Source organism: Aphanizomenon flos-aquae FACHB-1287 (assembly GCF_014698755.1).
Lineage (GTDB): Bacteria > Cyanobacteriota > Cyanobacteriia > Cyanobacteriales > Nostocaceae > Dolichospermum > Dolichospermum flosaquae.
Window position 1 is genome coordinate 1 of the sequence record NZ_JACJTO010000013.1, and the last position, 57,671, is coordinate 57,671.

At 37.3% G+C, this 57,671-nt stretch carries 50 protein-coding genes and 1 CRISPR repeat array (1 of these 51 running past the window's edge); of the genes, 25 read left to right on the top strand and 25 right to left on the bottom strand.

All coding sequences use genetic code 11. The features are described 5' to 3' along the window. Positions 1-1,581: hybrid histidine kinase/response regulator HrmK (hrmK, locus tag H6G44_RS08295; protein WP_190595362.1), on the top strand; the 1,581-nt coding region annotated here is incomplete at its 5' end. A gap of 109 nt (positions 1,582-1,690) precedes the next feature. Further along, a CRISPR array of direct repeats spans positions 1,691-2,934; the repeat unit is 36 nt; unit sequence GTTTCCATTCAATTAATGTCCCCAGCGAGTGGGGAC. Positions 2,935-3,187: 253 nt separating this feature from the next. On the opposite strand, the gene dxs is transcribed toward hrmK, so the two are convergent. Further along, the gene (gene dxs / locus H6G44_RS08300) at positions 3,188-5,095 is read right to left on the bottom strand and encodes a 1-deoxy-D-xylulose-5-phosphate synthase (protein ID WP_190386177.1); all 1,908 of its coding nucleotides are present in this window, start codon (positions 5,093-5,095) and stop codon (positions 3,188-3,190) included. A gap of 403 nt (positions 5,096-5,498) precedes the next feature. On the opposite strand from dxs, the gene H6G44_RS08305 reads away from it, so the two are divergent. Continuing rightward, positions 5,499-7,178 (top strand): serine/threonine protein kinase, encoded by a 1,680-nt coding sequence (locus tag H6G44_RS08305; RefSeq protein ID WP_190386176.1) that lies wholly within the window; start codon positions 5,499-5,501, stop codon positions 7,176-7,178. A 485-nt stretch (positions 7,179-7,663) separates the two neighbouring features. Here H6G44_RS08305 and H6G44_RS08310 read toward each other — a convergent pair whose 3' ends face one another. The 10 genes from H6G44_RS08310 to H6G44_RS08355 all read right to left on the bottom strand — a co-directional run bounded on the left by H6G44_RS08310 (position 7,664) and on the right by H6G44_RS08355 (position 18,936). Then, complete coding sequence (locus tag H6G44_RS08310; RefSeq protein WP_190386175.1) at positions 7,664-8,833, bottom strand: IscS subfamily cysteine desulfurase; 1,170 nt, start codon at positions 8,831-8,833, stop codon at positions 7,664-7,666. Between the two features lie 13 nt (positions 8,834-8,846). Continuing rightward, entirely contained in the window at positions 8,847-9,473 is a 627-nt protein-coding gene (locus H6G44_RS08315) for a restriction endonuclease subunit R (protein ID WP_190386174.1), read from the bottom strand. Positions 9,474-9,648: 175 nt separating this feature from the next. Next, on the bottom strand, positions 9,649-10,125 hold the full coding sequence (gene bcp, locus H6G44_RS08320) for a thioredoxin-dependent thiol peroxidase (protein ID WP_190386173.1): 477 nt from the start codon (positions 10,123-10,125) through the stop codon (positions 9,649-9,651). 46 nt (positions 10,126-10,171) lie between these two features. After that, positions 10,172-11,128, bottom strand: coding sequence for a ribonuclease Z (locus H6G44_RS08325; RefSeq protein WP_190386172.1), 957 nt, complete (start codon positions 11,126-11,128; stop codon positions 10,172-10,174). A 120-nt stretch (positions 11,129-11,248) separates the two neighbouring features. Next, the gene (locus H6G44_RS08330) at positions 11,249-12,142 is read right to left on the bottom strand and encodes a sensor histidine kinase (protein WP_190386171.1); all 894 of its coding nucleotides are present in this window, start codon (positions 12,140-12,142) and stop codon (positions 11,249-11,251) included. A 76-nt stretch (positions 12,143-12,218) separates the two neighbouring features. Further along, complete coding sequence (locus H6G44_RS08335) at positions 12,219-12,896, bottom strand: response regulator transcription factor (RefSeq protein WP_190386170.1); 678 nt, start codon at positions 12,894-12,896, stop codon at positions 12,219-12,221. Between the two features lie 1,074 nt (positions 12,897-13,970). Further along, positions 13,971-15,371 carry an HlyD family secretion protein gene (locus H6G44_RS08340; protein ID WP_190386169.1) on the bottom strand — a complete coding sequence of 467 codons (1,401 nt, stop codon included), beginning with the start codon at positions 15,369-15,371 and terminating at the stop codon, positions 13,971-13,973. A 174-nt stretch (positions 15,372-15,545) separates the two neighbouring features. Continuing rightward, positions 15,546-17,696 (bottom strand): peptidase domain-containing ABC transporter, encoded by a 2,151-nt coding sequence (locus tag H6G44_RS08345; protein WP_190386168.1) that lies wholly within the window; start codon positions 17,694-17,696, stop codon positions 15,546-15,548. 315 nt (positions 17,697-18,011) lie between these two features. Continuing rightward, a complete protein-coding gene (locus H6G44_RS08350) occupies positions 18,012-18,341 on the bottom strand; it encodes a hypothetical protein (RefSeq protein ID WP_190386167.1) in 330 nt (109 codons plus the stop codon). A 358-nt stretch (positions 18,342-18,699) separates the two neighbouring features. Further along, positions 18,700-18,936 (bottom strand): CTB family bacteriocin, encoded by a 237-nt coding sequence (locus H6G44_RS08355; protein ID WP_190386166.1) that lies wholly within the window; start codon positions 18,934-18,936, stop codon positions 18,700-18,702. Positions 18,937-20,252: 1,316 nt separating this feature from the next. Between H6G44_RS08355 and H6G44_RS08360 the strand changes: the two genes are divergently transcribed. From H6G44_RS08360 to dprA, 6 genes are all read left to right on the top strand, one after another. Then, entirely contained in the window at positions 20,253-21,158 is a 906-nt protein-coding gene (locus H6G44_RS08360; RefSeq protein WP_190386165.1) for a J domain-containing protein, read from the top strand. Next, entirely contained in the window at positions 21,158-22,363 is a 1,206-nt protein-coding gene (locus tag H6G44_RS08365; RefSeq protein ID WP_190386164.1) for an ATP phosphoribosyltransferase regulatory subunit, read from the top strand. Before H6G44_RS08360 ends, H6G44_RS08365 begins: the two co-directional genes overlap by 1 nt. A 39-nt stretch (positions 22,364-22,402) precedes the next feature. Further along, entirely contained in the window at positions 22,403-22,630 is a 228-nt protein-coding gene (locus tag H6G44_RS08370) for an indolepyruvate ferredoxin oxidoreductase subunit alpha (RefSeq protein WP_190386163.1), read from the top strand. Between the two features lie 210 nt (positions 22,631-22,840). Next, entirely contained in the window at positions 22,841-23,569 is a 729-nt protein-coding gene (locus H6G44_RS08375) for an ABC transporter ATP-binding protein (RefSeq protein ID WP_190386162.1), read from the top strand. Between the two features lie 75 nt (positions 23,570-23,644). Further along, a complete protein-coding gene (locus H6G44_RS08380) occupies positions 23,645-24,289 on the top strand; it encodes a DUF2301 domain-containing membrane protein (RefSeq protein WP_190386161.1) in 645 nt (214 codons plus the stop codon). A 93-nt stretch (positions 24,290-24,382) separates the two neighbouring features. Then, a complete protein-coding gene (dprA, locus tag H6G44_RS08385; RefSeq protein ID WP_190386180.1) occupies positions 24,383-25,495 on the top strand; it encodes a DNA-processing protein DprA in 1,113 nt (370 codons plus the stop codon). A gap of 44 nt (positions 25,496-25,539) precedes the next feature. On the opposite strand, the gene H6G44_RS08390 is transcribed toward dprA, so the two are convergent. Beyond that, a complete protein-coding gene (locus H6G44_RS08390) occupies positions 25,540-27,072 on the bottom strand; it encodes a serine hydrolase (protein WP_190386160.1) in 1,533 nt (510 codons plus the stop codon). A 579-nt stretch (positions 27,073-27,651) separates the two neighbouring features. Here H6G44_RS08390 and H6G44_RS08395 point away from each other — a divergent pair. The 8 genes from H6G44_RS08395 to H6G44_RS08430 all read left to right on the top strand — a co-directional run bounded on the left by H6G44_RS08395 (position 27,652) and on the right by H6G44_RS08430 (position 36,999). Then, positions 27,652-29,418 carry an alpha/beta hydrolase gene (locus H6G44_RS08395; protein WP_190386159.1) on the top strand — a complete coding sequence of 589 codons (1,767 nt, stop codon included), beginning with the start codon at positions 27,652-27,654 and terminating at the stop codon, positions 29,416-29,418. A 52-nt stretch (positions 29,419-29,470) separates the two neighbouring features. After that, positions 29,471-30,352, top strand: coding sequence for a tRNA pseudouridine(55) synthase TruB (gene truB / locus H6G44_RS08400; protein WP_190386158.1), 882 nt, complete (start codon positions 29,471-29,473; stop codon positions 30,350-30,352). 436 nt (positions 30,353-30,788) lie between these two features. Next, on the top strand, positions 30,789-31,832 hold the full coding sequence (locus H6G44_RS08405) for a hypothetical protein (RefSeq protein ID WP_242031692.1): 1,044 nt from the start codon (positions 30,789-30,791) through the stop codon (positions 31,830-31,832). An 86-nt stretch (positions 31,833-31,918) separates the two neighbouring features. Next, positions 31,919-32,668: a hypothetical protein gene (locus tag H6G44_RS08410; protein WP_190386156.1), complete on the top strand. Its 750-nt coding sequence runs from the start codon at positions 31,919-31,921 to the stop codon at positions 32,666-32,668. 131 nt (positions 32,669-32,799) lie between these two features. Next, positions 32,800-34,230 carry a dihydrolipoyl dehydrogenase gene (lpdA, locus tag H6G44_RS08415; protein WP_190386155.1) on the top strand — a complete coding sequence of 477 codons (1,431 nt, stop codon included), beginning with the start codon at positions 32,800-32,802 and terminating at the stop codon, positions 34,228-34,230. Positions 34,231-34,425: 195 nt separating this feature from the next. Next, the gene (trpC, locus tag H6G44_RS08420; RefSeq protein WP_190386154.1) at positions 34,426-35,307 is read left to right on the top strand and encodes an indole-3-glycerol phosphate synthase TrpC; all 882 of its coding nucleotides are present in this window, start codon (positions 34,426-34,428) and stop codon (positions 35,305-35,307) included. Positions 35,308-35,434: 127 nt separating this feature from the next. Next, complete coding sequence (locus H6G44_RS08425; RefSeq protein ID WP_190386153.1) at positions 35,435-35,680, top strand: DUF5340 domain-containing protein; 246 nt, start codon at positions 35,435-35,437, stop codon at positions 35,678-35,680. A gap of 167 nt (positions 35,681-35,847) precedes the next feature. Continuing rightward, entirely contained in the window at positions 35,848-36,999 is a 1,152-nt protein-coding gene (locus H6G44_RS08430) for a pyridoxal-phosphate-dependent aminotransferase family protein (RefSeq protein WP_190386152.1), read from the top strand. A gap of 113 nt (positions 37,000-37,112) precedes the next feature. On the opposite strand, the gene H6G44_RS08435 is transcribed toward H6G44_RS08430, so the two are convergent. The 7 genes from H6G44_RS08435 to petM form a co-directional block, all read right to left on the bottom strand. Then, positions 37,113-37,340 carry a DUF2949 domain-containing protein gene (locus H6G44_RS08435; protein WP_190386151.1) on the bottom strand — a complete coding sequence of 76 codons (228 nt, stop codon included), beginning with the start codon at positions 37,338-37,340 and terminating at the stop codon, positions 37,113-37,115. A gap of 697 nt (positions 37,341-38,037) precedes the next feature. Beyond that, positions 38,038-38,565, bottom strand: coding sequence for a DUF192 domain-containing protein (locus H6G44_RS08440; RefSeq protein WP_190386150.1), 528 nt, complete (start codon positions 38,563-38,565; stop codon positions 38,038-38,040). Between the two features lie 259 nt (positions 38,566-38,824). Then, positions 38,825-39,517, bottom strand: coding sequence for a response regulator transcription factor NblR (nblR, locus tag H6G44_RS08445; protein WP_190386149.1), 693 nt, complete (start codon positions 39,515-39,517; stop codon positions 38,825-38,827). A 154-nt stretch (positions 39,518-39,671) separates the two neighbouring features. Beyond that, on the bottom strand, positions 39,672-41,846 hold the full coding sequence (gene pabB, locus H6G44_RS08450) for an aminodeoxychorismate synthase component I (protein ID WP_190386148.1): 2,175 nt from the start codon (positions 41,844-41,846) through the stop codon (positions 39,672-39,674). A 322-nt stretch (positions 41,847-42,168) separates the two neighbouring features. After that, positions 42,169-43,086 (bottom strand): NAD(+) kinase, encoded by a 918-nt coding sequence (locus H6G44_RS08455; RefSeq protein ID WP_190386147.1) that lies wholly within the window; start codon positions 43,084-43,086, stop codon positions 42,169-42,171. An 84-nt stretch (positions 43,087-43,170) separates the two neighbouring features. Then, on the bottom strand, positions 43,171-44,172 hold the full coding sequence (locus H6G44_RS08460; protein WP_190386146.1) for an SDR family oxidoreductase: 1,002 nt from the start codon (positions 44,170-44,172) through the stop codon (positions 43,171-43,173). A 145-nt stretch (positions 44,173-44,317) separates the two neighbouring features. After that, the gene (gene petM, locus H6G44_RS08465; protein WP_190386145.1) at positions 44,318-44,422 is read right to left on the bottom strand and encodes a cytochrome b6-f complex subunit PetM; all 105 of its coding nucleotides are present in this window, start codon (positions 44,420-44,422) and stop codon (positions 44,318-44,320) included. Positions 44,423-44,601: 179 nt separating this feature from the next. On the opposite strand from petM, the gene pdxA reads away from it, so the two are divergent. Further along, positions 44,602-45,645: a 4-hydroxythreonine-4-phosphate dehydrogenase PdxA gene (pdxA, locus tag H6G44_RS08470; protein ID WP_190386144.1), complete on the top strand. Its 1,044-nt coding sequence runs from the start codon at positions 44,602-44,604 to the stop codon at positions 45,643-45,645. A 98-nt stretch (positions 45,646-45,743) separates the two neighbouring features. On the opposite strand, the gene H6G44_RS08475 is transcribed toward pdxA, so the two are convergent. Beyond that, positions 45,744-46,631: an alpha/beta fold hydrolase gene (locus H6G44_RS08475; protein WP_190386143.1), complete on the bottom strand. Its 888-nt coding sequence runs from the start codon at positions 46,629-46,631 to the stop codon at positions 45,744-45,746. Positions 46,632-46,773: 142 nt separating this feature from the next. Here H6G44_RS08475 and H6G44_RS08480 point away from each other — a divergent pair, with 142 nt between their 5' ends. The 8 genes from H6G44_RS08480 to H6G44_RS08515 all read left to right on the top strand — a co-directional run bounded on the left by H6G44_RS08480 (position 46,774) and on the right by H6G44_RS08515 (position 53,243). Beyond that, positions 46,774-47,085, top strand: a complete 312-nt coding sequence (locus H6G44_RS08480) for a carbon dioxide-concentrating mechanism protein CcmK (protein WP_190386142.1) — start codon at positions 46,774-46,776, stop codon at positions 47,083-47,085. 88 nt (positions 47,086-47,173) lie between these two features. Continuing rightward, the gene (locus H6G44_RS08485; protein ID WP_190386141.1) at positions 47,174-47,521 is read left to right on the top strand and encodes a carbon dioxide-concentrating mechanism protein CcmK; all 348 of its coding nucleotides are present in this window, start codon (positions 47,174-47,176) and stop codon (positions 47,519-47,521) included. 89 nt (positions 47,522-47,610) lie between these two features. Next, positions 47,611-48,747, top strand: coding sequence for a HetZ-related protein 2 (locus H6G44_RS08490; RefSeq protein WP_190386140.1), 1,137 nt, complete (start codon positions 47,611-47,613; stop codon positions 48,745-48,747). A gap of 136 nt (positions 48,748-48,883) precedes the next feature. Then, on the top strand, positions 48,884-49,747 hold the full coding sequence (locus H6G44_RS08495; protein WP_190386139.1) for an isocitrate lyase/PEP mutase family protein: 864 nt from the start codon (positions 48,884-48,886) through the stop codon (positions 49,745-49,747). A gap of 92 nt (positions 49,748-49,839) precedes the next feature. Beyond that, positions 49,840-50,106 carry a CopG family ribbon-helix-helix protein gene (locus H6G44_RS08500; protein ID WP_190386138.1) on the top strand — a complete coding sequence of 89 codons (267 nt, stop codon included), beginning with the start codon at positions 49,840-49,842 and terminating at the stop codon, positions 50,104-50,106. Next, positions 50,103-50,381: a type II toxin-antitoxin system RelE/ParE family toxin gene (locus H6G44_RS08505; protein WP_190386137.1), complete on the top strand. Its 279-nt coding sequence runs from the start codon at positions 50,103-50,105 to the stop codon at positions 50,379-50,381. Before H6G44_RS08500 ends, H6G44_RS08505 begins: the two co-directional genes overlap by 4 nt. Positions 50,382-50,454: 73 nt before the next feature. Continuing rightward, the gene (locus H6G44_RS08510) at positions 50,455-51,522 is read left to right on the top strand and encodes a serine/threonine protein kinase (protein WP_190386136.1); all 1,068 of its coding nucleotides are present in this window, start codon (positions 50,455-50,457) and stop codon (positions 51,520-51,522) included. Between the two features lie 170 nt (positions 51,523-51,692). Continuing rightward, complete coding sequence (locus H6G44_RS08515; protein WP_190386135.1) at positions 51,693-53,243, top strand: serine/threonine protein kinase; 1,551 nt, start codon at positions 51,693-51,695, stop codon at positions 53,241-53,243. Between the two features lie 164 nt (positions 53,244-53,407). On the opposite strand, the gene H6G44_RS08520 is transcribed toward H6G44_RS08515, so the two are convergent. The 5 genes from H6G44_RS08520 to clpX all read right to left on the bottom strand — a co-directional run. Next, complete coding sequence (locus tag H6G44_RS08520; protein ID WP_190386134.1) at positions 53,408-54,130, bottom strand: Uma2 family endonuclease; 723 nt, start codon at positions 54,128-54,130, stop codon at positions 53,408-53,410. Positions 54,131-54,286: 156 nt separating this feature from the next. After that, entirely contained in the window at positions 54,287-55,201 is a 915-nt protein-coding gene (locus tag H6G44_RS08525) for a methylenetetrahydrofolate reductase (RefSeq protein WP_190386133.1), read from the bottom strand. Between the two features lie 44 nt (positions 55,202-55,245). After that, positions 55,246-56,268 (bottom strand): tryptophan--tRNA ligase, encoded by a 1,023-nt coding sequence (trpS, locus tag H6G44_RS08530; protein WP_190386132.1) that lies wholly within the window; start codon positions 56,266-56,268, stop codon positions 55,246-55,248. A gap of 271 nt (positions 56,269-56,539) precedes the next feature. After that, a complete protein-coding gene (locus tag H6G44_RS08535) occupies positions 56,540-57,379 on the bottom strand; it encodes an alpha/beta fold hydrolase (RefSeq protein WP_190386131.1) in 840 nt (279 codons plus the stop codon). Between the two features lie 97 nt (positions 57,380-57,476). Beyond that, positions 57,477-57,671: the 3' portion of an ATP-dependent protease ATP-binding subunit ClpX gene (gene clpX / locus H6G44_RS08540; protein WP_190386130.1), read on the bottom strand. Its footprint extends 1,149 nt past the window's final position; the window shows 195 of its 1,344 coding nt (coding positions 1,150-1,344); its start codon lies beyond the right edge, outside the window — the gene reads right to left on this strand; its stop codon occupies positions 57,477-57,479.

Here is a 57,671-nt window from a genome sequence, read left to right on the forward strand (position 1 = left end):
TTGGGAAATGAGTTTATGATCATGGTTAATCAAAATATTTTAATCCTTCGCCCAAAATTTAACATATTTTTGGCTATTTTTATCAGGCTTTTCTTAACATTCAACACTTCTGCCGCAATTGATAACAAAATTCTGAAATTAAATCAATCTATTTATCTCGAAGATATACAAGAAATGGAGACTCAAGAACACCAAAGTGCTTGGTATTTATTTGAGGATTCTCAAGGAATAAAAGGATGGTTAATCATTAATATTAGCAACTTTTTACCGAATTATGAATTATTTAAAGATGCTTTTTTGCCTTTAAAATTACAATTAATTACACAAACTATCCAAATTTTTCGGACAGCTTTAGGACAATTTCGACAAATACAATCTTCCCAGCAACATTATGAACATTTAGCTAAATTTAATCAAGAACTAGAACGCACAAATCAACTCAAAAATCAGTTTTTAGCGAATACAAGTCATGAAATCCGCACTCCTCTGAGTTCGATAATTGGTTTTACTCATTTGCTATTAGCACAGGGATACGAATCTGAGAAAATCCGTCATCAAGAATATTTAAATATTATTTACTCTAGTGGTAAGCATTTATTAGAATTAATTAATGATATTTTAGATCTCTCGAAAATTGAAGCCAATTATCTAGAAGTTCAATGGGAAATTATTGATATTTCTACTTTGTGCAAAAATATTTTAGCTTTAGTAAAAGAGAAAGCTGCTCATAAAGGTTTAATAATTCGTTTGGAAATTCAGGCAAATATTAAAAATATTATAGCTGATCCCTTGCGACTTAAACAAATGTTATTAAATCTACTTTTTAATGCTATTAAATTTACCATAAAAGGAAGTGTTGGCTTACAGATTTCTCAACAAGATGGATTTTTACGGTTTACGGTTTGGGATACTGGTATAGGTATTTTGTATGAAGATCAGTGTCGATTATTTCAACCCTATAGTCAAGTTTTAAATATCGCTGCTGGTTGTCATGAGGGGACCGGTTTAGGGTTAGTATTAACTCAAAAATTGGCAGAAATTCACGGTGGTTATTTAGAATTAGAATCTATACCTAATCAAGGTTCTCGTTTTAGTATTTTACTACCTCTCAAGCCCATGGGAAAGGTTTTAGCGGCTATAGAAACAACCGCAGAAAATGATTTAGAGGTAGTTAGCTATCCTTGTTCTAATTATAATATGACTTTATCACCAGTAGTTTTACTAGTGGAAGATGACTTAGCAAATGGGGAATTAATGGGGATTTATTTAAGAAGATTGGGGTATCAGGTAATTTGGGTAAAAAATGGGGTGGAAATGTGGAATAGTCTGCGGGAAATAGAACCAAGAGTGATTTTAATGGATGTGAGTTTACCTGATATTAATGGTTTAATTTTGGTGCAGCAATTACGAGAAAACCCTAAATATCAGCATATAGGGATTATTGCTCAAACTGCAAGGGCGATGAAGGAAGATCGAGAAATTTGTTTGGCTGCTGGTGTTAATGAGTATATTTCTAAACCGATAGATTTGCAAGTTTTAGCTGGTTTGGTGGCTAGGTATTGTGGGTTTGTTGATTTTTAAGGGTTTTTTGGTTCATGTTCTTGAGGTATAAGGTTTTTTAGTTTTAGGGAACAGGAAACAAGTTGGTATGTACTTGATTAGACCAGGGAAATATACTATCTGTGCTTTTGTTTCTATTCAATTAATGTCCCCAGCGAGTGGGGACTGTAAACATGAAAACAATATTCAGTCTATTCTTAGGTTTCCATTCAATTAATGTCCCCAGCGAGTGGGGACCTAATTACTTATTCTATTAGAGGACAACCATGAAATACATTAGATCGTTTCCATTCAATTAATGTCCCCAGCGAGTGGGGACGGTATTAGAACTTAACCCCGTTATAGTTTCGGCGGATATACGTTTCCATTCAATTAATGTCCCCAGCGAGTGGGGACTTGGGTGGTAGGAAATACGTCCTTGATTTAGTTCCTGTTAGAGTTTCCATTCAATTAATGTCCCCAGCGAGTGGGGACTTTAATTGAATATACGTTTGATAGAACATTAGTTATGTTTCCATTCAATTAATGTCCCCAGCGAGTGGGGACGAAGCAGTTAACGGTAAAATTAACATCTTTTTTCACTCAAGTTTCCATTCAATTAATGTCCCCAGCGAGTGGGGACTGGATGCTTAAAGATCATGAATACCTGGAGTATAGTTTCCATTCAATTAATGTCCCCAGCGAGTGGGGACAGTTATAGCGACGGATAATTATTGTCCGATAAGTCAACGAAAGTTTCCATTCAATTAATGTCCCCAGCGAGTGGGGACAAAATAAAAGTTATCTGTTGAGGCACTGATAGTTATCTGTTGGTTTCCATTCAATTAATGTCCCCAGCGAGTGGGGACCAACTAGGCTCTAAAACCTTACCGCCAACAAAACCCATTTGTTTCCATTCAATTAATGTCCCCAGCGAGTGGGGACCTAACCCCCCTAAGTTAGTACCATTACTTCCTGTAACGTTTCCATTCAATTAATGTCCCCAGCGAGTGGGGACGTATCATTGATTGGTTGATTAATTCATCTAGTATTAAATCGTTTCCATTCAATTAATGTCCCCAGCGAGTGGGGACTTAAATTCAAATGCTTAATGGAATTAGGCATAGATTGGGAAGTTTCCATTCAATTAATGTCCCCAGCGAGTGGGGACGTAATCGTAACCCGTTGAGTATGTCATTTAGTGCTTACCAAGTTTCCATTCAATTAATGTCCCCAGCGAGTGGGGACACAACTATGCTGATGGTCGTGCCTTTGAGCAAGGTATGTTTCCATTCAATTAATGTCCCCAGCGAGTGGGGACTCAGATTAATGGAGAGGTAGCCGAGCGGCTGATAGCTGGTTTCCATTCAATTAATGTCCCCAGCGAGTGGGGACCCCTCAATTTTAAACCCTTACCCAGCAAGGTGTCCAGAGACAGTTTCCGAGGGTCAGGAAAAAAGTAGTAAAACCACCAACCGACAGCAAGAAAAAAACTCCCAAAACCCTTACCCAGCAAGCGACCGAAGTTCCCAACGAAAAAATCAATATTACAGCCATTTTACCTGAACTTCGGAAAATAAACAAGACCAGCAAACATATACAAAATAATTAAATCCTGTATCGCTGCAAATCCTCATTCAGACAAAAACTACACCATAGCAGCAACCTGTTTTCTAAAGAAAGCCTGTAAAACAGTTTCGGCAATTTGAGGACTACTTAAACCTAATGCAGCAAAAGATTGATCCGGTGTAGCATGATCTACCAAAATATCAGGAACACCAATCCGCTTCACAGGTACAACAATATCAGCATCAAGTAAAGCTTCCGCCACAGCAGAACCAAAACCACCCATTAAACAACCCTCCTCCAAAGTTACAACCCTACCAATCTCTTTAGCTAAAGGTAAAATCAATTCAGTATCTAAAGGTTTAACAAAACGAGCATTAACGACAGTTGCCTCAATTCCATATTCGCTGAGAATCTCCGCCGCTTGCATAGCCGGATAAACCATCGTACCATAGCCGAGAATTAATACATCATCACCTTGACGCAGAATTTCTCCCTTACCAATTTCTAAAGCTTCCCAACCCTCCTCCATTAAGGGGACACCATGACCATTACCACGGGGGAAACGCATAGAAATCGGTCCATCTGTATAGTTAATCCCAGTAACAACCATCCGTTGTAACTCGGCCTCATCCTTGGGAGCCATTACCACCATATTCGGAATACAACGCAGATAAGCAATATCATACATTCCTTGATGGGTTGGACCATCAGCGCCAACAATCCCCGCCCGATCTAAACAGAAGAATACAGGGAGGTTTTGAATACAAACATCGTGAATAATTTGGTCAAAGGCCCGTTGTAAAAAAGTGGAATAAATAGCAGCAACGGGACGCATTCCCTCACAGGCTAAACCCGCAGCTAAGGTAACGGCGTGTTGTTCAGCAATTCCCACATCAATATACTGATGAGGTAGTTTCGCTTGTAGTTTATCTAAGCCTGTACCAGTAGCCATAGCCGCTGTAATACCGACGATTTTAGGATTTTGTGCTGCCAGTGTCACTAGAGTATGAGAAAAGACCTTAGCATAAGCAGGGGGTTTAGGTTTACTGGAAGGAATCGCTTTCCCTGTGCCTAAATTAAAGGGAGTTTGGGCATGGTAGCCTACTTGATCTTTTTCCGCTATTTCATAGCCTTTTCCCTTAGTTGTCACTACATGAACCAACACAGGACCAGTAATTTGATGTGCTTGTTGGAATGTAGCAATTAACTCTTCTAATTTATGTCCATCAACTGGACCCATGTAGGTAAAGCCTAATTCTTCAAAAACCGCACCAACTTTAGGAACTGCTAACCGTTTCATTCCTTCTTTAATGCGTTCCAGTTCTGGGGAAATAGACTCACCTAAAAAGGGAAGATGTTTTAACTGTTCCTCAATTCCATCTGAGAGAAACTGTACTGGAGGACTCAACCGCATTTTGTTGAGATAACGAGGAATCGCCCCCACGTTGGGAGAAATGGACATTTCATTATCATTGAGAACCACCAGTAGATTAGTTTTGGGTAGGTGTCCTGCGTGGTTAATAGCTTCTAAGGCCATACCCCCAGTTAAAGCCCCATCACCAATAACAGCAACGGTTTTGAATTTTTCCCCTTTTAAGTCGCGGGCTAAAGCCATTCCCAAGGCGGCGGAAATACTTGTAGAGGCGTGTCCAGCACCAAAATGATCAAATTTGTTTTCGCAGCGTTTGAGATAACCTGCAACGCCGTCTTTTTGGCGGAGAGTGTCAAAATTACTGTAGCGTCCGGTAATTAATTTATGAGGATAGGCTTGATGTCCTACATCCCAGATGACTTTATCCCGATCTAGATCTAAGGTTTGATACAGTCCCAGTGTTAATTCGACGACTCCCAAACCAGGCCCTAAATGCCCTCCAAAGGCTGCTACTGTTTGTAAGTGCTTTTCACGAATTTGACGGGCAATTTGTTCTAACTGCCGAATTGACAAACCATGCAACTGGTTAGGATGGGTAATTTCACTCAAGTGCATATTATCGGCTTTTCCTCTCTAAGTCTTCTGTTCTCATGATTTTATTTTCCCACTTCCGGTGGCTGCTAAAATCTGACTGCCATTAATTGTTATTGTCTAACTATAACTTTTGTGAGTTTTTAATAGTTACATATAATAATCTAATTTGATTTATGACCGATTTCCTAGCCAAGTCGTAAATTATAGTGGGAGTTGGGAATAAAATCCTGTTGTATTCAGATATTTAAGAATGACTAGGGTAGGTTTGTACGCGCAATTTGTGTAATAATGTGCTATAATTGGGCATTAATTGAGCATCTTTCCCAAAAATTTGATAACCTGATTTTTGATCATCAAAAATTAGTCAATATCTATTTTAACCATCAACTGAGCATTTTTTAGATCATAATTCTCAAAAGCCTTAGTGAATGAACATCTTGCGGTTCACTGTATCAATCCTGATTGTCAACGTCCTTATCCCCAACCCAGGGGTAATAAGTTCTGTCACAGTTGTGGCGCACCTCTGCATCTATTAGACCGCTATTTCCCTCTTAAACCTCTAGGTACGGGAGGGTTTGCCCAAATTTATACTATTTGGGATGAAAAGACACAAACAGAAAAGGTCCTCAAGGTGCTGGTGGAAACTTCACCTAAGGCTCTGGAATTGTTTATTCAAGAAGCGGAGGTTTTAAGTAGTTTCCGTAGTTCTGGAGTGCCTATAGTTGAGAGTGACGGTTATTTTCAAATCAATTTAGCTAATCCTAAACCCCATCAATTACCATGTTTGGTGATGGAAAAAATCAATGGTTATACTTTGGAGGAGGTATTAATAAATTCTCCTCAAGGTTGTTCTGAAGATTTGGTATTAGGTTGGTTTATTCAAGCTGTGATGATTTTACGGGAATTACATCAACGTCAAATTATTCACCGAGATATTAAACCTTCTAATTTAATGTTGCGTAGTTCTACTCCCGCAGCCCCTAGTAAAAATGATCAATTGGTGCTAATTGATTTCGGAGGTGCTAAACAATTGAGCGGTTCTGTTTGGCGATCGCACTCTAGTTCTACGCGCCTATACTCGTCCGGTTATAGTCCCCAGGAGCAAATTCGCGGCGGTAATATTGGACCATCGGCAGATTTTTATGCTTTGGGTCGGACTATGATTCAACTAATTACGGGTAAGTATCCTTCAGAGTTGGAAGACGGATTAACTGGTAAGTTGCAATGGCGTAACCATCGACAGATTAAACTAGATTTAGCAGATCTATTAGATGAAATGGTACAGGATGATATACGATTGCGTCCAGCCCATGCAGATATTATTCACAAAAGATTACTTAAAATTGCTTCTCCACCATTGGGTAAAGGTTTACTGAAGTCTATTGGTAAATCTGTAGTAGTATTAATTACTGAATTTGCTCAATTTATAGGTAATACTACTCTATCTATTATTCAGGGAATATGCAAGTTTTTATTAGCTAGTTTAGTGACTATTTGGGTAATGATACTCACAAGCATCTGCGCGGGAATCGGGACTATAATCGGTTTTATTCTAGCTTACCACACTAGTTTAGGCGATCGCTGGCTAGAATTAGTCTATCAATTACCAACATTAGTTAAAAATCAACCTTATGTAGTTAAAGAAACCATAGTATATGCTTTTGCAGGTTTAGGAACAGGTTGGGGGTTAACCCTATCAGGCTGTTTTGAACAAAAGCGGCGATTTCTGATCACAGCTTTAATGAGTTTAATTGGTTATAGTTTAGGCTGGATAGCGTGTCAATTCATCACCAGCGAAAATCTTACAGAAAGCCTAATAATCTGGATTTTAATCTCACTTCCCCTCTTAACCCTGGGTTTAGGCCTTCGTACTCACCAAATCGCTTATGCTGTTGTCGCGGGTTTAGGTACTGCTAACTTGATAGCCATTTTCGCGCGTTTAGGGTTAGGGTTGCAGTTATTTCATTTTACCAGTTCACCGACCGCGTTTGATCTATTTTTACTTCTAGGTTTTTTTAGTCTGGTGAGTATCTTAGTCAGCTTTTCCCTGAGTATAAGCCATTACCTCATTGTCCCTTGCTTACGTTGGTTAGGTTGGCGATAAGTGTCACATAAAACACAGATACCCCCAAGTTCACAACTAAGATGAACTGGGGGGTATCCCATAATTGGTAGACTATAAATCTTTCGGTATACTGAAGTTGAAACCAATATACACTCTTTATTCCCATTTGCATAGTTCTGTAATAACAATTTATTTAATTTTTAGATATTTTTAATTATTTCTTTATATTTCCAGATTAATTAAACCAGCAAATATCCTGTTTTGTTATATTAGTAACATTCTAGTCAGAAAAACAACTTACAGCCATTCCCGGTGTTATAAGGTACATATCTAGCGGGCAAGATGCCCGCACCACAAGAGTTTTATCATTCAACTTTGTACCTCATAGGCAATTAATGCTCTGAAATATAAGTTATTCTCAAACAACAAGACTGGAGGTCATGTTTTTGCCTAAATTATCACTTTCTCCTAACTTGATTGGTATTGATACTACTATCAGGAGTATCATGGTTTTTAGGCTGTTTTTAACAACTAACTACTGACGCAGTTCTTAAACTTTGAACAGTAGAAATTATCCGTTGGGCAACTTGGTCAATTTCCTCGACTGTATTAAATCTCCCAATACCAAATCGTAGGGAAGCATAAGCTAATTTATCGGAGTGTCCTAAGGCTTTCAACACATAAGAAGGAGCAACATTATTGGAGGAACAAGCAGAACCAGAAGATACAGCTACTATTGATTGTAAACCTAAAGAAAGTGCAGTGCCATCTACATCTTTAATACTAATATTTAAGTTTCCTGCTAATCGTTTTTGAGGATGTCCATTGATATAAATTCCTCCTAAAGTAGATAACTGTTTCCACAATCTTTCTCTTAGTTCTGTTAATCGTTGATTTTCGGTTTCTTGAGTGGCTATGGCAATTTCTACAGCTTTACCAAAACCGACAATTTGTGGTGTATATAACGTCCCAGAACGCATTCCTTTTTCATGTCCTCCTCCATGTTGTTGGGAAGCAATTTTGACTCTTGGGTTACGTCTGCGAACATATAAAGCCCCAATACCCTTTGGTCCATAAACTTTATGGGCTGTGAGAGACATTAAATCAATATTCATTTCTTCCACATCTAAAGGTATTTTCCCAATAGCTTGGGCTGCGTCTGTGTGCAAAATAATTTGCCGTTGACGACAGATTTCGCCAATTTCGGCTATTGGTTGTAAAACCCCAATTTCATTATTGGCAGCCATTATAGATACTAAAATTGTATCATCACGCAAGGCTTTTTCTAACTGATTTAAATCAATTAATCCATCTTTTTCTACTGGTAAAACTGTGAGATTAAAACCCAGATTTTTTAAATATTCACAAGGATCTAAAACTGCTTTATGTTCCGTGGCAATAGTGACAATATGTTGACCTTTCTGGAAATAAGCTTCAGCAATTCCTTTAATGGCTAAATTATTTGCTTCCGTTGCACCGCTGGTAAAAACAATTTCCTCTGGAGTTGCGTTAATTGCTGCTGCTAAAATTTCCCGTGTTTGTTTAACAGCGGCTTCTGATTCCCAACCATAAATATGGCTAATACTAGCCGCATTGCCAAACTTTTCTGTAAAGTAGGGAATCATAGCAGCCATTACCTTTTCATCAACGGGGGTAGTAGCATGACAATCGAGGTAGATAGGACGACTGGACATAATTAATTAATGGTTAATTCAAAATTTGACTTAGTTTTTTTAAGATTCGGAAAACTTGATAAAGTTCGTTTTCTCGCTTCAAGAGTGTAAATTGATCAGACAAAGCGTATTGGGCTTGATTAATTTGCGAAAATTTGATAAAAATAAAATCACTTCCATTCATTACCAATCCAAATAGAGGTTTTGTAGGATGAGGATTAGCCAGCATATAAGTAAGTGCTTGAGGTATGGCTTCTAAGAGAGAAAAAGTAGTTCTTTTAGATTCAATTACTAATAACCATAATTGTTGTTGGATAACTAAAACATCAATTTTACCTCTGATAACTTCGTCTTCATTTTCGACTGCGATTTCTATTGATGATTCACTCCTAATAAAGAAAGGTTCATCATAAAATCCAGCTAAACTGAGTAAGGGAGATAAAACTACTAACTTGACTGTTTCTTCCGATAAAGGAGGATATTTAGCTAATCTGAGAAAATGCAATTTTACTTTGTCTAGATATTGCTTTTCTAAATCAGATATTTCTGGCAGATTTTCTAACCATTCAGGAAAAAATGCTTCATTGTTGGTTTGTTTTAGACTAAATTTTGCTTCTAAATAGGCAATGCCTATGTTTTGCGCTTGGATGAATTGAACCATTATACAAATAATAGAATTGATATTTCTATTGTATAAGGTTTGAATGGTTATATTATTTCATTAACATAATTCAGTCAAGTAAAGTTTAAATTAATTAACATTTGAAAAATCAAATATCTAAGGAGGAGAAATCACAGCTATATCAATAAAATCTGACAAATCAGACCGTAAAACTTTAAATAGCTGCTAATTCCTTGATTTTTTTGAGTACAGATTCGGCATGACCTTTTGTTTTGACATTAGGCCAAATATAGGCGATAATTTTATCAGGTGAAATCAGAAAAGTTGAACGGGCAACTCCCATATATTCTTTACCCATAAACTTCTTTAAACGCCATGCACCATAGGCCTCTATTAATTGATGTTCAGGATCAGTTAATAGGGTAATTGATAAATTATGTTTGTCTATAAATTTACAATGAGATGTGGCAGAATCTGGACTAACACCGATAATTTTTGCTCCCACTGTGGTAAATTCGGGGGATAATTTTGTAAAGTCTTGAGCTTCGGTGGTGCAGCCCGGTGTATTATCTTTAGGATAAAAATAGAGAACTATCCACTGATTTATATCAGCAATATTGACTAGATTATTGTTTTGGTCTGGGGTCGAAAAATCCGGTGCAGGTTGTCCAATTTGGGGAATATTGGTCATAATTAGAGGGCGATAAATTAGGAATAAATGAAAATTATAGAGTAGATTAGGTAATCAAACTTGATTCAATTTCGCGTCTACGAGGAACATCATAAACCATAAAATCATGAGCCATAATTGTTTTAGGAAAAATTGCCTTTGCTTCTTTAAGTAGATCTTTTAATTCAATAGTATTACCGGGAGCATAACGGGGGCTAAAATGTGTCATAATTAGTTTACGAACTCCGGCAACATAAGCGGTTTGTGCCGCCATTGTAGTTGTAGAATGTAGCCTTTGAAAAGCCATTTCTGAATCTTGGTGAGCAAAAGTTGCCTCATGAATTAATACATCTGCATCAAGAGCTAATTGTACTGCACCATCACAATAAACCGTATCCGTACAATAGGCAATTTTTCGGCCAATTTCTATTGGACCAGATAATTCACTACCATTAATTACTCTTCCGTCTGCTAAGGTGACTGTCTCACCGCGTTTAAGTTGTCCATAAATAGGGCCTGAAGGAATTTGTAGGGCTTTGGCTTTGTCTATATCAAAACGTCCGCTTCTATCTTTCTCTGCTATTCGATAGCCAAAAGCGGGGATACGGTGATGTAGAAGACCACAGGTGACAGTAAATTCACTATCTTCATAAATTATCCCCGGTTGAACAGTATGCACTTTAATTGGGTAGGAAAAATGGGTATGGGAGTAACGGGAAGCGGCTTGTAAGTATTCATTTAAGCCCTGTGGACCGTAGATATCAATTTTGTCTACATTACCTGCTAAACCGCAACTAGCCAACAATCCCATTAAGCCAAAAATATGATCACCGTGCATATGGGTGACAAAAATTCGGGATAGTTGGCTAATTTTTAATTCACTCCGCAAAATTTGATGTTGAGTTCCCTCCCCACAGTCAAATAACCACATTTCTGCCCGTTGTGGCAATCTCATTGCCACGCTGGAAACATTGCGTGATCTTGTAGGTACACCGGAGCTCGTCCCTAAAAATGTAATCTGCACGGCGGTTTTTAGCTTTCCTTTTGCTGAATATAGTCCCTGATTCTCTATCTTGGCACAGTATTGGCACAGTTAGCTATTTGAGCAGAAGGAAAACACAACATTTTCTAATTTTCCTGGTTTTTATTGCCACTGGGCAGAATTTGGCAAAGGCCAAGATAACTCACAAATAGTACCTTGATTTTCAAGGTGAACTCGCCTAAATTTACCTTGAATTTGTTTGGCTAAATTTTTAAATTGTTTTGTTCCCCAACCTTCTTTTAACGGGTAAATTCCTAAACCATTATCTATAATTCTCAGGGTGTAAAGTCCTTTTTCTACTGAATAATTAACTTGTAAACAAGTGATACCTATGGCGTGTTTACCAACATTACATAGGGCTTCTTCTAAAAATCTGCAAAGTCCTCGCTTATTTTCAATACTCAAACTACTTTCATCTATAGGCTCAAAACTATGGATTTTTAGTTTGAGGGTTTTGAAACAGGGAAAATCCCGTTCTAAGGTATAGGTATAAACTTGATAGAGAATTTCAGGTAAAGGGTTTCGCAAATCTATAACTACATTACTTCCTAAATAAAGGCTAGTATCTTGATTAAGAGTTTCTTGTTGCCAAAATTCATATATTCCTCGTAACTCTTGATTTAATTCTTCAAGTTCTTGTTCTATTAAAGGTAGCAAATTATTAATGGGTAAATCTTTTCTTTTGACGAGACGTAAAATTTTAGCTAGAGTTTGTAATGGACCATTGTGAATTGTTTCAAATGTAGTTTCAATCATGGTTTTACGAGCTTTAATTCCAGATTTAATTGTTTGATTATATTGATATAAAGACATAAGACTAATACCGTTTACAACTATAACAAAAATTGCTGGAAATATAGAAAATGACCAACCCCAAGTTAATAAGAAATGACTAATCAATACTAGACTAAAACTAGTAATGATGACTTCTGATAATTTGCCTACAGAAACAAAATAAATTTCTTCCTGTAGGTTTTTCCAAAATTGAGTTTGCATAAGCTTTTATTCCAATCTCAAAACCTTAATAATGGAAAACATATTATTGATTCTACTAACTTTATTTGTTAGTTAATTAATCAATTAATCCTTCGGCTCTAGCTCTCATTTCTGTTTGAATACGGATATTTTTACCTTCTTCTGGGTAAATATTTAAAGCGTCTTGTAACTTACTCCAATAATGACGTACCATCCGTTCAGATATGCACATATTTTTAGCAATTACTTTATCTTGTAATCCTTCTTCAAAAGCTAATTCCAGCACTTTCAACCATTCTGGTTTCACCTCTAAACCTGAATGAATTCCTTTGATATCTTTGGTGTGAGTTAAGCCTTGTAATGCCCAATCAACTCTAGTTAACATTTCCTGGGTAGGAAGACTTTTATCAGCGACAGTAAAGCCTCCTTTATGATTATCAATATAAGGACGAATGCGGATTAATGTTTTCACATGGGCACTTTGAACAACAAGATTTAAATGGGAATAATTTTCCATCAAAACCTTAAGAAGTTGAATACCTATATCAACTTTCGCTGTCATTTCCGGTTTTTCTGGTATGGAAAGATCCATTACTAGGAGGTCAGGTTGGTAATTAATAACTTGCTCAAAAGCATAACTAGCATTTGTAGCTGTATTAAATTCAGCACTAGGATAGTTTTTTCGTAAAATTTCTACTGTCCCATTTAAAACTGACTCGTGGTCATCAATTACTATGAATGTTAAACATGATTTTTCTGATGGAATTTGTTGCATATCTAATAATTGTCCTAATAGTTAAACACATGATAATTTTTAGTTGCTATAGGCATCATAAATGATATTTGAAAAATTTTAAGTAGTCTAAGTGGGCTGGGAAATACCTAGCCTACATATATTTAAAAAATCAAATATTAGTCCTATATATACTACTATTAATTACTTTTTTCTAGGTTCTCTTAGTTATACCTTATTAAAGGTGAGGGTGTTACCCCTCACCCAATGAAAAATATTAGAAAATACTGAGATTATGAAGTTGATATATAATAATAATAAATATGTTTATTTAAAAAAACTTAGGATTAATCAGAGTTGTGAGAGATATAGTAAGAGGTACTATAGGAGATATTAAGTAATAGAAAATACTGACTAATAAAAGTGCCAAATTGACATAAGGTTTTTGTTAAGTAGGAGCATTTACATGATATTAAGAATTTAAAGTTATTATAAATATGCTCTGATTTTGGTAAATGAAAATAAAAAATTACAGTAGATATAATCAGGATCAAAAATTTTTAGAATAGCCTGATACTTTGTGTTTGTTGGAGAGTAATATGAATATAAATAGAGAATTTTTATATGTTTTCTACAAAAATTGTAGAGACATTTTGTGCAATGTTTCTATTTTTGACTCTACTGTTATCTTTATGTAAGATAACATTTATTGTAGATTGTATTTCGTTCCTCAACCCAATACCCCTTACTGTCATTCTGCTAATATTGGATTTCATTTCGTACCCTTTGGGAAGCAAGCTACACCCCAACCTACAAAAATTAAATCAATATTCTTTTCCATAAAGGGAGCAGTAAAACCCTATTTTTTTATAAAATATTTAATCTAAGTTGCTAGTTAGGTAAATTGTCAGAATCAGGATGTCTAGGATTAAAGAATAAACATGATGAAACCAGAGCCTTTATTACCTATTACCCATTACTAGGTTCAACAAAATAACTGGAAACTTGAGTTATTTATTCAAATTACAGGACTATTCAACAAATAATACGACAGATTTCCTGTTTTTTGTTTTTACTAATTAATTTAATTAATTTAATTTCTGGCTATTTAGCTACTTATAAATCAACAATTAGTCTAGCTTTTCTCAACATAAATTGTAATGCCGTTTCTTCTCTAGAAATAATATCTGCTGTAGTGTTCATTCCTGATTGTAAGACACATTTGTGACCATTAATTCCAAATGAATTACTTTCGGGTTGAATGGTTATTTCAAAGTAGCTAATACCAGGAGAATTAGTCGTAGTTGTATCTTTGCTTTGAGATATAATTGCATCTGGAGAAATGGTTTTAACAGTCCCCTTAGCAATTCCATAATCAGGATAGGGACAAGCATCAACACGAAGTTGCACTTTTTGACCAATGGCAATTTTGTTGATTTCCGCAGTAGGAATTATGGCTTTAATTACTAAATAAGCACTATCAGGGACAACCTCAGCAATAGATTCACCAACTCGCAGAACTTGACCAGAATTGCGTAAATTTAGTTTAAATATAATCCCATTACTCGTGGCAAGAATTACACTACTTTTACGCTGAGTTTCTAGTTGTTGAAGTTCTTTTTGTGATTGTTTTATTTGAGTTTGTATTTCTACCAATCGCTGAATTAAGACTTCTCTTTCTTTATTTAGAGCCGCTATATTAGCTTCACCTTTAGCAGTTTCTTGAGCAATCCTTTCTTGTGCCATTTTTACCATTGCGGTAGTTGGATTAATTGCAGCTTGAGTTGATTTAATTTTGATTTTAGCAAGATCAACAGCTTTTTTTGCAGATTGTAGTGTTAAGGTTGTCTGGTGCACAACTAGCTGTTTTTGCTCAAATTCTCTGCTACCAATTGCACCAATTTTGGATAACAACCCATAACGATCTCTATCCGATTTTGCGAAATCTAAATCAGCTTTTGCTTTTTCTAAATCTACTAATTCTTTTTGAATATTTACCCCTGCTGTCATTAATTCACTTTCAGTATTGATTTTTCGCTCTTGATATTCCCTTTGATTTCTTAATAAGTCTTCTTTGGCAGAATTGACAACAGTTTCTATAACTCTTTTTTCAGCCATAATTTGATAATTTAATGTTCGGTTTTGAGCATATATTTGTAGTATTTGTAATTCATTTTGTTTAATACTTTCTTCTAATTGACTTTTTTTAATTAGCAATTGTTCAGTATCTAAAATGGCAATTATGTCTCCTTGCTTAACAATTTGATTTTCTTTGACTTCGATACTTTTAACTGTCCCTTCTATTGGTGATTGCACCACACGAGTTTCACCTATGGGACGAACAATAGCAGCAGCTTTTACCATAACATTATATTTCACCCATGAAGATAAATAAATGCTAGTAATAACAGTAGCAATCAAAAATAAACCTGCTAAGGATGTCCAACGACTAACCGGTGGAAGTGAATTATCAGTTTCAAAGACAGAATTAAATTCTTGATTGTGAGTGTAAGTCATGGTTATCTAAATAATGAATGATATATAGGATTCCTATTTGAGTTTTGAACGGTATTTTTTAACATTAGCAAAGCGTGGCTTTTAGGGTCGCTTAACCCTCCCCTTATCAAGGAGAGGATGCTCATTTCTGGTTTCCCCTCTTTGCATGACTAAGGGGCTAAACACAAGAGGGAATTAAGGAATTACAAAATCTAAATGATCTCCTGATTTAGTGCGTAAATCTGCCAAAGAACCTTGCAATTTCAATTTACCCTGATCTATCAAAACAATCCAATCAGCCCGATTAATTACCTTGGGTCTATGAGTAATTAAAATCGTTGTTTTCCCTTGACGATGTTGAAATAATTGGTCTAAAACTTGGGCTTCACTCACTGGATCTAGTCCACCAGTAGATTCATCTAAAATGAGAATTGCTGGATCTGTAACAATGGCTCTAGCTATGGCTAATCTTTGTCTTTGTCCACCAGAAATATTAGCACCAAATTCACCTAAAATAGTTTGATATGTCTCAGGTAACTTACTTATAAATTCATCAGCACCAGAAATTTTACAAGCTTGAACAATCTGCTCAAAACTAACATAAGGCGCTCCTAATCGGAAATTATCAATAATAGAACGATTCCAAAAATGAGCATCTTGAGGAACAAGAACTATTTGTTGACGGAGACATTCTAAAGAAAGGTCTTGGAGATTATAAATCCCAATCTGGATATTACCAGATTGCAGTTGATATAAACTAGAAATCAATTTGGCTAAGGTGCTTTTACCACAGCCAGATTTACCAATTAGAGCAATATTCTTACCTCCAGGAATCGTTAAAGAAAAATCTTCTAATAAATCAATTCGACCAGGATAATGAAAGGTTAAATTTGTACAAATAATATTAGCATTACTAGAGATTTCTACAAATGGCTTTTTACTATTATCTTCTTCTTCTGGAGTGGCATCAATAACTTCTGTCAGCCTTCGAGTAGCAGTTTTAGCCCGGGTAAATTCATCAACAAAATTAATAACTGTACTGATTAAAGATATAAAATTACCATTCATTGAATTAAATGCTAGTAATTGCCCAACACTGATATTTTCAGCCGGGTTAATTACCAAATAACCGCCAAACCAGAGTAAAACTACGCCACCAATACCAGAAATAAAACTTGAAAAGGTATTATTAATAATCCCAATTTGCATCGTCTGAAATGTTAGCCTAGCTAGACGATTAAAACGATTTTGTAATTCATCCCAAAATTGTCTTCTTGATGCGGTTGTTTTGAGAGTTAATGCACCTTTAAAGGTTTCCACTAAAACCCCTTGGGTTTCCGCTTCTGTAATTAAGAGTTCATTGGTTTTTTGTTGTAATGTGGGCTGAAAAATAAAAGTAGATGTGGTCATGAACACAGAAATTACTAAAGCTACCAAGGTAAGTTTCCAGCTATAGAAAAACATGAAACCCAAGGAAATTATGGCAATAAAAAATTGACTGGGTAAACCAATAACAACTTGAGCAATTAATTGATTAATCTGGTCAATGTCTCGCAGCCGACTGACAACTTCACCACTGCGACGAGTTTCATAATAAGTTAATGGTAAACGCAGAATTTGCCGCCCAAATTCCAAAACTAAACCTAATTGCATTCGTTGAGCAAAATGAGCAATTAAGTTAGACTGGACAAATGAAAGGCTAGTAGAAATAATATTCATAACTACTACAGCAATGACTACTGTAGTTAATAATTTTATGTCACCTCTAACTAATACATCATCGGTGAGAATTTGCAGTAGAAAAGGAGAAGTTAAAGACAGTAAACCCAAGACTAAATTGAGGGGTAAAGCTTGTAATAAAATACCACGATAAATCCAAACTCGTCGGAAGAAACGCCAAAAACCACCGACCTGATCTTGCTTTTGAGAAAAAAAGCGGATAGGATCTGGTTCTACTAATAATAATAACCAATCTGTCCAAGCTGCTTTGATATCTTCTTTAGAAAGATAACGCATTCCCACTGCTGGATCTGCAATCAGAAATTTTTTACCTTTTTTACCATATAAAATCACCCAATGATTACCCTTCCAATGAATAATCGCGGGTAAAGGTGCTTCATTAATTTTATCTAATATTTCTGGAGAAGTTTTCACTGGATTGGCGTTAAAACCCAGAATTTCTGCTCCTCTTTTTAATCCTAATAAAGTAGTTCCAAATTGCCCTGTTCCTACGGCTTCCCGAATATGACTAATGGTAAATGTTTGACCGTAATATTTGGCAATTGCCGCTAAACAAGCTGCACCACAGTCTTCTTCACTATGCTGTTTAACAAATTGGTATTTCATTAGCAATTAACCATATAAAGTTGGAAAAATAAGCCAATTTATTTGTTATTAAATTGATTTTTTATATTTATTTAATTGGTGTAAAGCCTTGGCAAATACAGCACTTTGCCTAACAATTATGTACAATATTTAAGGAGACAAATTGAACAATCAAGGTAAGAATTCAGGTGAGACGATAAGATCCCCGACTTCTTTTATTTATTGTGTCCATAAATTATAAATTTATGTCAGAAGTCGGAAATATGCGTATGAACGAGTGCTGTATGATCTAAATAGTGGAAGATAAAATGAAGTGATTGTGATTTTGTTTCTCTGCTAAAAAAAACTAAATAGTTTTGCGAATAAGCTACCACCTCGTCTGCGGTTATTGCGACGACTTCCACCTCCTCCTCCACCAAACAATGAAGCTATAACTAATGTTGTTTGAGAAAATCTATATTCAGCTTCATTTCTTACAAATCCACTAGAATTTCCTTGAGAAATATTCACTTCACTCATTCCCCTAGAGTATATATCTGTAGTTTGGAAGAACATATAAGACATTCCAAAGGGTGAAGATAATCCGCCCCCAGATACAGACTCTTGTTCCTTTTCTGATATATCTATAAATAGGTCAGAGTTTTTAGTTGTTATTTTTTCAGACATGATAAAACCTCAGTTATTTTTCTGGCACTCTATACAGGTTTAGGGAGTTCTAAATAAAAAATATCCTGTTGATTTGAGGGCAGGTAGCAGGGGGAGGAAAATTTGTTTTAATTCTGTAAAATTGGATAATTTATTTTTGTACTTTTCTTAGACAGAAGATAAAGAATCAGCTACCAGTGGGAAGTTTTTTTTAGAAGCAACCCATGACTGATAGCTGACCTACTTACATACAAAATCGCTATCGATAGTAATTTCGACAGAATTTAGCGAGCTATTCTAGGATATTAATTTGCCTTGCTGTTTTCTCTTTATGTAGAATCACAGTGCAGAATTAATCCTAGAATTATTTGCTAACTAATTAGTAGGAGAAGTATATTTGACTAGCACGTTTATCTAAAGTAGAAGCAACATTATTATTGCCGTACCCAATCAATGATACTACACCACCTGGACCTGCAGAAGATTGAGAATTAAATAATGTAGTATTTTGATTGAAGTTGAGAAGTTCACTAAATGTGGTATCAGGAGCAACTACAACTCCACCAGATACCATTTCTTGTTGTTCAACAGATACTGCGGTAAATAGATTAGACATGACTGAATTCTCCTTGATTTGAATTATCGCTTGGGATTGTTTACTGCTCGGTTGCCGTTTTCCCCCTCGCTTGTTAATAGAATATCGAGGAATAACTAGATAATTCATTCTCATTTTCTGCAAACTTAATTACCAGATTTAGAACTAAACATTGCCGAAAAATACACGCCAATTCGGCTAAATTCATTTGACAAAATTTCAAGTTTTAGCTAAATTAATTTCTATATAATGTCAGAATTAGTATCATTGATATTGCTACCACCACAAATTATAGTTTCTTGTTGTTCAATAGATACTGTAGTAAAAAATGGATTAGATATTATTCAACTTCCTTTAAATTTGAATTATTATCAATCAATATCTTTGTCATGGCTAATTTACGCCAACTTTATTACTAATTTAAGAAATAAATATTTCCGAAAAATACACGCCAATCTGGCTAATCTATTCGATGAAATTATAATTTTTATGCTATTTCGATATAGTTAGTTTATTAGTTTAACGAAACTCAATATCTTTGCTATCCTACATCTAATGTTGGGTTTCAGTTCGTTCAACCCAACCTACAAAAATCAAATTAATATTGTTTACCATCAGGGGGAATACTAGAATCATAATTCTTTATTTAATGGATAGAAGTGTGAAAAATAAATAATCTGTAGATAACTAGTATTATCCACAGATTGATAGTAATTATTAACCTATATATAGAGGACTATTTGATTTCTAAGAGAGTTTTAGTTGAAAATGGATTTTAACAACGAGCCTAAGAATAAGGGATCATTTTCAGTCCATATTTTTTCCAGAAATTCTTCTTGTTTTTTTCTGGAAATTCTTTGTCATCATTAGAAGAAAAAGAATAATAATTGTCGCCACCAACTACTGTTTCTTGCTACTCAACAGGTATATCATCAAACAATATATCTGACATGGTACAAATCTCCTTAATTTTGAATTAGTGCAAAGGTTGATTAGGGCTTTTTAGCTGCTCAAATCTTTACATGATTAAAATAGTATCTAGGAATAAATGGATAAATCATTATTACTTTCTGCAACTTTCATTACTAGATCAGGAAATATCAGTTTCATAATTACGTCAGTGACATTTCCGAAAAATACACGCTAAATTGGCTAAATCATCTTCACAAAATAGAAAGTTTCTGCTATGGTCTTCTATTAGCTACTGAGTACACAAAAGTATTCCTTAACTATCTATTGCCAAAATTACTCCCCTTACCAAGGAAAGAGTTGCCAAATTTCCTATACTTCGCTGTAAACTAGAGAAAATAGGCCATGGCGCGATACCTGTAATAGATATGTTATTAAAAATAGATGGTGGATTATTTACCTATGATTTCATAGATCATCACGCAATCTTATGTGTGCCAGTTGATGCAGAATTTAAAGAAATCCGTAACCGATATTTACAAATTGCTCGGATCTTACACCCAGATAGTTCTAGTGTTGTAGGTGAACCGGCAAAAGAAATAGCTAATCAATTATTAGCAAAATTAGTTAATCCCGCTTATGAGAAATTTTCTGTAGAGCAGAATCGGCACGAATATTTGTTTGTTTTGTCACAAATGGGTAAGCGATTTGCACAGGAACCAGAAACAATTAAACTCAAGACCGAACTGGCAAAGCAACTGTTAGCGTCCCCTAATATTACTACGTTATACAAGGAAGCGATCGCTAAAATTGCCAAAACTCAATTTAGTGATTTCCAACAAGTACCCAAAATCATCGCCCAGGTGAGCGAGCTAAATCTAGTTTACCTGATGTGGGTAGCAAAAAGGTCAATAAATCAGTCCTCTACTCAACCTGAAAACTCCCCCAAAAAGTTACAATCAACCCCAACTTTGCCATCGCAAGCAGAGTCAGCAGCAGGAGAATACCTGCAACGCGCTCAAAATTTATTAGAAATAAACCAATTGCGCCAAGCCAAAGTAGAATTACAAGATGCGTTAAAGTTAGAACCGCAAAATAGTCGTTGCCATAGCTTGATGGCAATGGTATATTTACGGGACAATCAACTGAAAATGGCAAAAATTCACTTTGATCATGCCCTGAAATTAGATCCCAAGGAAAAAATCGCTTTAGAATGGAAACCCAAAGTAGATAAAGCTTTAGGAGGTAACAACAGTGTGAATAAAGAGAAGCAAATAGATAAGCCTGAAAATCGTCGTTGGTTTCCCAATTTGTTTGATGAGAAGAAAAAATAATGGTGTATCAACCAGCAGCGGGAGCAAGAGATCTATTACCCTTAGATGTGGCGCAAAAACGCTGGATTGAAGATAGGTTAGAACAAGTATTTCAATGTTGGGGATATCACCAGATTATTACCTCAACTCTGGAAAGAATGGATACCCTGATGGCAGGTGAAGCAATTCAGCGTCACATGGTGATTCAACTCCAAAATGGTCAAAATGAAGAATTGGGATTGCGTCCAGAATTGACGGCTTCTATCGCCCGGACAGTGGCGACTCGCATGACAAATGCCACCTATCCCCAGCGACTATATTACAATGCTAATGTTTTTCGTCGCAATTGGGAAGGCCGCCATAATCGTCAGCAAGAGTATTATCAAGCTGGGGTGGAATTACTGGGTGCGGAAGGATTATTGGCTAATGCGGAAGTATTGCTGTTAGTCGCAGATTGTTTAACAGCATTGGATTTACAAGGGTGTCGGTTAATTTTAGGGGAAGCGGGAATTACTCGCTCCCTACTTAATGCTTTTCCCCCAGACATCAGAAATCAAGTCCGCACGGCGATCGCTCACTTGGATTATGTGACTCTTGATACATTACCCATAGAGGAAGAACTACGCCAACGGGCTAAAATCATGGTGGATTTGCGGGGTGATGGTCAAGAGGTTTTACGAAAGGTCAGTAGTTTAGATCTCGAACCAGATCAGCATGATGCAATAAATAACCTCAAATCTCTGGTAGAATTACTAGAGGGTAAATTATCTTTAATCCTTGACCTGAGCTTAATTCAAACCATTGACTACTACACAGGTATTGTATTTGAAGTAGTGAGTGAGACAAATTCACAAACACAGATTTTAGGAAGTGGTGGTCGTTATGACCAATTACTAGGTTTATATCATCCCCAGGGTGAAAATATCCCCGGTATTGGTTTTGAATTGAATATTGATGATTTATACGAAATTCTCCTATTAAATCAGCAATTACCCCAGCATATCCCCGCTAGTCATTGGTTAGTAGTCTCGGAAACCTCCGGCGCTGAAGCTGCGGCTTTTGCTTTTGCGGAAAATTTACGTAATACTACTGATTTAGTGAGAGTAGAAATGGACTTGGGGAATAGAAACGTGGCAGCGATTCGTCAGTATGCAAGCGATCGCTCCATTACCAAAATTGCTTGGATTAAAGCTGATGGTTCTCATACCATTGAAGCAGAATCCTAAGTCAAAAATAACAGATAAAAAAGAGGAGGAATCGGAAAAATGCCACACACCATTGTTACAGACGTTTGTGAAGGTGTTGCTGACTGCGTAAATGCTTGTCCTGTAGCTTGTATTCATGAAGGTCCAGGGAAAAACGTCAAAGGTACAGATTGGTACTGGATTGACTTTGCTACTTGTATTGATTGTGGCATCTGTCTACAAGTTTGTCCAGTAGAAAGTGCGATTTTGGCAGAAGAAAGATCAGAATTGCAAAAAACCCCAAAATAGTCATAGGTCAGTGGTCAGTGGTCAGTGGCCAGTGGTCAGTAGTCAGTGGTCAGTGGTCAGTGGTCAGTGGTCAGTAGTCAGTGGTCAGTGGTCAGTGGTCAGTGGTAAAAGAAAAACAACTGACAACTGACAACGAACAAATAACAACCGACAACGAACAAATAACAACTGACAACTGACAACGAACAAATAACAACCGACAACGAACAAATGACTAATAATTATTTATTAAAAGTAGAAAATGTCTACGCGGGATATATTAAAGACGTAGATGTTTTGCAAGGTGTCAACTTTCATATTGCACCAGGAGAATTAGTCACAGTAATTGGTCCCAATGGTGCAGGTAAATCCACCTTAGTAAAAACTATATTCGGACTTTTGACACCCCATACCGGAACAATCATCTTTAAAAATCAGAATTTGGTGGGTTTAAAATCTAATCAAATTGTCGCCAAAGGAATGTCTTATGTTCCGCAAATTGCCAATGTTTTCCCCTCTTTAACCATAGATGAAAACTTAGAAATGGGTGCTTTTGTGCGAGATGTTCCCTTAAAACCTCTCAAAGATAAAATATACACTATGTTTTCCCGATTAAGCGATCGCCGTCGTCAACGCGCGGGGACTCTTTCCGGTGGAGAAAGACAAATGTTAGCAATGGGGAAAGCATTAATGTTAGAACCCAGTTTACTCCTTTTAGATGAACCCTCAGCCGCATTATCGCCCATTTTAGTAACTCAAGTATTTGAGCAAATTAAACAAATTAAACAATCGGGAACCGCTATAATTTTAGTCGAACAAAATGCTAGAAAAGCTTTAGAAATGGCAGATCGTGGTTATGTGTTAGAATCAGGAAGAGATGCGATTTCAGGACCAGGTAAAGAATTATTAAATGATCCAAAAGTGGGAGAATTGTATTTAGGTGCTGGGAAGGGACATTAATAATTTTTGTCTCACGCAGAGGCGCTCCAGGCGCGAAGAGAAAAAGAGCGATTACTAAAATAATAATTAGGGAATATGACCACACAAACAATATCATCACCCGCAAGATATCAAGGACAATTTGGAGAGTTTACAATTACTCAGAGCGATCGCCAAAGTGTGATAATTTATCGAACAGGATTAATGATAGCAGCCCTATGTTTTGCCATTGGTAGCAGTTTAGTATTATTCTATCCTCAACCAGCAGCAATTGCCCTCCTGACTCCTCTCTACACCTGTTTTAGTATTGCACTGGGAGTCAGTTTATTAACCATTCATATTTATATGGCATTTCTGCACCGAATTCTCCAACTTTTTTGGATAATTGGCAGCATTTGTGCCTTTATTTTTGGACATAGTGACAGTCAAACATTTGCAATTACTATTTATAATCAACCCCTCACCATATTAGGAATTGGTTTCACCTTTGCAGCTTTAACAGGAATTTATTTTAAAGAAGGTTTTTGTTTTCATCGTTTAGAAACTAAAATCTTAACCCCCCTTGTTCCCTTACTATTATTAGGACATTTAACCAGAATTTTATCAACACCAGCAGAACAAGTTTTATTAGCAACTTGGTCAACTTTCTTTCTAGTTTTTGCTACTCGTAAAATCATTCAACCCATTCCTCCCGACATTGGGGATAAATCCGTATTTGATTATTTAAAAAAGCAACATTGAGGGAAATAAAAAACCCTTAAACTCTTATTTCTCCGTGTCCTCTGTGCCTCTGTGGTTAGTTTCTTCAAATTGGTTAAATACTCAAAAATGTCAATAACAGAAGAACGTAAATATTGGTTAGCGTGGTCGCAAATTTCGGGAATTGGTCCAATATTATTACAAAGATTGCAACAGCATTTTGGTAATTTAGAAACAGCTTGGAAAGCCAGTCCTGGAGAATTGCGAAAAGTTGAAGGTTTCGGATTTCAAACATTAGAAAAAGTTGTTCAACAAAAATCCCGTTTAAACCCAGAACAACTCCTCATTCAACACCAGCAAATAAACCCCCTTTTTTGGACACCAGCAGACCCAGAATATCCCCAACTACTGCGAGAAATCCCCAGTCCACCCCCGTTGTTATATTATCGGGGAGAAGTTGACTTACAGGAAAATTCAGGACAAAAACCCTCAATAGGAATTGTGGGAACTCGTCAACCCACAGAATATGGAATTAAATGGACGCGTCAAATTAGTACCGCATTAGCCAAAAATGGTTTTACCGTTGTTTCTGGAATGGCCGAAGGAATAGACACCGAAAGTCACGCAGCAGCAATGAAAGCCGGAGGAAGAACAATAGCAGTAATGGGAACAGGAGTAGATGTTATTTATCCCCATAAAAATCGAGATTTATATAAACAGATTTTGACATTTGGAATAGTAATTAGCGAATATCCTGCGAAAACACCACCGAACCGCACCCATTTTCCTCGTCGAAATCGAATTATTGCTGGTTTGAGTCGTGCGGTATTAGTAATAGAAGCGGGAATAAAATCTGGCGCTTTAATTACGGCTACTTATGCTAATGAATTTTGTCGAGATGTTTACGCATTACCGGGACGAATTGATGATCAACCATCACAAGGTTGTTTAAAATTAATTAGTCAAGGTGCAGGTTTAATTAATCAGGAACTCAGTGAATTATTAACCTTGTTGGGTGCAATTCCCCAAATAGATATAGAAGCCCCTATGGTTACATCTCCTCCTTTACCTAATTTACCACCAGAATTACAACAGGTAATAGATACTTTAGCTATTGATGTTTTATCTTTTGATTTGATTATTCAAAAAACAGGCATGAATGCTAGTTTAGTTTCTAGTTCTTTATTACAATTAGAACTCATGGGTTTAGTTACTCAACTCCCCGGAATGCGATATCAAAAATGTTAAAATGACCCTTGAAAAGTTTTTGTCAATTTGAATTCGGAATTGAATTATTGTTGTGGGTAATATGGTGGGGTCAATTGAGGAGTCATTACAGGAGGTGGATAACTACCTATAGGTATATTATTAACCATCCCATTAGGTACAGTTGGATTCATTACCGGGGATTGAATAAAAGGTTGAACTGGTTGAACTGGTTGATAATTAGGAACAGCTTGATTAATTGGTTGATTATTTGTAGGATTGCTAGGTAGTATCGTAGTCTGGCTAAAGTGTTCGTAAGCAGCACTAGAAATAGAACTAATTAATTTTGCAGCGCGAGGATCATTATTAGGGCGTTGTACCATAATAGCAGCAATATAACGCTTACCAGTGGGAACATCTATTAAACCCACATCTGCTAACATTGTTCCAATATCACCCGTTTTATGGTAAGCATTTGCGCCTTTTCCCAAACCAGCAGGTAAAAGATTATCTCTTTCCGTCCGACTCATGATATTAAGCATTAAATCACGCGATCGCATACTCACAACATTACCTTGATTTACCATTGAGATTAAATTCCCCAATTCTCTCGGACTGGTGGTGTTAGTCCCCCCTAAATCCGGGAGAGGATTACGAATCATCGTAGTTGTCAGTCCCCAACCGCGAAAACGCCCATTTAACGCCTCTTGTCCACCTAATTTAGCAACTAGCATATTTGTGGCTGTATTGTCGCTAATTGTAATCATCTTCGTAGCCAGATCAAGAGCCGTGTACTTGCTGCCTGGAGTTTGATATTGCACATTTCCCGAACCCCCGACAATCATCTCTTTTTCTAGGGTCAATATTTCATCTAGGCGGATTTTACCAGCATCTACATCCTGGAAAAAAGCCATCAAAATCGGGATTTTAATAGTGCTGGCCGCCGGAAAACTAGCATTACCATTAATATCTACATAACCACCATTATCTAAGTCTAATAAAAACACTCCTGGTGTTAAATCAGAACTAGCTGTGGTGAGAGTTTGCAAAGAATTTTTTAAAGGTGTAATTTCCTGGGACAGAGATAAACTTGTATTAGGAGTTGGAAGTGCTTTTTGAGAAGTTGTATTTTGAGATAAAGACGCAACTGAACTAATGCGATTAGCTGGGTCTAGGATTGACAACAAGGTACCCATAATCGCCCCCACACCAACACCGACAATCAACAACCGCAAGGCGTATAACATGGTTCTGGCCATGGGTTTTAACCTTGTCTTCCGTGATACTCTTCTTTCCGGTTTCGGCTTTTCCATAGATACCGTCTTTAACCTCACCTTTCCCCGTGGGGAAACCTGAGTATTTTTCTTGACTGTAGGAATGGGTTTCACCCCCGGAGGCATCATTACTTGTGATGATGGTCTTCGCCCCCCAGACCAGATCGGCACAAGACTGATATGATGGTCTGGACGAGTTAATGCTGCCGTTTCCTGAGAATTCACAACTGGCTGCTGATTGTTAACTTTTTTAGGCACCGTCTTAGAGGCTGAACGTTTGCGGCGACGACCTTGTACAGATTGCTTACTTGATATGGGTATGAGTTTGTCATGTGTTTTTGACATAGCTGCTCCTTGTTGCCCTCGACCTAGATTGTTAATTTATGCAGTGTCTCCTCAGTTTACCTGGTGGAACTAAGTAGAGTTTTTTTGTCTAGTTTACTTCATATTTGTCTTTTTGGGAGATCAATTAGGTACATGATCTACTTGTAGCAGCGCTTCGCTATCAACAAATACGAAAAATGGCGTTTTTAATACTGCGATTTATCTCAGGGACAAAGGCAGTTCCGTTTTGTGGTTAACCCAAGCTATAATATAGCATTTCCCGCCCCAGTGATATACAGAATTATTCCTCTTATATACCTTAGGGAGGGTGCGCGACAGCGCGGGTGGGGTGTATTTCTTGAACTTGGCAATTGCTATATCCAAAATTAATATTACCCGGACTAATCGCCAATAGCCAGAAGTAATTAACTATTCCTGGTAATAGTCTTAGCCATTAAAAGCAAAGCAATCGTCAATAGTCAGCAATTTTGGTTTCCTAGCCTATTATAAGCGCTATTGAGAATAATTAGCAGGGTATCTAAAAACTACCAAAATTTGAGCTTCGCTCAACAACATCACCAAAAAAGTTAAGCGATAAATATGTTTGGTAATTGGGGTAGCACCCTCAGAAAAAATTCTCTAACACTTATTTTATCAATATTGTTATTAATATTTGGAATAAGTGACTCTGTTATAGCAGCAGAACAAATTCATGCTTCTTATTCAGCACTAAAAATTTCTATCCCCATTAGTGCTTTAGAAAGCTATGCTAAGTATGGAGTAATTAGTGCAGATTTAGCAGGATATTATCAATATATTCCTACTAATAAACTACAAGAATTAAGGAAAATTTTAATTCAACCACTGAAAATTAGTCCGGCTGTAGCTGCTCAATTTCTGGAGACCCAACAGGGAAAATTTATTTTACAAAGGTTAGCAGAATTAATTCAGACTAAATCTGACTATCCAAAATTCGTATCTTCTTCTTTACGCACAGCTTTAATTGCTGCTGCTGCTGAACCGGGAGGGTTAAATGTATTAAATTTTTTACGGAAATATCCTCAAAATAATATTAATATTGATGTGGCTTCCAGTTTGGAAATTGCCGAGGAATTAGAGCAAATGATCAGCGAAACTGAAAAAATTATTTCGGCATTAATCCAAATATCAAAATCAGAAGCTGCTAAAATCTACCCAAGCAGTTTTTCTCAATTACCAAAATTAGCAAATCAGCACATTTTTTCAGCAAAAAAACAAACAATCAATTTCTTTGATTCTTCACGAAATAGGCATTTATCTACAGATATATATATTCCTAATACTAAAAATCCTGCACCTGTAATTGTTATTTCTCATGGTTTAGGTTTGGACAGTAGTAACTTTCGTTATTTGGCAAATCATTTAGTTAAAAATGGTTTTGCTGTAGTTATTCCTAATCATGCTTGTAGTGATTCTCAACAATTACAATCTTTAATTAAGGATAATATTCGGCAAGTTATCTACCCTAATGAATTTAAAGATAGACCTTTAGATATTAAATATATTTTAGATCAATTAGAGTCAGATTCACGATTTTACCAACGGCTGAATTTACAACAAGTGGGAGTATTTGGTCAGTCTTTAGGAGGGTATACTGCCTTAGCTTTAGCTGGGGCAAAAATTAACTTTTTACAACTAAATCAAGATTGTAATTCCCAAAAATTGCGAACTAGTTGGAATATGTCTTTACTGTTGCAATGTCGAGCTTTAGAATTACCAAAGCAGTCGGAACAAAATTATAAAGATTATAATTTACAAGACCCAAGAATCAAAGCAGCAATGGCTGTTAATCCTATTACCAGTTCTATTTTTGGACAAGTTGGTTTAAGCCAAATTCATACTCCAATTATGATTGTTGGTAGCAGTGAAGATACCGTTGCTCCAGCCTTATATGAACAAATTTTACCTTTTTCTTGGATTATTCATCCCCAAAAATATTTAGTCATGTTACTTGGTGGTACTCATTTTTCCACCATTGGTAATAGTAATTCTGATAGTAACCAAATGCCACTACCATCAGATATGATAGGTGATGCTTCCCAAGCTCATAATTATATGAAAGCGTTAAGTTTACCTTTTTTTAAAACTTATATAGCCGGAAAAACAGAATATCTACCCTATCTTAGCGCCGCCTATACTCAAAGTATTTCTAGTCAGTCTCTCGGTTTAAATCTTGTCCAGTCTCTTGAATATCTCAAATTAGCACCAATTTTAGGTGATCATCACCCAGAAACCAACCCCATTAGAAAAAACCTTTCTATAGTTGGGTTGGGATTTTGGATTCTGGGTATGGGTATTTCTCTACTAACTTTTTTGGCATTTTCGTAATTTTAACAATTTGTGCAAAAATACAAAGATCTCCATACTAAAATCTAAAATTGTGCAAGGTTTTCTTAATTTACACAAACCATTTGATTGGACTTCTCATGACTGCGTAGCTAAAGTCCGAAAACTGCTAAAAATGAAACGCGTCGGACACGCGGGAACCTTAGACCCCACAGCTACTGGAGTATTACCCATAGCTTTGGGTAAGGCCACCAGATTATTACAATATTTACCGGGAACAAAAGCTTATCAAGCTACTATTCGTCTAGGAATACAAACTACTACAGATGATTTACAAGGGGAAATTATTACCTCTGCACCTTGTCCAGGGTTAGATTTAGAGAATATAAAAACTGTACTTTCCCAGTTTATCGGTAAAATTGAGCAAATTCCCCCCAATTACAGCGCCATTCAAGTTAATGGTAAACGCCTTTATGATTTAGCGCGAAAAGGGGAAATAGTAGAAATTCCCGTGCGAACAGTTGAAATTACCCAAATTCACGTATTAGACTGGCGAAATGGGGATTTTCCAGAATTAGATATAGCCATATCTTGTGGTTCAGGAACATATATTCGGGCAATCGCTCGTGATTTAGGTACAATCTTAAATACGGGTGGTACTTTGTCTGCTCTTGTGCGTACAGAAAGCAGTAGTTTTCAAATCCAAGACAGTCTGACCTTCACAGATTTAGCAACCCAAATCGAAAATAGTACATTTCAACCTATATCCCCGGACGCACCATTACAACATTTAAAATCTGTAAATTTAGCACCAGAATCAGCTAAAAAATGGTGTCAAGGGCAAAAAATTTCCTTTAACCTTGCTATTAGGGACTTTGTACGAGTTTATCAAACAGAAACCAATTTTTTAGGGATTGGGAAATTAGAGAATGATCTATTAGTTCCCCAAATAGTGGTTTATGAAAATTCAAATTGAAAATAAGATTGTTACAATAAAGGAGTAACTGAAAGACGAGGTGGTTCTTGACGCTTCACCAAAACCAGCTACTAAGCTTACGGTTTATCCGAGTCTGTTTAAAGTCTCCCAATGCCTAACAGCAACTTTTGACATTGTAACACAAATCTGGCAAAAGCCCTCCTACAAGGGGCTTGTATCCCATTAATTTCAGTCAAGAGTTTTTAATTCAAGGTCTAAAATCCAGATGAGTTTGATTTAAGAGGAATAATCTTGAAGGGTTTTCAGTGTTCTGTTGATAACTTCACAATATCTCTTTAGAAGTTTACAGTAAATTCATAAAAATAGCCCAATTCATCCTGTAAATGACCGTTTTTCTGGAATTACTCTAATATACATTCGGGCGCGTATGACCGTTGTGAGGAGTAGGACTTTGAAAAAAGCAAATTTTCTATATATGTTGTTACGCCTGAATTGGGTGCGCTTCTTATGTACGACTCTCTTAGGTTGCATTTGGTTGACTACAGCTTTGTCCGTTACACCTGCTTTTGCGGCAGATAGAATAGATTCTATAGACCATAAAAGCGAAAAACTAATTACTAATCAACTCGTCCCAGAAACTAACTTACCGGATCTAAAAGAGGTATTAGCGAACAAGATGAAATCAAGCGGGAATGTGGAATCTCTTGTTGAGCCAAAACCACTACGGATTGTTGCTCAAGAAGATGCTCCTATCCCTGATAATAACAGTCAAATTGATCCTAACAAATTACGCGAAGATCTCAAAATTGACCCCCTTCTGAAAGTAATGCCAGCCGAGCGGAAGCGAACTTACTCACCTTCATTGAATTTTGCTAGTCCCAGTGCCTTCGGGGCTAATTGGGGTGATGTATTTTTTGGGGCTTCTGCAGCAACCGCCGGTAAGTCTAGAACTCAACCAGACGGTAGTATCAGTATGGGTTTTGGGCTAGGAAATGCCCAGAAACAAATTGGTTTAGAACTTGGCTACAACATTGGTAGTATCAAAAATTTTGCCTACAATGGCACTTTTGACCTCAAGGCTAACCGCATTGTCTATGCTCAAGGTAATACTCAAATAGCTGCGGCGGCTGGCTGGAAGTCTTTTGCACAGCACGTTAGGGCGGAAACAGTTAGGCCTTCCAGTGCCTATGGTGTAGTTACAAGTTACTCCCTATTAAAGCCTAACGATACTGTTAATAGAATGCCTATCTCCTTTTCTGTCGGAGCCGGCGGTGGCGATTTCCGCACAGGTAATGCAAGTACGGGTGTATTTGCTGGGGTGGGTCTGCAAGTTCATCCCCAGATAGGTGTGGGTATGGGCTGGAGTGGCGTTGGTTTAAACCTTGGGGCTTCCTTCGTACCTATATCTACTATTCCCTTAACAATTAATGCCGTGGGCGCTGATCTCACAGATACTAGCTTCGGCGGTACGGTATTTGTTCTCAGTGTAGGCTATGGTTTCAATTTCTTACCTGAATAGATCTGGCTGAAAAAGTCTTATCTATGCTTGTTTTCGCCTTTATTCAGTCAACCCTAAATAAACACTTCAATCCTGATCAAATCACCATGTTAAAAATCAGAACTTTTATTCTTGCTCTCACCCTCACTCCCGTACTGGCTCTCAATTGGCAGCAACCAGGCCAATCCGAAACTTCGCCTAGTATGGGTCAAGCTGGTAGTATGAGTGGTAGTCCTAGTCTGGATATTGCTGGCGGTCGAAGTGGTAGTCCTAGTCTGGATATTGCTGGCGGTCGAAGTGGTGCTCGTTTTAGTGCTGTCCGTAGAGGGAGTGGAAACTCAATTAGAATTACAACAGAGGGTCAAAATAAAGTAAATCGTGTTGCTGTTAGAATATTGACTAGGAGCAATAATCGAATTGTAGTAGGCTTCAAACAAAGCGAACCAGGCAGACGGGGGGCATCGGATAGACTTACGCAGCTATTAGCTAATGCAGGTGTTCGTCCAGGATTGGGAAGGCAATTTACACTTATCTTCATTAATATTTTCCGTCCTGTTTCTGCTTCTACTACACCAAGTTTCCGTTCAGTTCAGTTACCACAGAAAGATCTCGTGGCCAGCACTAAAGCTTTAAAAGAGAGCAAAATTATTGCTCAGGTAGGTGATGATCAACTCAACATGGGTGAGGATATTATACCAACTGTAGAGGTGGATATCAATGAATTGAATAATGCCATAAATACCTATAACCAGATTATTGATGAAAGTAGTCCAGTAACTCTGCAAGCACTTTCCCAAAACCAAGATTTTATGGAAATCGGTAACGCACTCAAAGAATTGAGAGCAGCAGTTAACTAATCTCCAGCCTGATTACAGACTCATCAAAAGAACGGAGAGACATAAGATCTTCTCCGTTATTTTTTGTAAATTTGAGAAAGTTCCATAAAAAAGTTAAGTTGATAATAGGTGAAGACAACGGGGAAATAAAAGTGAGTCCTGGATTTGATTACGATTTAGTGATTATCGGCGCTGGTGTAGGTGGACATGGTGCTGCTTTACACGCTATCAGTTGCGGTCAAAAAACGGCGATTATTGAAGCTGGAGATATGGGAGGAACTTGTGTAAACAGGGGCTGTATTCCTTCTAAGGCATTGTTGGCGGCTTCAGGAAAGGTGAGGGAGTTACGTAATGCCCATCATCTTAAGTCCTTGGGAATTCAAGTTGGCAATGTAGAATTTGATCGACAAGCGATCACTAACCATGCTAACAATCTTGTCTCGAAAATACAAGGCGACTTAACCAACAGCCTTAAACGCTTGGGAGTTGATATTATTCGAGGTTGGGGCAAAGTATCCGGTACACAAAAAGTTACCATCGTCACAGATAAAGGTGAAAAAACCATCACCGCCAAAAATATTATTCTTTCTCCTGGTTCTGTCCCCTTCGTTCCCCCCGGAATTGAAGTAGATGGTAAAACGGTCTTTACCAGTGACCAAGGGGTTAAATTGCCATCTCTCCCTAAATGGGTGGCGATTATTGGTAGCGGTTACATCGGGTTAGAATTTTCTGATGTTTATTCGGCTTTAGGTTGTGAAATCACTTTAATTGAAGCTGTAAGTGAGTTAATGCCAGGATTTGATAGAGATATTGCTAAACTGGCGGAACGGGTCTTAATTAACCCCCGTGATATTGAAACCAAGGTCGGTATTTACGCTAAAAAAATCATTCCTGGTTCGCCAGTAGTAATTCATTTGGCTGACTTTGAGACTAAAGAAGATTTGGAAGTTCTGGAAGTTGATGCTTGTTTGGTTGCTACCGGTCGTGTTCCTGCTACTCAAAATCTCGGGTTAGAATCCGTTGGTGTTGAACTTGACCGCCGCAATTTTATCCCTGTAAATGATAATATGGCGGTATTGTCGGCAGGGGAAGTTGTTCCCTATCTCTGGGCTATTGGTGATGCTACCGGGAAAATGATGTTAGCTCATGCGGCATCTGCTCAAGGTATCATTGCTGTAGAAAATATGATGGGTCGTCACAAAACTGTTGACTATCGTAGTATCCCTGCTGCTGCTTTTACTCATCCAGAGGTTAGCTATGTGGGATTGACAGAAACAGCCGCCCATACTTTAGGTCTAACTGAAGGTTTTGAGGTTGCTACCAGTAAGAGTTATTTTAAAGGTAATTCTAAGGCTTTGGCGGAAAATGATACTGATGGAATGACGAAGGTAATTTATCGGCAAGATACTGGTGAAGTTTTAGGTGTACATATCTTTGGTCCTCACGCCTCAGATTTAATTCACGAAGCCTCAGCCGCCATTGCTAATCGTCAATCTATCCAAACTCTTTCTTACCTGGTTCACGCTCATCCAACGCTTTCAGAAGTTTTAGATGAAGCTTATAAACGGGCATTGGTAAGTTAGTCAATTGTCAGTTGTTAGTGGTCAGTGGTCAGTGGTCAGTTGAATACATGGCGAAATCTAACTGCGATAATTTGCAAGTTTACCAATTAGCTTAAGAAACTAGCTGATAAGATTTGGATATTGTTCTCACATGACAACTAACAATTAACAACTGACAACTGACAATTAACAACTAACAATTAACAACTAACAAATATGCAAATCCGTCGTCGTTCACCTAGCACAGTTATTAATATTTCTATTCTTCAATATAGATCAGCTATAGAAGGGTCTGCACCAAATAATATTTTAGAAGAAATTGTCTGGCAAAAAGAAACAGAAGTTGAGCAAATGCGAGAAAAACTACCTTTACGAGAATTGCAAACACAAGCCCTATCAGCACCACCAACTCGTGATTTTGCGGCCGCTTTACGTCAAGGTAAAACTCATCCAGCCTTAATTGCAGAAGTTAAAAAAGCTTCTCCCAGTAAAGGGGTATTTAGGGATAATTTCGACCCCGTAGCTATTGCTAAATCTTATCAAGCCGGTGGCGCTACTTGTCTTTCTGTACTGACAGACGTTAAATTTTTTCAAGGTAGTTTTGAAAATCTATCTTTAGTCCGTTCGGCGGTGGATTTACCTTTACTATGCAAGGATTTTATTATCTATCCTTATCAAATGTATTGGGCGCGAATTCATGGAGCAGATGCAATTTTATTAATAGCAGCAATTCTCAATGATCAAGATTTGCAATACTTTCTCAAAATTGCTAATAAGTTGAAAATGGCAGCTTTAATCGAAGTGCATAATTTAGAAGAATTAGACCGGGTTTTAACTTTAGAAGGTGTTTCTTTAGTCGGAATTAATAATCGCAACTTGGAAGATTTTTCCGTTGATTTACAAACTACTTGTCAATTAATGACCGCTAGAGGTGAACAGTTACAAGCAAAGAACATTCTTGTGGTCAGTGAATCAGGATTGCATTACCCTCATGATTTAAGTGTAGTTAAAACAGCAGGTGTATCTGCTGTACTAATTGGTGAATCATTGGTCAAACAACCAGATCCTCAATTAGCAATAACTAATCTGTTTAGTTAATCACAACCTTTTGCCTTTTATCTAACGGCAATTATCTGTTTCCTGTGTAACAATTAACTTAGGATTAGTTAAAGTTTAACTGATTGAAAATTAAAAATTCCTAAGTTGCAATTTTACAATAAACTACATGGAGCAAATTCCTTTACCATCTCCTATCCACTACGAACTTATACTTCAACTTTTAGAAAGACAAACCATGACCTCTCTAGGTCAAAACCAAGACCTCCGCAATCAAGTCAATCAACTGATTATTACCCTGCGAAAAGCTGCATCCCAACAAAAGCGTCTGGAACAAACTGTTCAATCTTCTTCTCTCATGATTGACCACCGTTGGTCTATTAATCATTTTGGTGATAAAGTGGATTGCTCTTGATAAATGTCTGTTTTCACCCGAACAAAAACCTAGCCCTGCAAAAGCGGGGTTAATTGACAGTTTTTACCTGGTATTCCTACAAAAGATCTTATTGGGTTTTTTTTGTGTTTTTATCCCCTGTAGGGGTTAATTTGGATTGTATTGAAATTTTCAACTAGGAAATAAACATGGACAATAAATTGATGCTAATGATTCCTGGTCCTACCCCAGTACCAGAAGCAGCTTTACTAGCATTAGCCAAGCATCCCATTGGCCACCGCAGTGGTGAATTTAGTAGCATGATGGCAGAGGTGACGGAAAACCTCAAATGGCTGCATCAAACCGCCAGTGATGTACTGATGTTAAATGTCAGTGGTACTGGTGCTGTGGAAGCGGGAATAATCAATTTTCTCTCTCCAGGCGATCGCATTTTAGTCGGTTCTAATGGTAAATTCGGTGAACGTTGGGTAGAAGTTGGTCAAGCCTTCAATTTAAATGTAGAAACTGTCACCGCAGAATGGGGACAACCCCTAGACCCAGAACAATTTGCAGCCAAATTGCAAGCTGATACCAACAAAGAAATCAAAGCTGTGATTATCACCCACAGTGAAACCTCAACCGGTGTCATTAACGATCTAGAAGCTATTAACCGTCACGTCAAAGAACATGGAGAAGCCCTAATCATTGTTGATGCTGTCACCAGTTTAGGGGCTTATAATGTCCCTGTAGACGCTTGGGGTTTAGATGTAGTCGCTTCCGGTTCTCAAAAAGGTTACATGATTCCTCCCGGTTTAGGATTTGTCTCCGTTAGTCCCAAAGCCTGGGAAGCCTACAAAACTGCAAAACTACCTAAATATTATTTGGATTTAGGTAAATATCGCAAGGCGACCGCTAAAAATACCACTCCCTTTACTCCTCCTGTCAACTTAATGGTGGCACTACACACCACTTTGGGAATGATGAAAAAGGAAGGATTAGAATCTATTTTTACCCGTCATCAACGCCAAAAAAATGCTACCCGTGCGGCTATGAAGGCGTTAAATTTATCTTTGTTTGCTGCTGATGAATGTGCTAGTCCTGCTATTACTGCTGTAGCTACTCCTGGCATCGAAGCCGATAAAATTCGCTCTTTAATCAAAAAACAGTTTGATATTGCTTTAGCAGGTGGACAAGACCATCTGAGTAATAAAATTTTCCGTATTGGTCACTTGGGTTTTGTTTGCGATCGTGATATTCTTAGCTGTATCGCTTCCCTAGAAGTTATTTTACCACAAGTTGGTCATGAAAACTTCACCCCCGGCGCTGGTATAGCAGCAGCAGCAAAACTTTTTGCCCAATAGTTATTAGGCTGGTAATGGGTAATGGGTAATTGGTAATTGGTAATTGGTAATTGGTAATGGGTAATGGGTAATGGGTAAATTCTTTTCCCAGTCCCGTGACCCCTACCTCTTCCCTACGCAGTTTCTAGCCAATCATAAATTTGTTCTAACTGTTCCAGGGTAATTAACCCATATTGCCAAAGAGTCATGGTTAAAGAACCAGGATCTTGATCACGGTTACGCAATGCTACAGCTAGGGAAGCGGCAGAAATTGCCAAATCTTCTTGGAGAAAATTAATTAGCCGAGAATATCTTGATAGTGTCATTTGTATCTCACCTCCTTGAGTAGAATTAACGATCATAGATTGCTTGTCTCATTTTTGTGAGTATTGTATGGACAGTATTTTATTTGTCACTTTGCCCTCAGTAGATAAAAAGTTATTTTGTGTATACAAAGTTTCTTCCAAATCATCCTTTTATCGAGCCTTAATCTATCTAGACACATAGGAACAGACAAAGATTTTAGGAAATTAATTGTCCCTGTCAATGTACTGTAGCGTTCATTAACCTCAGTTCATATCAAGGTTTTACTCTTGATTCTGTTTAACTGGCACTCATGGCAAAGTCTGATTCCTAATATATTAGTGTATATAATTACACTGAATTACGATGTAGGTTTTTAATACAGTGACTTATTTATCCCAGGAAAATAATATTTAGGCAATACTTTAAGAATGACATTAGTATTACCATTCACATCCTCTAGTTCTTTCTGGTTTCAGTAACAAGAATTTTTTTTAGTTTACACTCATTTATTGCCGACTATTTACACTTGCGTCAAAAAGGAGATTTTTGTTACTCAACTCTAAAGTCGTAATTTTAACTAGAAAAAACGAAAATTTGATGTTATTTAGGTTCCTAATAAATATTAACCTCTTCATTACCATTTATGCCAGGTTTGGTAATTTTTTTTTAAATATTTCTGTATCAGATAAAAATTCAGAACAAGGACTAATGCTATTTTTACATAGGATTATTGTTAGCAAATCTTGTTCCTGTTTACTGAATAGCTCCGGGACTTAAGAAATCAATTTTAACCTGATCTCCTTGATGTAAACCTAGTTCCGCAGCTCGTCCTGACCTGAGTTCAATTACTTGATCTACACTTACATCAGGACCATAAATAGAACAAGGTTCTTGATTACAAGGAGGAGCAGATGCTTGTATGTACTGAACTACACCTTCCCGGAGAAATACCATGTCTAAGGGAACAGGTACATTTTTCATCCAAAATTTTACTGGTTGTGGTGCAGTAAAAAGAAATATCATTCCTCTGTCATTTGGTAAAGCTTGTCTATACATCAAACCCATCTGTTGCTGTTCTTGTGTTCGTGCTACTTCTAACTGAATTTTGATATTTTTAGGAAAAGTAGCAATTGCTGAAATTGGCAGATTTTGACCAGTATTTACTGGTGTTTGAGTTAGTGATTCCGGTGTCACGGTTGGAGATTTAGCTGTAGTGGGTGGTGAACAGCCCATTAATAAGATACTAAGTAATATTGAACATAAACTGAGCCAAGATTTCATAGGTCGTACAGGGAAGAGGGAACAGGTTACAAATAATTGACAATCAATTTATACCAAATTCAGATGAAACTGCATAGAATCAGGTTTCAAGAGTATTTAAGCGTATCTAAACCCAGTTTAATATGGGTAATGATTATTCTGTGCAGCCTCACATAAAATTGATATGACTGGAATTTAGATTCTGACTATTTTACTTAATTTATGCAAAATTGCCCACTAATTTAGATTTTATTTGTGATTATTTCTGGTTTCATGGATTTTAGGAGTCTCTGAGTACATAGCCTACACCGCGGACAGTTTGAATTAGGCGTTTTTGACCTTCTTCTTCGATTTTGATCCGCAGGTAACGAATATATACTTCAATGACATTAGACTCACCCATAAAGTTGTAACCCCAAACATTTTCTAAGATTTTGTCCCGAGTTAATACTTCACGAGGATGTTCCATTAAGAACTTTAATAATTCAAATTCCTTCATGGTTAAGTCAATGGCTTTATTCTTGTAAATAGCGCGACGTGTCCCTATATCAAGAACCAAATCTCCAAAGCGCAATTGCTCTGTGGCCTCAATATCTGGTTTAAGATAGAGCCGAATCAGCTTTAAAAAATCTTCCGCACGGTAAGGCTTGAGAATGTAATCATCAGCACCAGCATTTAGACAAGCTATGCGATCATCTACTGTATCTCTGGCCATTAAAACCAATATAGGAGAACGATTACCACTCATTCTGAGATTTTTGCATAGAGATAGTCCTGATTCTCCGACGAGCATCCGGTCTACAACAATCAAAGCGGGTTGGGAATGATGACAGTATTCTAATCCATTAGCTGCATCATGAGTTACAATTGCATCATAGCCAGCTTCCTGCAAATCAAAAGCTAACTGATTGGCTAAAATTTCATCTGGTTCAATCACCAAAACAAAAACGGCGGGCTTGTGGGTGGCTATCATAGCAGTTGGGGATTGGTAATATTATAACCTGTTACCGTGTTACTGATATTCCAGACAATACTAACTCAAGTTACTAATTTTCCGGTTTTATCTCTATACAAGGTGCTTTAATTTAATTAAAGCAAGTGATATTGATTTGTGATTCAAGGACGAGTTAAAGGGCTTCTACACCTACTCTTTCATACCCGTCCGAAGTTTTTGTTTCTATTCCTTGGATGTAGTATTGATCATGATCGACAACTCCACAATTTGTAATCATCATTGCATAAATTAATGCTTTAGCTTTCAACATTGTTTCTTCAAATTCCATCCGAGGATGAGAAAGTGCTACAATACCACCACCAATACCAATGGAAGTTTGTTGAGCAGTCATCACAGCAGTACGAATAACAATATTCAAATTTGCTGAACCATTTAAACCTAAAAAGCCAATAGACCCGGAGTAAACTCCCCGCGCTTCTTGTTCTAATCTATCAATAATTTCCATGGTTCTGAGCTTCGGTGCGCCAGTCATAGAACCCCCAGGAAAGGCATTACGAATGCAGTCTACCGCGCTCATATTGTCACGTAATTGACCGCGAATCGTCGTTACCAATTGATGGACTGTAGCGTAGGTTTCCACAGCCATTAATTTGGAAACATGAACCGTTCCGACTTTACAAACCCGTCCTAGATCATTGCGAAGTAAATCCACAATCATTAGATTCTCCGCTCGATCTTTTTCGCTATTTTGCAAGCGATCGCGTAAAATAAAATCTTCTTGAGGTGTTTTTCCTCGTGGTAGAGTGCCCTTGATGGGTTTTGTTTCTACCCAACCTTGGCGATCAATTTGCAGAAATCGTTCTGGAGATGAACAAGCTATTCCCACATCACCAAAGCGCAAAAATGCGGCATAGGGAGCAGGATTAATGCGGCGTAATAAACGATAAAATTCTAGAGGATCTACTGTTGTGTCTGTGTGAATCTGGTTTGTTAAACAAACTTGATAAGTTTCTCCTTCATAAATTTCTTGCAAACACTTTTCAATATCATCAAGATAAGTTTTTTCAGATCTACTCAATCGGAAGATAATCGGTGTTTCTTTCTTCTGAGGAACAACAGACAATAGCGGTGGAAGATGATCAATTTGGTGTTTTATCGTTTCAAACCAGTTTTCTGCGGAGGCTGTTTGTCCTGGATAAATTAGACAAAGTAGATAGATAGTTTGCTCCTGATGATCGATGGCAATCATCCGATCTGCTAACAAAAACATGGCATCAGGTAAGGTAGGGGAGTGATTTAATTTCCCTCCACATTCTGCTTTTAATTCATAGCCAAAATAACCCACAAATCCGCAGTTAAAATCAAAAGGTAAATGATCAGATCGACAATGTCTTTTTTCAATTTCTCCCTGAAGATAATCAAAAATTCCTTCTGTTTTGAAACTGACAGTATCAGACTGTGTAATTGTTAATTCCTGCCCTTTAGTTCGATAATGAATCAATAGACTATGATCACCACTATTATCTCCCATAAAGGAAAAGCGAGAAAGACCAAGTTCCACACGACTGCTATCTAACCAAAATGCATTGGCTGATTTACTAAACAAATGTACAAACATCAGTTCGGTATCAGGGCACAAATTCAATTTGCGCGTACAAAGTTGAAATTCCTGTTGCTGTTTTTTGTGAGCAGAATTTGTGGGTAAGGTTCTATTCCCGTTATTTATTGTCCAATAGTGTTTTTTCGGGCTTTTATCGCGCTCTTGGGCAAATTTTCGGGTAATCTCTTGAAAATTCTCAAACAAAGTATGTCCATACTCAGTACAGATTGATTCGGGATGAAACTGTACACCCCATAAAGGCAAAGAGCGATGACGCATAGACATGATCAAATTGTCATTAGTCCATGCGACCTTTTCTAAGCACTCCGGTAGTTCATTTGCAACCAACAAGGAATGGTAACGGACAACGGAGAAGGGAGAAGGTATTCCTGCAAATAAATCAGTAGCAGTATGATAAACTTTACTTAGCCGACCATGACGAACTTCAGGTGCATGAATGACTTTTCCTCCGTAACTAAAGCCTAGTCCCTGATGTCCCAAGCAAACGCCTAGTAGTGGTACTTGGGTATTTTTGATTACTTGACTACAAATACCAAAATCTTTTGGTTTTTCTGGACGGCCTGGACCTGGTGAAATGACGATGTTATCAAATTTCCACTGTTTCAGATCATCCCATATAACTTGATCATTGTAAATTACAGTTGGATACTCTCCGTTAACTTCTGCAATCAATTGGTAAAGGTTAAACGTATAAGAATCGTAGTTATCAATAATCAGGGTTTTCAAGTTAAAATCTTCCTAATTAACTCGTCAAAAGGGCTAAATTCCAACTACATCCACAGTTATTAGATTCTAATATTTGGGGGGTAACCAGTAAAGTTTTAATTTCCCCCAGTTTAAGATTGATTCCAAGAATCTGATAAATGGTGTATGGGAAATATATCGTTTCCCAATTTAATGAAGTACACACCAATTTATTCCCTGTTCCCTAAAACTAAAAAACTTTGTACCTTACGAGCATGAGAACTGCTAGATCAGTTTTCCTAAATGGAGAGTTGGAAGTTACACTAAGTTTGTATTTACCGCCCAAGACTATACTAACTGACAATTAAGGCAATTCTACAGAAGAAGGTTTAGCAATATGGGGTAAACCCCAACCGAGTTTTTCCCTAAGAACACGGAAGAACTCTGGTGGTTGTAGACGAATAAATCGGGCGCTATAGGGCGATCGCTCTAAATATACCCGATCTTCTGCTAAAACATAACATCCACCATTACCATCTACCACCATCACCAGTCGAGGAATGTTCACGGGATAGATATTAACTGGTTCACTATCAGGAAACACCAAAGCCCTAGAAGCCAGGGAATGGGGACAAATGGGTACTAACTGTAAAACAGGGACACCAGGAGTAATTACCGGACCACCCGCGCTTAATGAATAAGCTGTAGAACCAGTGGGAGTAGAAACAATAATACCATCTGCGGCAATATCCACTGGTGAATGTCGCCCTACTGCTATTTCAAAATGGCACATACAAGTTAGCGGTTCTCGATGTAACACCATTTCATTTAAACAGAGGGCTTCCCATATCACCGTATCTCCCCGGAGAACCTTAACGGTGATCATGACCCTATCTTCAACCTGATATGCACCCGCCATTACCTGTTCTATGGCTTGGGGCAATTGGTTGAGATAGGTTTCCGTCAAAAATCCCATGTGACCAGTATTGACCGTCAGCATGGGGACACCAGAGGGGGCGACTAGGCGTGATGCTGCTAACACCGTACCATCTCCCCCTAATACTACTACAAATTTCATGTCTGAGTCAAAGCCAGGGGGCGTAAGACCTTCAATGGGGGTGTGAAAGACCGGACTATCTGGTTGAGAATAGCCCAATATCCCACCGATACTCGCAGTGATGTAAACATCCCAACCAGCAGCAGTGAGTTTGTCTTTTAGTTGGATAGCGATACTACTCGCTATCGGTTTAATGTCGTTGTAGATAATGCCTGCTTTCGGCACATTTAAATATCCAAGTTTAGGGGATGATTTTTCTGTATCTAATAGTTACACATTTTTGATTCATGTAACCATTTATCTGAATATTTATTGACTATTGGTTTTGGAAGATTCTTTAAAGGCGTTTTTTTTGCTTTTGAGCTTTTTGCTTTTGGCTTTCTCGTAATCTAACTGTTTTAGCTTGTTCATAATCCGGCTGAAATATTCTTGTAGATATACTTCTAGTGTGGTGGTTTGTTGTTTATCTAACCCAAAGATAGTATATACTTCATCCATAGCTTCTGCATTTAAAGCTTTACCACTGGCTAAAACTTCTGTAAAAGCTAATCTATCAGCAACATTCCATCCCCATTGAAAGAAGCGGAGAAAACTTTGTACAGTGCGGAGTACAGCAAGGGGCATCCGTGTAACTTTTGCATCTCTATCAGATAAACGTTCACAAAGATTAATAATTTCCTCAGCACTCCAAGCGCGAGTCCCCACCACAGGGAAGGCTTGCTTTTCTGTTTCTGACACCCCCAAAGCCTGAACAGCAAATTTCGCAATATCCTGAGTATCCATGTAGGCAATAGGGGAAGATGTACCTGTTACCCATACTGGTTGTTTTTCTAAAATAGGTATACCATATTGACCAATCAACCCTTGCATAAAACCAGCTAAACGTAAAATCGTATAGTTTAAACCGGATTCTGCTAAAAACATTTCTGTACAGTGCTTAATTTCCATAAGCGGTACATTGGGGTACTTATCAGCATCGAGAATTGAAAAGAAGATAAATCTTTCTACACCAGCAGCTTTAGCCGCTTGAATTAATGCTACTTTTCCATCCCAGTCTACATCTTTAATAGTCAGAGAATCTGTAGGACGAGATGTGGCAGCATCAATAACTGCGGTTACACCCGCTAATGCTGGGGTCAGAGTTTCTGGTTTACACAAGTTTCCCCGTACTAGTTCAGCGCCCCATTCTTTGAGAAAAGCGGCTTTTTTAGGACTCCGCACCAGACAGCGAACTTTATACCCTTCATCAATTGCGCGACGGGCCACTTGTCTTCCCAAGGTGCCAGTTGCACCAACTATTAATAATGTCATGGGGTTGGTTATATATCTTAATGTTTATGAAGAGAATCTTAACAGAATTAGTTATGTAAATAAAACTTTACATCTTTTTAATAAAATTGGTGAGAGGCAAGAGGCAAAATTAATATTCTCCCTGCCCCCTTGCCTCTGGGTATCTCTACTCTTGTACGCCTTGAATTTTGAGTAACAAAGCACCAATTGCCCAACCGACGAAGATTAGACCGAAAGATAGCATAGCTGCATTTAACATTTCGCCGCTCATTTGCTGTAATTCTCCTTTATGGATTTTTGATTGATCTGAGATTGTTCAACTCTAACAACTCAGGTATAATAGGTCTATCAGAACTATTGGGATTAGACTTATAAAAATTCTAAACCAATTTAGGGATGGTAATCGGGAATCGGTGAAGATGGGCGGAGAAACCCCGCTCCGGCAAAATAATGAGTAATCAAAATAACCGTCCGCGTTTGGTGGTGACGCTGGGAGATCCGGCGGGTATTGGTTCTGAGGTGATTTTGAAGGCTTTGGCAGATCCTGAAGTTACTCAAAATTGTCATCTGGTGGTGGTAGGAAATGTAACTTTATTAGCTAAAAGTTATGAAAATATCAGTAAAAATATTGATAATTCTCTCAATTTGGTAGATCTTACTGATTTATCTATAGTTGATATTACTACTGCTGGTGAAATTATCACGGGTGTGGGAAATACGGCTAGTGGTGCCGCCAGTTTTGCTTATATGGAATATGCTATATCTCGAACTTTGGCTGGTGAGTTTGATGGAATTGTAACGGGTCCGATTACAAAATCTGCGTGGAAATCCGCAGGTTATAATTATCCAGGACAAACGGAACTTTTGGCGGAAAGGGCTGGTATTGAACGTTTTGGGATGTTGTTTGTGGGGTGCTCACCTTTTACAGGTTGGACTCTTCGCGCTTTACTTGCTACCACACATATACCTTTATGTCAAGTATCTGCTACTTTAACACCACAGTTATTAACAAATAAATTAGATTTGTTGGTGGAGTGTTTAGAAAATGATTTTGGGATTAAAAATGGTAGAATAGCGATTGCCGGTTTAAATCCCCACAGTGGAGAAATGGGACAACTGGGAACGGAAGAAATAGATTGGTTAATTCCCTGGTTGGAATCAGAACGCCAAAAACGTCCCCATTTACAACTAGAAGGACCAATACCCCCAGATACAATGTGGGTGAAACCGGGTATGGCCTGGTATGGTAATTCTCCGGTTAAAAATCCGGCTGATGCTTATTTAGCACTTTATCATGATCAAGGTTTAATTCCGGTGAAATTAATGGCTTTTGATCGGGCTGTGAATACTACAATTGGTTTACCATTTGTGCGGACTTCCCCAGATCATGGTACAGCTTTTGATATTGCAGGTAAGGGTATTGCTGACGCGACAAGTATGAAAGCAGCGATTCAGTTAGCGGTAGAGTTGGTAAAACGGAGGTATAAAGTGTAGTTTAAATGTGTAGGGATTGATAAGTAAAACTTTTAACCTATCAATTATATTATATTATCAAAACAGAAAAATAGTGGTTGAATATACTCAATTTTCCTTTAATTCCCAAACTCTAAGATATGTTGGGCGACAATTTGTGGTTGTTCTAAATGAGGAATATGGCCACAATCTTTAATCCAAATTAGCTTACTTTGGGGAATGGCTTTGGCAAATTTTGGAGCGTCTCCAGTTCCTAAAATTTTATCACTATCGCCCCATAAAATTAAAGTCGGTTGTGCCATTTGGGCCAGTTGTGAAAATTTAAAAGCACCATAACCGCCACTTTTAGTAAAAGCAATTAACGCTTGGGTCCAATTAGGCATTTGTAAATGTAACTCTCCACAATATAAAGCATCCTCGGATATGAGACTGGGGTTTTTATATGCAGTTCGACAAATAGTTTTCCGCACTTGCGGATTTCGCAAAAATTCCGCCGCCCAATAATCCAAAGGTGGAAATATATATTTACTTAATGGGGAATTAGGTTTCAAGCCCGCGCTATCAATTAATACCAGTTGTTTTACCGCTGCTGGATAAGTGAGGGTAAAATCTATAGCTGCAGCCCCACCCATAGACGCACCCACCAAAATTACAGGCTGATTAATCAGAGTTTGCCAAAAACAGTAGAGATGGGTTTTAATTGCTTCAGGACTATAAGTAATCCCCGGTAATCTATCTGTAAAGCCAAATCCCAACAAATCCACCGACCAAACGGCATTTTTGGCAGCCAGTAAAGGTAAAAGTCGGCGATATTCTAATACAGAACTATCAAAACCGTGAATTAATAAAATCGGCGTACCACCCTGACCTTGTTGGACATAAGTAGTATAAATGGGTTCATTGGCTAGGATTGTGCTAATCGCCTGACGTTGGATATTTTGGGCCAAAGCGATAGACGTGGTTTGTGTGAGTTGCCCAACTGCGGGGGGGAGAAAACTTGGAAACATAAAACCCAGTTTACATCAGCGCGTACCACTTGAAACAATACCCAGTAATTAATTAAAAAAGAAAATTTCCCCAAAAATAAAAATCGGTACACAATCCTCGTAAAATGAGAATCACCCATCCCTAACGTAGGAGATTCAAGCCATGCCAATGGCAGTTGGCGTAATTGAAACATTAGGTTTTCCGGCGGTTTTAGCCTCAGCAGATGCCATGGTTAAGGCCGCTGGTGTCACCATTGTCTATTACGGTATCGCCGAAAGTGGTCGACTGATAGTTGCTGTCAGAGGCCACGTAGCGGAAGTACAAACAGCCGTAGCCGCAGGTATTACTGCGGGTGAAGAAGTTTATGGAGGTCAGGTTATTACCCATTACATTATTCCTAATCCTCCGGAAAATGTGGAAACGGTCTTACCTATCCATTTTACCTCTAAATCTGAGCCTTTCCGTATTTTCTAAGTGAGTTAGCTATCAAAAATTGAAGTATTTCTTCATAAAAATAATTTGTAGCAACCAATAACTTTATATTCATAACAGGAGATTAAAAATGTCATTACAGGCTGTTGGATCATTAGAAACTAAGGGTTTTCCCGCCGTTCTCGCAGCAGCAGACGCAATGGTAAAAGCCGGTCGAGTCACTCTCGTTGGTTATATCAGAGTTGGTAGCGCTCGTTTTACCGTCAATATTCGTGGTGACGTTTCCGAAGTTAAAGCCGCTATGGCAGCCGGTGTAGATGCTGTAGAAAAGGTTTATGGTGGTACTCTGGAATCTTGGGTAATTATTCCCCGTCCCCATGAAAACGTAGAAGCTGTATTACCAATTGCTTATACAGCAGACGTTCAACAATACCGAGATTCTGTGGAAAATCCCATTATTGGCGCTTCTAGAAGCTAATTAGTATTTTCGGTGGGTAATGGGTAATAGGTAATGGGTAATTATTTCCTATTCCCCTTTTCCCTAAATAATAACTTACATCAATTATCATGATGATACAAGGTGGGTTAAATTTAGCTCAATATTGGCAACAGCGACTCAGTACAGAATGTCCAGAAGAAAGTCAAGATACTAGACAAAGTATTCTTAACTGGCTGTTGGGAGGAGATTTAGAACGGTTTAATTTACTGAACCCGAAAGAAATAGAAATTGCTAAACAAGCAATGGAATATCGGTGGCGAATTTTACACAAACGCTATTTAGGCATGAGTAGAGAAAAGGCCTATCGTCAATTGATTAGCCGCTTGGGTAGTATAGTGGCTGTCAGAAACAAAATTCAAGCCTGGATAGCCCTCAGCCGCGACCGTCAATGTAGTATGATTGAGGTTCTGCAAGAAGTCCTCCAGGAACTCATACAAAGTGACTCATATATTCAACAACAAATAACCTATATTGCCGCATTAACAACAGATAAAAAATTGCGGGATACATTGTTATTTGCCAGCATTGAAGAATATTGTTTACGTCCTGTGCGAAATCAACCAATATTAATATACCGTTTTGTTAATTATCTGCGACGAATGCAGAAGGGAGGATTAACACAAATACCTAATGGTAAATTAGTGAGACTTATTTCTGAAGAAATTCTCGCAGAAAATAATGATCATGTTATTAGTTTAATTAATAATCAAGCTATTACCCAATATCAAGAAACCCAAGACCTAGAACAGCAATTAGCTAACCGTCAAATCGTACAACAGAAATTTGAAAAATATTTATTAGAAAATATTGGACAACAAGCAGTAGATTGGTTACGCTTATATCTTCAAGGTAAAACCCAAGAAGAAATTGCCAAACAACTCAACCAACCGGTCAAAACAGTATATCGTCTGCGGGAAAAACTGAGTTATCATGCTGTGCGAATTTTTGCTATTAAAGACCAACCAGAATTAGTTGATAATTGGCTTTCTATCTCCTTAGAAGAACATAATCTAGGGTTAACAGAACCTAAATGGCAAGAATTTCAGGAAAAGATTACCCCTCTAGGACAAAAAATTATCAACCTCCGCAAAGCGGGTAATTCTATGGAAGCTATAGCCCAGCAGTTACAACTTAAAACTCATCAAGTTTTAGGTGAATGGACAAAAATTTATCTTGCGGCCCAAACCCTAAGAACTCAGAATTAACAGTTATTAAAAAAATTTTTTTGCTCAGAAATAATAATCACAACTATAAACAATTCATGGTTTTAGCTATCAAAATCTAAACTGTTTTTACAGTATTTATTGTATTATCAAAAATAGTCCATTGACAATTACTTATATGTCTACTACTCAAAAACTGCACGAATTACTGACAAGTCCAGAAATCATTGTTATTCCTGGTGTTTATGATTGTTTAAGTGCAAAATTGGTAGAAAAAGCTGGTTTTAATGTTGCTGCTACCAGCGGTTTCGGTATTGCTGCTTCTACCTTGGGTTTACCTGACTATGGTTTTCTCACAGCTACAGAAAATTTTTATACTGTCGGACGAATAGCTCAGTCAATTAATATACCTTTAATTGCTGATTGTGATACTGGTTACGGTAATGCTTTAAATGTGATACGGACCGTAAAAGATGCGGTGCATTTGGGTTTAGCGGGTATAATTTTAGAAGACCAAGAATGGCCGAAAAAATGCGGACATTTTGCCGGTAAACGGGCAATTTCTATGGCTGAACACACAGGAAAAATCCGGGCTGCGGTAGAAGCGCGTGGTGATAGCGGTTTAGTCATTATAGCCCGAACAGATGCCCGTGCACCTTTGGGTTTAGAGGAAGCTATTAATCGTGGTCAATCATACATAAATGCTGGTGCAGATGTCTTATTTGTAGAAGCACCCCAATCTGTGACAGAATTGCAAATTATAGCTACTGCTTTTCCTAATATACCATTAGTAGCAAATATTGTAGAAGGTGGGAAAACTCCGGCTATTTCCCCCGCAGAATTGCAAAATTTGGGGTTTAAAATTGTCTTTTTTCCTCTGACTGCACTTATGGCTGTAACTGAGGTAATGAGTGTTTGTTTTCGTCATTTAAAGGAACAGGGAAGAACTGATAATTTATCTGGTTTGATGAATTTTCAGGATTTTCAAGAATTGATGAATGTACCGCAATATTTAGCCGTGGAAAAAAAATATCAGGAATAAATTATTCATTACTTCTCTAGTTGAAAATTGATGAATAATGAATTATATTAAAAATAATGCAATATAATATTGTGTATTATTGAGGTAATTTCATGAGTACCACGAGTTTTCGACTTGATGATGATTTACAAGAAAAACTTGACAATACTGCTAACCGAATTAAGCGTTCTAAAGGTTGGATAATTAATGATGCTCTCCGTCGCTATATTGAGCAGGAAGAACTTAAACAAAGGATTTTAGAAGAAACTCAAGAAGCTTTAGCTGATATTGAAGCCGGTCATGTAGTATCAGGAGAAGAGGTCATGAAATGGTTGGAAACTTGGGGAACTGCGGCTGAAACTAAGGCTCCTTTGTTATGAAATTGGAGTTTTCAGAAAGTGCAATTCAAGACTTGATTCGGCTACGGGAGTTTATCGCAGTTCATAATCCCAAAGCCGCAGAACGTATATCTCTGCGGCTACGACAAGCGATTGGAAAACTTGCACTGTATCCCCATATAGGGCGTTCTGTACCGGAGTTTGAGAATGTCCGAGAACTTGTAGCGGGTGATTATGTTGTGCGATATTTACCCCTTGAGAATGTGATTTTTATATTAAGAATATGGCACGGGAAGGAATTTCGTGATTTTAAGTAAAAACCGAAGTTAGATCGACACTAAATTAGTTTTTATGTGAAAATTGATCCAGGTATTTTAGGAGTTAAAAAAAATGGCTTGGGTCCCAGGTGATAAATTACAAAATGGCAAATATACTATTGAGAGAGAGCTAAAAACAGGACGTTTTGGCGTTAATTATATTGCTAAAAATAAACATCATGATCTTCTGCTGCTGAAAACTTTAGATGTTAATTCACTTACATCTCTTAGTCTATCAGATAAGGAACGTTTAGAAACTATGTTTATGAGAGAAGCGGTAAAACTTACCCTTTGTCAACATGAACATATTGTCAAATTTTACGAACCTTTTAAAGAAGCAGGTTATTCATGTTTAGTAATGGAATATATTCCTGGAGAAACTTTAGATAAACTGGGAAAAATTTCTCCAGAAGAAGCATTAATTTATATTCAACAAATTGGCGCGGCTTTAACAATTGTACATCAACATCATTTAATTCATGGAGATGTACAGCCAGAAAATATTATTTTACGTGCGGGAAAATCTGAAGCTGTATTAATTGATTTTGATTTAGTTTTAGATTTTGATCATGAATTAACAACGCGACGAGTTAGAGAAAATGTCGAGGGTTTTGCATCTCTTGAACTTTGCACTAAAAATACTAAACCAACCGCAGCTAGTGATATTTATTCCTTAGCTGCAACTTTTTATTATGCCATAACTGGTCAACTTCCTGAAACTGCTTTAAAACGTAAAATTGACAATAAGCGTTTAACACCACCGCAAGAGCTTATTTCTGGTATCAGCAATGAATTAAATCTGGCAATTCTTAAAGGAATGGAATTAGAAGCTAAAAACAGACCAGAATCAATAGAATTATGGCTAAAACTATTAAATAGCAATTCTCACAATGCTAATGCAGTAAGTCAAAATGCCAATGCAAAAAGTAAAAATGCCAATGTAAAAGGTAAAAATACTAATGCAGCAAGTCACATTAACAATGGAATAGGAAACAAAGCTATTGTAAATTGGGATAAAAGAATGCAGATTTTGACATTAGTTATAGCTGCAATTGCAGCTTTTGGGGCTTTACTCCAAGGTATAGCTAGTTGGAATAGTCAAACAATACCACCTTCCAATCCTACTTCTACCAAAAAATAAACAGTTTTTAATAAATAAACAGCTTTTTTAAATTTAATAAAATACAAAGTTATCTTATCTGTGTTCATCTGCGTTTATCCGCGTTTAATTCTTTTTTGTATTTTACTTAAATCAGAATTGCTGTAATTTGCTACTCAAAATTAGTATTAATTTGTAAATCGGAGGTGTTTATGACTTGGGTAACAGGACAAGAATTACAAAATGGTAAATATATAATTCAGCAAGTTCTCGGTCAAGGAGGATTTGGAATTACTTACCAAGCATTACAAGTTAATTTAAATCGGTCTGTTGTCATTAAAACACCTAATAAATATCTGCAACATGATCCAGAGTATAACAAATATATAGAAAAATTTATTGCAGAAGGGCAAATATTAGCAGAGTTATCTAAAGATCCTCATTCTCATATTGTTGGGATAATTGAACTATTTCAGGAAGGTAATACCCATTGTCTAGTCATGGAGTTTATACCAGGGGAAAATTTGTTTCAGGTAATTAACCGTAGGGGAGCATTACCAGAAACAGAGATTGTAACTTATATTCGCCAAATTGGAGCAGCTTTGATAAAAGTACATGAAGCGGGTTTAGTGCATAGAGATGCACACCCTGGAAATATCATGCTACGAAATAATGGTAAAGCAGTTTTAATTGATTTTGGCATTGCTAAACAAATAATTCCTGCAACTCAGAGTTCGACAGATAAATCAGCCCATGAGAGATTTGCTCCTTATGAACAGAGATATAGAGGAAGTAGAGATCCACGAGTAGATATTTACTGTTTAGCTGCTAGTCTTTATTATGGAATAACTGGTCAAAGCCCGATAAATTCTTTAGCTCGTAAACTTGATAATGAGTTATTAATTGCACCGCAGGAAATTATTGTTAATATAAGCAACGAATTAAACCAAGCAATTCTTAAAGGTATGGCATTAGAAGCAAAAAATAGACCAGAATCAATGCAGTTGTGGCTAGAAATGTTAACTTACAAGTCTCAAATTCTTAATGCAGAACAAAACAGTATTAATGCAAAAACAATAATTGTTTCTGAATTAAAAAACAATACTAATGTAGAGGAAAACAATACTAATGTAGAGGAAAACATTGTTAATGTAAAAGAAGAAAATCCAACAGTAACAGTTCCATTTTTAGTTGAAGATAGTTATGAACAAGAAGTTATAGATGATGTAATTAATTTACCTAAACAGGTTCCTGCTAATAAACCAATTGGAAATACTTTTTGGATTTTGTTAGCTAGTTATTTACTACTTTATGGATTAATAGGTTATTACTTAGCAGCTACTCATATAGATTTTTGGTTGGTGGCTATAGTTGTAGTCGGGGCTATGGCTGTAGCTTGGTGGTTAGCTGTGTGGATAGTAGGAGGGGCTGTACCTTTAGCAAGGGCTATAGTGGAAGCTGCACCTGCGGCTAGGGCTGTTGTCGGAGTTGTAACTAAACTTTGGTCTATTTTATCTAGGGCTTGGCCAGTATATGCGTTAGTGGCTGTGGCTGTACTAGTCTCTATTCCTTTGGCTGTAGTGATAGCTGTAATCGTTGCTGTAGTGGTTGCTGTAGTAGTTGCTGTACTTATAGCTGGGAGTTATGAAGACAAATTAGAGGAATTTCTTAACGAATTTCACACTTTTCTAATTTTAGCTGGCACTTCCAACGTCGGTTTAGGTTTAGGATGGATAGTATACCGACTTTTGAAGCCGTTTTGATAGTTAGTAAATAGACATTTGGAGATAAAGATTGTATAGACCTTCCATATAATCACTACCCATATTTAACTTCAGGACTTACACAAAATATTCCTCAAACCCTCCTTTCTCCGTGTTCTCCGTGCCTGGAGTGGTTCGTTATTCCCTAACTCCTAAATTTAATATTACGCTTCCGGTTCAATTCCCAAAGCCCGTAATTGTGCGGCCAAACGATTTGCTCTTTCTTCACCAGTTAATAACAAATTACCTTGCAAATCCCACCACCGCAACCAGGGTAACTCCATATTTTGATATTCACCCGTCCATAACCCTAACTCCACACCTGTATGTTTAATTGGATAATGTCCTCTTTCATTTGCTGATAATAACTGATATTTTCCACCAATTAATTCATAAACTTCTATACTGGCTTTATTCACTTCATAAATGCCATAAAAAGCGGGTTTAATCACCTGTTCATAAATCCATAATTTACCTTTCCAAGGAGTTTTATCTCGTTCTTCTGCACCATTCCCCGAAACAAATTCTAACACAATTAATGGTGAAATATATTCTTGCCAAAGAACATAGGAACGTCGGGTTTTACCATTAAGTAAAGGTGGGACATTCGGGACATAATACCAGTCTGGCGCTACTGCACCTTTTTCCGGTGGTTCAGTAATACGCCAATAAATACCTAAATCCTGTCCGATAAAATATTGACCTTCAGAATAAAGTTTTTGTAATACTTGTGTGATAGAATCAGTTAGTAGAATACTTTGGGGATGTTCTTGCCAATTTTTTACAAAAGTACCGTTAGAGTCTGGTAATTGGGTATGATCTGGAAGAGAGGTTTCTGGATAAGGGCGTAAGTCTGGATCTTCCTGAACATCAGTTGTAAAAGTCATTATGTCCTCCTAATAGTGTGAGGTTTATTCTAGTTTAGCAAAATTAGCAATAGTAAGAGACAATGACTGAATTTAAATATGCGTGATATCAAAACCCTTATAGAGACGTTCCATGGAACGTCTCTACTAAATTTATACTTTAAGCTACTTTTTCTCCTAACTAACTTTCTCCACCCCCGCTAAATCCAAAATCGGCGCAATTAGATCTTCTCTTTTTACCGCCATAATATGCACTCCCTGACACAATCCCCGCGCCATTTGCACCTGTTCTGCGGCAATTTTCATTCCTTCTTCTAGGGGATGTTTTGCTTTTGCTAATCTCTCAATAATGTGTTCAGGAATATTCACACCAGGGACAGCTTTATTAATAAACTGGGCATTTTTTGCCGATTTCAACAGAAAAATTCCTGCTAAAATTGGTTTATTGTAACCACAGGCGATTTTATCCATGAACTTTTCTAATATTTCAAAATCAGTAATTAATTGACTTTGAAAAAATTGCGCTCCGGCTGCTATTTTCTTTTCAAAACGACTTTGTAAACCTGACCAACTGCGAGATTGAGGATCTACTGCTGCACCTGCAAATAAGTCTAATTTACCATCAGTTAAAGGTTTTTCATTAAAATCAATACCTTGATTCATGTTTCTAATTAACTGCAACAGTCGCACAGCTTCCAAATCAAAAACAGCTTTTGCTTGAGGATGATCACCAGCCTTTACAGGGTCGCCAGTTAAAGCTAAAATGTTGCGGATACCCAAAGCATGAGCACCCATTAAATCCGCTTGTAATCCAATTCTATTACGATCGCGGCAAGCAAACTGACAAATCGGTTCAATCCCATTTTGCAGTAAAATGGCCGAAGCTACTAACGAAGACATTCGCATCACAGCGCGGCTACCATCAGTAATATTGACAGCATGAACTCTCCCCTTAAGAGTCGCCGCCATTTTGATAGTATGGGTCATATCTCCCCCTTTTGGAGGTGCAACTTCGGCGGTAATTAAAAACTCCCCCGTAAGGGACGCTTTACGGAAGTTATTAAAATCACTGTGTCTCTGGGTATCCGGCATAACATTATAATTTCGATTTGCTAATAGGGTAAAACAAATTATACCTAAAAGCTTAAATTTTTAAGAGGAACAGTAAAGCCCAAAGCAGCTTTAACATCTGCTAAAGTAGAATCAGCGATCGCTCTAGCTTTATCACTACCATCTCGCAACACTGACTCTAAATAACCCTTATCATCTATTACATCCTTATATTTGTCCTGAATTGGCTTTAAAGCATGAATTACTGTTTCTGTCAATAAAGGTTTAAACTGTCCCCAACCCATATCTACACACTCAACCCCTACCTCTTCCTTAGTTTTTCCAGCCAGTAGGGCATACAATGTTAATAGATTATGGCATTCTGGGCGTTCTGAATCATCAAAGGTTAAACCCCTCACCAAATCAGTTTTACAGCGTTTAATCTTCTTAGTAATCTCCTCTGGAGAGTCTAAAATATTAATTCGACTTAATTCCGCAGGATCTGATTTTGACATTTTCCGTGTTCCATCTGTCAAACTCATCACCCTTGCACCTTCCTTTCTAATTAAAGGCTCTGGTAATTTTAATACAGGTGCTTTTTTCGCAAATTGGTGATTAAACCTATTGACAATATCTCGCGTTAATTCCAAATGTTGCTTTTGATCTTCACCTACTGGCACTTTATCAGCTTGATACAGTAAAATATCCGCAGCCATCAGTACAGGATAATCTAACAAACCAACACCGACATTTTCCCCTTGTTTAACAGCCTTTTCCTTAAACTGAATCATATCCTGTAACCAGTTCAGGGGAGTAATACAATTTAATAACCAAGTCAGTTCACTGTGGGCGGAAACATGGGACTGGACAAAAATACTAGAATGTTCTAAACTGATACCACAGGCTAAATATAAAGCAGCAATGGTATAAGTATCAGCCGCTAAAGTGGCGGGATTATGCGGTGCAGTAATGGCGTGTAAATCTACTACACAAAAGAAATTTTCATACTGGTCTTGAATTTCTACCCAGTTACGAATCGCACCTAAGTAGTTACCTAAGTGTAAATTACCAGTTGGTTGAACTCCCGACAGAACGCGCTGCTTACCCATAATTATCTGTTAATTATCTGTTATTTATCTTCTCTTCCCCCCTTGATAAATGGGGCGTTACAAAACTAGTTTTAGTAGCTATTGGGGCTTAGTGATGGGTTTAATCTTCTATATCTTTTCCCAGTATAATTACACACTAATTTTTTCCCTGTTCCCTAAAACTAAAAAACTTTGTACCTCATGAGCATGGGAACTGCTATAACTATTGACACCATTAGGGATAAATCCGCTGATATTCTTAGTTTAACGAATCCACTTAGCTTAGACCCCTTTAGGAACAACTTAAAAACTCTTTGACCTGTGCTAAATAAGTTTCGGAGTCTTCCAACATAGGAAAATGCGCTGTATTGGGAATAACATTTAATTGCACTTTATCACTCAAAGCTGCAGCAGTTTTCCCCAATTTAGCTGGAATAATAATATCATATTCCCCAGCAATCAGCAAAGTTGGTATAGTTAATTTAGCAAATTCTCCTGGCATTATTTTCGCTTGTTCTTCACTAACAGAAGTGTAAATAGTTCCTAAAGCAGCATCATAATGAGCATTAATGAAATCTTCTAAAAAAGCCTGACGTTCATTTTTAGGAATAGAACGATGTAAAAATCTAGCCATAAACATTCTATCAGCTAGGGGAATTTTACTTAACCATTGGGGACGGAATTTAACTACATAACCGCCAAATTTATGAAAAGCAGAAAAAGCCTTTTCATCATATTCAAAAATACCGCTACAAGTTAAAATTCCCTTTTCGACCTTTTGGGGATAACGATTAAAAAATAAGGTAGCAATAGAAGCACCCATAGAATGGGCGTTAATATAAACACGATCAAGATTTAACTCATTTAATAAAACCGCCAAATCTTCTACATATTCTGTTAATTCATAACTTAAATTACTGTTATTTTGAGGTTGACATTGAGAACGACCAAAACCCCGTAAATCATATAATAAACAATCGAAATTATCTAATAAAGCCTCAGCCGTACTTTGCCAATATCTAGCCGAACCAGCCCAACCATGTACAAAAACCATCACAGGTTTAATAATATCTGATGGTTTTTTTATCCATTCGTAATAATGATCAACACCCCGAACATTTATATAACTCATTGCCACAATTCAACTAACAACTAACAATTGACAACTAACAACTGACAATTGACAATTGACAACTAACAACTGACAATTGACAATTGACAACTGACTTTTAAGCCGATTCTGGTTTCGGTAAAGAAGAAGGATGTACCAACAATTCAGCAGTAGAACGTTTTTCCACCATTTCCTTAGTAATAGTACAGCGAGTCACATCTTTACGGGAAGGTAACTCATACATCACATCCAGCATCAACTCCTCCACGATACCTCGTAAAGCCCGCGCTCCAGTTTTCCGCCGATAAGCCTC

What these genes read in the sequence shown, in the direction of transcription:
- H6G44_RS08405 (WP_242031692.1), top strand. Translation starts at nt 30,789, where the DNA reads ATGTTGTTACGCCTGAATTGGGTGCGCTTCTTATGTACGACTCTCTTA.
- H6G44_RS08310 (WP_190386175.1), bottom strand. Translation starts at nt 8,833, where the DNA reads ATGTCCAGTCGTCCTATCTACCTCGATTGTCATGCTACTACCCCCGTT.
- trpC (WP_190386154.1), top strand. Translation starts at nt 34,426, where the DNA reads ATGCAAATCCGTCGTCGTTCACCTAGCACAGTTATTAATATTTCTATT.
- H6G44_RS08480 (WP_190386142.1), top strand. Translation starts at nt 46,774, where the DNA reads ATGCCAATGGCAGTTGGCGTAATTGAAACATTAGGTTTTCCGGCGGTT.
- pdxA (WP_190386144.1), top strand. Translation starts at nt 44,602, where the DNA reads ATGAGTAATCAAAATAACCGTCCGCGTTTGGTGGTGACGCTGGGAGAT.
- H6G44_RS08315 (WP_190386174.1), bottom strand. Translation starts at nt 9,473, where the DNA reads ATGGTTCAATTCATCCAAGCGCAAAACATAGGCATTGCCTATTTAGAA.
- H6G44_RS08430 (WP_190386152.1), top strand. Translation starts at nt 35,848, where the DNA reads ATGGACAATAAATTGATGCTAATGATTCCTGGTCCTACCCCAGTACCA.
- H6G44_RS08505 (WP_190386137.1), top strand. Translation starts at nt 50,103, where the DNA reads ATGAAATTGGAGTTTTCAGAAAGTGCAATTCAAGACTTGATTCGGCTA.
- H6G44_RS08535 (WP_190386131.1), bottom strand. Translation starts at nt 57,379, where the DNA reads ATGAGTTATATAAATGTTCGGGGTGTTGATCATTATTACGAATGGATA.
- H6G44_RS08330 (WP_190386171.1), bottom strand. Translation starts at nt 12,142, where the DNA reads ATGCAAACTCAATTTTGGAAAAACCTACAGGAAGAAATTTATTTTGTT.
- H6G44_RS08500 (WP_190386138.1), top strand. Translation starts at nt 49,840, where the DNA reads ATGAGTACCACGAGTTTTCGACTTGATGATGATTTACAAGAAAAACTT.
- nblR (WP_190386149.1), bottom strand. Translation starts at nt 39,517, where the DNA reads ATGATAGCCACCCACAAGCCCGCCGTTTTTGTTTTGGTGATTGAACCA.
- H6G44_RS08515 (WP_190386135.1), top strand. Translation starts at nt 51,693, where the DNA reads ATGACTTGGGTAACAGGACAAGAATTACAAAATGGTAAATATATAATT.
- H6G44_RS08390 (WP_190386160.1), bottom strand. Translation starts at nt 27,072, where the DNA reads ATGTCAAAAACACATGACAAACTCATACCCATATCAAGTAAGCAATCT.
- H6G44_RS08345 (WP_190386168.1), bottom strand. Translation starts at nt 17,696, where the DNA reads ATGAAATACCAATTTGTTAAACAGCATAGTGAAGAAGACTGTGGTGCA.
- H6G44_RS08475 (WP_190386143.1), bottom strand. Translation starts at nt 46,631, where the DNA reads ATGTTTCCAAGTTTTCTCCCCCCCGCAGTTGGGCAACTCACACAAACC.
- H6G44_RS08360 (WP_190386165.1), top strand. Translation starts at nt 20,253, where the DNA reads ATGTTATTAAAAATAGATGGTGGATTATTTACCTATGATTTCATAGAT.
- H6G44_RS08495 (WP_190386139.1), top strand. Translation starts at nt 48,884, where the DNA reads ATGTCTACTACTCAAAAACTGCACGAATTACTGACAAGTCCAGAAATC.
- H6G44_RS08525 (WP_190386133.1), bottom strand. Translation starts at nt 55,201, where the DNA reads ATGCCGGATACCCAGAGACACAGTGATTTTAATAACTTCCGTAAAGCG.
- H6G44_RS08490 (WP_190386140.1), top strand. Translation starts at nt 47,611, where the DNA reads ATGATGATACAAGGTGGGTTAAATTTAGCTCAATATTGGCAACAGCGA.
- H6G44_RS08510 (WP_190386136.1), top strand. Translation starts at nt 50,455, where the DNA reads ATGGCTTGGGTCCCAGGTGATAAATTACAAAATGGCAAATATACTATT.
- H6G44_RS08365 (WP_190386164.1), top strand. Translation starts at nt 21,158, where the DNA reads ATGGTGTATCAACCAGCAGCGGGAGCAAGAGATCTATTACCCTTAGAT.
- H6G44_RS08410 (WP_190386156.1), top strand. Translation starts at nt 31,919, where the DNA reads ATGTTAAAAATCAGAACTTTTATTCTTGCTCTCACCCTCACTCCCGTA.
- dxs (WP_190386177.1), bottom strand. Translation starts at nt 5,095, where the DNA reads ATGCACTTGAGTGAAATTACCCATCCTAACCAGTTGCATGGTTTGTCA.
- H6G44_RS08460 (WP_190386146.1), bottom strand. Translation starts at nt 44,172, where the DNA reads ATGACATTATTAATAGTTGGTGCAACTGGCACCTTGGGAAGACAAGTG.
- trpS (WP_190386132.1), bottom strand. Translation starts at nt 56,268, where the DNA reads ATGGGTAAGCAGCGCGTTCTGTCGGGAGTTCAACCAACTGGTAATTTA.
- H6G44_RS08440 (WP_190386150.1), bottom strand. Translation starts at nt 38,565, where the DNA reads ATGAAATCTTGGCTCAGTTTATGTTCAATATTACTTAGTATCTTATTA.
- H6G44_RS08395 (WP_190386159.1), top strand. Translation starts at nt 27,652, where the DNA reads ATGTTTGGTAATTGGGGTAGCACCCTCAGAAAAAATTCTCTAACACTT.
- H6G44_RS08350 (WP_190386167.1), bottom strand. Translation starts at nt 18,341, where the DNA reads ATGTCTGAAAAAATAACAACTAAAAACTCTGACCTATTTATAGATATA.
- H6G44_RS08435 (WP_190386151.1), bottom strand. Translation starts at nt 37,340, where the DNA reads ATGATCGTTAATTCTACTCAAGGAGGTGAGATACAAATGACACTATCA.
- H6G44_RS08425 (WP_190386153.1), top strand. Translation starts at nt 35,435, where the DNA reads ATGGAGCAAATTCCTTTACCATCTCCTATCCACTACGAACTTATACTT.
- H6G44_RS08520 (WP_190386134.1), bottom strand. Translation starts at nt 54,130, where the DNA reads ATGACTTTTACAACTGATGTTCAGGAAGATCCAGACTTACGCCCTTAT.
- H6G44_RS08355 (WP_190386166.1), bottom strand. Translation starts at nt 18,936, where the DNA reads ATGTCTAATCTATTTACCGCAGTATCTGTTGAACAACAAGAAATGGTA.
- H6G44_RS08370 (WP_190386163.1), top strand. Translation starts at nt 22,403, where the DNA reads ATGCCACACACCATTGTTACAGACGTTTGTGAAGGTGTTGCTGACTGC.
- bcp (WP_190386173.1), bottom strand. Translation starts at nt 10,125, where the DNA reads ATGACCAATATTCCCCAAATTGGACAACCTGCACCGGATTTTTCGACC.
- petM (WP_190386145.1), bottom strand. Translation starts at nt 44,422, where the DNA reads ATGAGCGGCGAAATGTTAAATGCAGCTATGCTATCTTTCGGTCTAATC.
- H6G44_RS08375 (WP_190386162.1), top strand. Translation starts at nt 22,841, where the DNA reads ATGACTAATAATTATTTATTAAAAGTAGAAAATGTCTACGCGGGATAT.
- H6G44_RS08335 (WP_190386170.1), bottom strand. Translation starts at nt 12,896, where the DNA reads ATGCAACAAATTCCATCAGAAAAATCATGTTTAACATTCATAGTAATT.
- H6G44_RS08485 (WP_190386141.1), top strand. Translation starts at nt 47,174, where the DNA reads ATGTCATTACAGGCTGTTGGATCATTAGAAACTAAGGGTTTTCCCGCC.
- H6G44_RS08340 (WP_190386169.1), bottom strand. Translation starts at nt 15,371, where the DNA reads ATGACTTACACTCACAATCAAGAATTTAATTCTGTCTTTGAAACTGAT.
- H6G44_RS08380 (WP_190386161.1), top strand. Translation starts at nt 23,645, where the DNA reads ATGACCACACAAACAATATCATCACCCGCAAGATATCAAGGACAATTT.